This window comes from Mucilaginibacter sp. P1_A3, from assembly GCF_056406855.1.
The window spans coordinates 172,350-230,020 of record NZ_JBFTZJ010000003.1 but is presented as its reverse complement, the minus strand read 5'-3'; the positions used below and the strand labels follow the sequence as shown (position 1 = coordinate 230,020).

Here is a 57,671-nt window from a genome sequence, read left to right as displayed (position 1 = left end):
TGGTAACATTTGGATCTTCCTCAAAAGACCTCCCGGATTTGATTTTGAGAAATTCTACGATTTCGGTGGCCAGGTTATTATTGAGTGCCAGCGTACGGTTTGGCGTTGCAGTACCCATAGGAAAAGTGCCTGTATGTCCGGCAAGACCCATGACCGGATGGTTGTCGATCAACAGGTACTGGGCGCCGTCGGTGATGGCTTTGGGTAATATGCTGCGGGTCGTTCCGTTTAATTTGCCGGCACGCCTGTAGGTGAAGTCGGGCCACTGTTCATAAAGCTCGAGCTGGTGTGCATCGGCTGGAGCAACAGAAAGCACCCGTTTTTGGGAGACTTTAGCCTGGAACAGGATGGAATTGAAGGTCTTCTTCCGGTTGGTATCAGTATGAATATAGACCAACAGCAGATCGCCGATTTCAGGTGCCCTGGCCAGCCTGATATCCACCAGGGGTTTCTGGTGGCAGAATACGCCAGTGACGCTGAATCTATTATTGGGGAATAGCGCTTTTAAAATGTGAAAAAGATCCCAGCTGAAGTTAATGGTTAGCGAAGCTACAAAGTCCGGTTCCTGTGGGTTGGCTGTATGACGGGTAACGTCCCGGACAGCGTACTTGATCGCCTGGTCGATGGCGGTTAACAACAGCGGTTGTACTTGGATGATATCTTTAATCTGCATGGTTGGATAACTTTAGCTCTTTTTAGGGTTTGCATATTCCTCGTAAACGAACAGCGGTTCGGTTTTAAATCTGGCCCAATCTTTAAGTAATTGTGCTTTGATGTTTTGGAATACCAGCTGTTGCTGGCCACCCAGCTGGATTTGTTTTGGAAGATTGGGGTTTCTGGTTTGCTGATCCAGGATTCGCTCGAGGGTAAAACAGTATTCGAGGAGCTTGGCACAGGTGGTAAACTGGCCGCAGGCAATCACATCCCGGATCCGGTGGTTTTTTAAGTCCTCATCATCTGTCCAAAGGGTGGTTCCCATGGTGCGGGCCCGTTCGGCGATGAGCTGCAGGTCCTCACAGCGGGAACTGAGTATGCTGATGGAATCCTTTGCCCAGGTATTGGTATTTCTGTCCTCACCAAATGCATAGTCCCGGTAAAATTTTTTATCCAGCACGTCAGCGCGGCTTTTGCTGTTCATGGTACTGAGTTCATAAATGACGTTAAATACCCGCCTGTTTTGCCAGATCTCTTTTCCATAAAACTCGCCGTAGAAGGTGCCGAAGATGAGTCTTCTGGTTTGTTTGAGATTAATTTCCAATACCATGCTCAGCATGCTGTTCAATCTTGATTTTAAGATTTGCTCCAGAGTTCCCAGGGGAGCTTTTTTCAGATAGGCGGTCAGTTGTCCGATGGCTTGATCCGAAAAGTTTTTCAGGGCTGGTATAGCTTGCTTAATTTCTGGCGCCAGTTCTTCATCGGATGCGCTGAATATGGCCGGAAGAAATGATTTTAACGTTTTTTTCAACAGCAGGCGGTTGAGCAGCCAGAGGGATAAGAGGAACAGGCCGGAGCAGGAAGCCAGGACCAGGCCAATATCATGTCCTGTTGGGTTGGGGCTTTTCCAGCTTAAGAATGCGGAGCCTGTAAAAATGAGGAGGATAATCAGTGTCCAGAGGCCTGTCCGGGTGTATTTGGCGGGCAACAGTGTCTTTAATGTACGGTTGAGCAGATCCTGGATGTTCTGGCTCCGGTAGTCGCCTGTGGTGATGGTTACCGGAGCCTCGTAAGGCTTCATAAAATAACTGGCTACGTCGGTGACAAAAACGAGGTCAAAACCACTGTCCGCGTTGGCCTTTCTCCTGCGGATATCTGCCAGCATGGCGCTGTATACTGCCTGGTTATCGTTGATCCCGCCGTCCATCAGTCCGATGTCTTTGCCGTAATCGATGCTTTTATTGTTATAATCGGTGATGATCAAGGCATCTTTCAGTTGTTCCTTATCCAGGCTGTTGCCGTTTTTATCCTTGGTATAGGTAAAATCTGTAGGAAAAAGTATGGGTTCGAATCCCGCGGGAAAACAGGAAGAAGCGGCCAGGATATCCCCTAGTTTCAGTTTTTTCAGCGTTACTTCGCTTGCTGGTTTCCATTTGTCAAAGTAAATGTATTTGTTTCCGGCACTGCCTTTGATTCCAGTACCGTTAGAGGCCTGGAAGCGGAAGCTGATGCCTCTGTAAAATTCGGTGGAGTTAAAGCAGACTTCTATCTGGCGATCGGGTTTTTCGGGTTCGTTTAGCTTTGGCCAGTACACGCCGAAAGTTTCCTGGTCAAAGAGTTTTTCATCATAGATCCGGGCGAAGGCATTGATCAGGTTCTGGGATTTATCGCCCGCTGGTTTTTCTTCGCTATTCAGGCTTTTGAGTACGTTTTCCAGTAATCCTTCACCATTCAGAAATGCCAGCAAGGTGGTAAATGTCTCCTGAAATGTTTTTTTCTGACATACATGCATGGTGTACAGGATGCCCGCAAAAGTTCCGCCGGAAGCCGAGGCGATGAATTCGACGTTATCCAGCACGCGGTGACCGGCCCTATCATTATCGGGATATTGGAGATAATGAAGGTAGCTCATGGCGCCCAGGCTATAGGCTGCGGCCCGGAAGCCGCCTCCGGAAAGGGCCATACCCAATTTTTGAAAGGGGCTGCTCAGGATAGCGGTCTTTAACTGAAACTCACTGGCGTCTTCCGGTGTTTTTACCGGGGTGCTTTGTGTTACGGCATTTTCGGTTGGGGTGATCATCGGATATCTTTTAGGTTATTTAGAAGTCCAGGGTATATTGTTTGTACAGGGCAGCCTGACCGTCCTGCCGCCGCTCGCTTTGATACACGGCTTGTCCCAGTAAGGCGGGATCCAGCGTGAGGGAGGGAGCGCCGTTTACAGCGCTTTCGTTCATGATGAAAAAACGGCCACCGGTCCGGCGAATGAGGTCTTCCAGGAGATGTTTGTTGGGCATGGTGGATTTCCAGCCATCGGAGATCCTTTCCAGATCCAGGGTAGCCATGGATACCAGGTTGCTTTCGGGCATCATACGGATGCCTTTTTCCAGTGCGGTGCCGTTATAGCTGAGGTGATGCCCTACTTTATAGAAAGCGGTGCGGTTTAACAGATCTTCGACGAGGTGTTTCTGGCCATCTTTTCCTTTTTTCTCCCAGCCTTTGATCAAGTGCCAGCTTTCCCAGCTTCCGTATTCTGCATCTCCGGGCATCATCAGTACTTTCTTGCTGTTTTCTGATTCGATGGCGAGGGCCAGGCTGGTATTGTTGATGTGGCTGGTCAGCCGGATAGCCAGCATGCCGGCGCTGAGCAGCCATTCCTGGTCAATATTGCGCCAGACATTGTCGTGTGCATGGTACAGCTTGTGTAACGACTCCTCATATAAAGATGATTTTTTGACCACAAACTCGTCTCCAAATGGGATATCCCGTTTTCCGTCAGTTCCTGCCAGATGGCTGAAGGCTTTGGCCAGCAGACTGCTGGCATTCAGGTCCAGGTTTTTCCGGTAAACGTCCCTGCCCTCTTTGCCGTCTTTGTAAATATAAGCCCGGTCGGTTGGTGGGCCGAGAACATGGAAATTAATCCCGGGGAGTTCCGCTAACTGGATGGTGCTTCCCGGACTCAGATAGGAGATATTCGTATTTTGGGTTTTGAGAATGGCCTTGATGGCGCTCATGCCGGCGAGTTCTTTGCCGGTGGTCTCTACTTTTTCTTTTGTTTTTGGTTCCTCATCCAGGTTGATCTGTACCAGGGAATCGAGCCCCTCCAGGAGTGACTTCCGGGCGGCTTTGAGTTCCAGGGCAAAGGGTGAGGAGGCAACAGAGGACTGAAATGCTTTCTCCTGCGCTTTGATCCGGACAAAGGCGCTGCCCAGTGCGGCCTTCATTTCTTTTCGTTTCTTTTTCAGTTCTGCGGCTGCGCCCCCTGGATCATCCGGACGTTCTGTCCAGGCGAACCAGGCATTCCGGATCGTGATGGTCTGGAAAATATCTTTGCATTTCTGAAAGCCGTTGACATGATCCTGGTGTTCGTGGGTAACCACGAGCAGGTCTATCTGATGATCAACATGTTCCGCCAGATTTTCTATATAGGGTAAGAACCATTTCTGATCACCCCTGCAGCTGCCACAGTCGATCATCATGGTAAAAGACGAACCATCTTCCCGGAAAAATTTGATAATGAAACAATCTCCGGTACCGATACAATACATTCTGATTTCTACTGATCCAGATTTTCCTTTCGCGGCTTTTTGACCGGCGGCTTTTACAGGTTCCTGATTTGTTGCCGCTGGGGGTGTGGATGGGCTTGTGGGGGTAGTTGTACTTGCTGACATGGCTACAGGGCTTAATGCTGGTGAAGAAAAGCAAAAGGTTCTACAATCCGGTCGGATGGGGCGCTGAAATAGGAGGTGAACTCGTTACCGGACCGCTGTTTGCTGAAATCGATCAATCGCCGTAATCTGACCATATTGATCTGGGAGGTTCCTGAATTGCGAAAGGCATCCTGATCTAATAAAGGTTTGGAGATGGAATAGCGCAGTCTCAGGTTATCCAAGTCAAAAATAAGGGTACAGCCACCAGGTAACTCCACATAGCCTTCCGGAACTTCGGTTGGCTTACTGCCCGTTTTTCTGGCGCTGGGCAATGGATGGTTAAAAAACTCCGGATGATCACCCGCTATTTTAACAGTGCTTTTCATCAGGATGGAAAATACCACCTGGTTTACCTGGGTATTATCGGGGCCTACTCTGGAAACCAGTCTTAAATTTTGTATCTGAAAACCGGGGCCCAAGTATCTTCTGCTTTTAGGGATGCCCAGATTGCGGTAACTGTTGACGAAGGCGAGTCCGGTAATCAGGCTGAAGGTATTGGAATCGGTGAATTTGGTACCTATCTGACGATGCAGACCTATAATCTTTTTATCCGGGTTATGATATGTTCCGGCGATATACTCTTTGGTGGTTTTAAAAATCTGTTCCCTGTTGGTAACGTATTTGATCACATTTCCGTAGCCTCTCAGAAATTTGTAGATGATTTTCAGGAGCCGCTGGGTTTCCGTATCAATGCTGTCCTGGTTGACGCGGTCTGTATTATAGTCCAGTTCCGCATCCTCATCTTTTTCACTGGAATAACCAATATCCAGATCCTGATAGCGCAGAGAATCTTCGCTGAGTGTCTTGATGTTTTCGGGGTAGATCCCTCTGCGGCGGAAGGCGTCGATAAATGCCAGCCGGTAATTCCGGGAGTCTTCGGGGACGAGGTCGCTGTCCGCGGTAATGACGGCTCTCAGGAAATCCCCGAAGGTGATATCGATGGGCGGGCAATAATCCAGTGCCCGGATACACATGGTTAAAATATGGCCGGCTGATTTGGAAGCTTCCTGGGCGAGCCGGTTAACCAGGTCGGGATGCAGTTCTCCTGCAGGCAGGATCCCGGAACCGTTGGAAGCGATCCGCAGCAGGTCGGCCACCCTGCTTTTATAAATACTGATAAAGGCCTCAAAAACGGCGGCCACCAGGATACTTCCCCGGGCATGGGGTTCCATCTGGGTGCGGTAATCATTGGGGTCAGGAACATTGGGTTCCCATTTCCGCGTCGTTTCATTGATCTTACCGATGGCATCCCTCAGGCTTCCGTAACTGCCAATGGCCGATCCGAATTCCTGGGCCAGTTGCCCCAACAGGTTCTGGGAGGCCAGGTCACCCCGGGTCCGGGCGATCTGGTGTTTTAATACTTCCGGGAAACTGAAATGCTGGAACAGGGCTACGATATCCGCGAAGGCTTCATGGAAGGCTAGGACATCCGGATTGGTCGGATCATTATAGCTGGAATGCATGCCATCAAGTATCGCATGAGTAGTCTCATGGGCCACGATATCATGGCTCAGGCAGGTGAATACCAACGAGTCGGGCATGTGCATGGTTTCATCAGCAGGATTGGAGGAAAAATAGCCAAACAGCAATGCTTTTTTCAAAGGGCTGTAATAAGCGTTTGCATCCCGTAAGGCATGCGGGTAGACCCTTAATCGGGGTACAAACTTTTCAAACACCGCGGGATCATCTACCCGTTGTGGCGCCCATAGTATTTTTCTTCCCAATGCCTTTTCAAAATTGGTGATGGTGGTCATGACCACGGCATAGACCATTTGCTGATGGAACTGCGGGTTGCCTTCACTGGGTTCCAGTCCATCCTGGGCCAGAATATAGCGGTTGTTCAGATTGACTGGTTGATAAAACTGCTCAACGGTAGGATCATAATCCACAACTTCCACGTACTCTCCAACAGGACCAACGGTTATTTTTTCCCAGGGTATTTTATAAACGATCCCATTAATGGCGGCGGTATCGATTTTTAAAGACAGGGAAGGATCAAAGGCATAGCCTTTAAGCTTCCGGTAAGGAGGGGGTTTAGGCATGAAGATGGTTTAAGCTGGTTTAAAGCAAAATCTATGTACGTTCAACTCTGGAAAACGCCAATAAACATAAACATTTGCCACGGCATTCGCAATATTTATGTTCACTTCCTTTAATTGGACATATTAACTTAACAAACTAATGATCAACAAATTAAATAAACATTCGGAAGATTCACTGACTTGATAAATTAAAAGAATTGAAAGCTCATATCGTTCAACGTCGATACCGGGATTTAGATCAATTATTTTACCGGATCATTAAAGATGAATCTTAGGATTTTAGCTACCTGAACAATCGCCTTTTATTAAGATAATTTCCCAATCTCTCCGTTAACAGCTCCTGGATTAGCGCATAAACAGGAGAAGCTTCAAACATGAAATCCAATGATATATTTCTTAAGGAATAAATATAATAATCGCAATCTTCAAACCGGCAATAGCGATTTTCTTCCGTGTACCAGGCGTTACGATTGACCGGATTTCCGGTATCCTCCGCAAGAAAAAAACGGGATCCTTTTGTGGACTTTCCCACTCCCTTTAACCCGTAATATTCTAAAACCGGCTCCTCCTGCATAGTTTCTTTAAAATATAAAACAAAAATTGAAAGATCAGCTTCCTTAAAGACATTTAGTTCATCTGTCAAAAATGGAAAATTGGTTTGAAAATATCGGTCATAAATAGCTGTAAACCGGTAGAAAAACGTGTGGAGATTTTCAGTTAAGACCTGTTTATTCCATTTGTTCCACATCATTGGGGAATTTGAGGAGGCCGTCTGCCCAATCTTATAAATACGCTTAATATCCTGTTTTCCGTTGACCTGGAGTAGATTCAGATAATAGTGAACTAAATTGACAGAAAATAAATTGGAATAAACAATAATTTTAACCCGGCTCTTATAACCTTCCTTTATTCGGCTTTTTGCGCTTTCTATAGCAGCTGAATAATAAGAACTACAAGCTTTATTCTTGTGAGGATCCAAAGACTCTCGTATTTCTGTAGCATCTGCTGCAATAAATGGATGGCGAGCTTCCATGGAGCAAGGCAAGACCATTGTAAGCAGGTTATCGAGTTCACTAACGGAATACACCTCTTTATTTGGGCTCAATCCCAACAGTGCATAAAAAGTGTCGATAAACCCGGTTAGGTATTCGTTAGCCAATGCCGGATCCTCTACCGGGAATTGTGTCTTTTTAACAACTTTCAATATTTCGGATTTAAGGATGCCGTAAGCGAGCCTTAACGGCTGCGTCCTTAAATGGCCAGCATCTGTGCTCATAAAGAGCAACCCACGATCTTTCTCATTCCGGAAATAGCTGAGTGGGTCTTTAGCTCCTTCGGAGGTAATTTGCTTAATCAATGGCTCGTTACTACCATAGGGTAACGGAAAAAGATAAAACGTGCTGTTATCTGTATTATATTTGATAAGCGCAAGTCCGATTTTCCAATAGTCAGGATATATAATGGCTTTGACCGCTTTGAATTCATGATCGAGCAAACCATTAAGTTGATCCAAAAATATTTGTAAAACTTTAATGGTATCTTGAGCTATGGAAGATGGCAGGATCAGTTTTTTCCGGAATCCGGTTAATTCATTTTCCATTTGATCATGTTTCGCTTTCAGATCGTCATAATTCCTGATCCGGGTAGCATATTCCTGCACTATCGCCGTCCATTGCTGGACATAATTTTCATTAAGGCCATCAATTTTATGTTCCAGGGAAAAATGAATCGCACATGATGCCCCCTTAATTCTTGTTTGGACATCCTCGATCACTTGCTCATTGATGTGTAACCAGTAAGCTACTTTTTCCACAGTATTGACTACGATCAGTAAAACCGGAACATTATTCTGATAACAATACGATAAAAATTCGCGACTGGCCTGATATTTTGGGTTGGCGTAATTTTTTCTGCCGAGGGTTTTGATTTGTACTTCCAGCTTACCTATTGGCAACTGGTTCCCTGCAGTGATTTCAATTATGCCATCATAATTAGGGTTTTTATCAAGCACCTTTATATCTGCCTTTATATAAACAGGATCAATCAAACCATTAAAAACGGTCACTGATTGGATTTCTGCAGTCGCTGAATTTGGATACGGTGCTGCAGAACCTTCTTTAATACTGCTATGATTTTTAAAAGATAATTTCTCCACTTCCGGGTTTAACTCATGACAGGTGTTACACTGAATTGCTAAGATACAGGAAATACAACGCATAAATTAGCATCGCTAAAAAGTGTTGGGGCGTCGTGTTACTCCGATTTCCCATCGGCTCAGGTAGTCACATCGGCATGCTCTCGCCATAGATTTATTCAAATATAACTTCCGAAAAGCCGGCAAACGTTCTTTCAGTGTCTGAGATTTACAAAATGCCGACGTTATTTTATCTTTGGTCAAAAGAACTATATGGCTCATCAATCAAGGGACGATTTTCCCGCAGACGTTATTAGAAGTGCAAAGATGCGGGCGGCCTACATTTGCGCCAATCCCAATTGCAGGACCTTTACCATTGCACCCTCAACAGTAGATGATTTACTGGTTCAGTACAGAGGTAAGGTCGCACACATCACCGCTGCTTCAAAAGGCGGTCCTAGATACGAAGAACAAATGACACCAGGTGAACGAATGAGCATCAGTAACGCCATTTTTTTATGTAGCAATTGCGCCGACCTCATTGACAAGAATTATGGTATTGATTATCCGGTTTCTACACTTCACTTATGGAAGGAAGGCCATTATACTTGGGTGCTCACGCACTTAAATAAAACGCCTAACGAAGGTAACAACGTATCTGTAAGCAGCAGCCAACAATCAGGTGGCATCACCGCAAATACGGTCAACTTTAATACATCCCCCGCGTTCGCCGTTGATGAAACAAAACGACATGACCTCGCCACTTACCTAAGACTGGAAGCGATAATTGATGAAGACTTTGTGCATAGATTTTACGATGACCTTGAAGGTAATGCGGTCTGTAAGGTTGATGATATGCATCTATTGGATAAGATTCATTTGCTGCTCAGGAAAACAAGCAACTCTTTTATAAATGACAAACTGGATGCAACAAGGATTACGCTTTTGAATTCCATTCCGCCTTTATCGGACTTTGTTGGAGTGCATTTTGACAAATGGCCCTATGATCAGGAATCCAACAATTTCGACATCCAATTACATCCGGATTACATCCGTGATACCCGTTATAAACCTATGAAATGGGAAGATCGAGAAAAATGGACAGCTTTATTTGATGAGCTTAAAAAACTCAATCTTGTTTTTCATGAAGCCTATTGCAGTTTCCGAAAAGCCATTAAGCAGGTGCTTCATCAGTAGATCATATCAATAAAAAGAAAAAGGATGGTTAATTAGGCCTTCCTGTTTTTAATAGGGGAGATATCAAACGGTTCGTAAACAAAGTCTTCGAGATAATCCATGATAGAATCCGCATCATATAAGATGATCTTTTTATCCGGTTGAGTAAATCGAAAACGACCTTCATCCCTCATCTTTTGTAGCGTAGATTTGCTTTTAATACGCAGCATCCGCATTGCCTCTGTGCCGGATATCCATTTATCCGGCAACTTACTTTCAGCTGGCTTTAACCGCTGCATTACACTTTCAAGCAGTTTATAAAAAGCCTCGCTTTCGAGGCAAACGATCTCTATTTTATCCATCATCATTTTCATCAATCTTTAAAAAGATACAGCTTCTTTTATTTCGTTTGAAGGATGGCTCATACCGGATATAGCCAAATGAATGCAGATCCTTCACGCACCTATGGTAGGTTGCCTGGGCCGAAACCTTGGCGATACGCATAATTTCATAGCTAAAAGCGGCGATGGGATTTGCACCGTCATTTTCCAGGCAGTATTGAAGTAATGCGGCATAAATACCGATATGGGTGGTGCTTATGCGCGCATCCTTTTTAATCGCCGTGAAAAAGTCCGATAATGGCTTCATCGCATCCATAGCCTACACAATTATCTTACGAAACCTTCATGCTTTTCCGTCTGTTCTGACTGGCTTTTTCAGCAGCGTTATTTTCGACTTTTTGCGACGCAGCCTGCCCTTCCTTTTGTTGATCCGATTGAACACCTGGTAATAGCACCACGCCAGCCTCACCCTGCATTTGAACTGCAAGATCATTGCCTTGTTCCTGTTTTTGAGCCTGTTGCTTTTCAATTTGCTTTACTTCCAGGCGCTGGTTAATACTGTCGTAAAAGTCAAAGCGATCCTGACGGGGGTTTGCAGCCATTGTGCCCTTTATTTCTTCACCGTCTTTGACAAGGGTCACTTTGGCAAGGTTCCCTTTTTCGAGGGAAGCGATCAGACGGGTCTTGTCGTAAGGGGTTTCCAATTCCTTTATGGGGTATTTTTCCAATGCCTTAACGTGATCCCAGAACATCGTTTTTGGTAGAAAATTGCCGTATTTATCAGTTTGCTTAAAGTCGAGATCCTTCCAGGATTTGTAGGTCTGCTCAGTGGCGATTAGTTTCTTTTTGTCGCCTTCGCCCACCTCTTCCAGCTTGTTCAGCTCCTTAAATACCGCACGAGAATCCAGCATATTATACCGTTCCTTCAAAGTATAGTTATTTTCCTTGCCGACGTAATAAGATTGCGTGAGAAGATCTTCCTTACCAGGTTGCTTCAGCGCCAGATCAAACCCATTGAAAAAGTACAGATCACTTTCCTTGGATTTGCTGAAATGCAGCGTAGATGAAACCTCATCCTGGCCGAATTTGGTTTGATGAGGGATTGTAAAGGCTTCTTCTCCTGCTTTGATATTCTCCTTGATTCCGTTGTCCAGGTTTTCACCAAACCCCAAAAACTTTACCTGGTTCTTCAGGTATTCATAATTTTTCATGTTGATTTCCATAATGATTGAGTTTTTAATAGTTAATTTTTTGTAGTTAAACTGACTTGGATAGGTTGATTCCTTAAGGTCTTTCGGTTTGACTTCCTTTAGCTTATCATCATATAATTTTAGTTTTTCATCTGCGGCATTGAACCTGGCATACAAAAAATGACGGATGTTTATAGGATCACTAAGCGAGTTTATTTCCTGAATGTTCCAAGCCTTTTCCCTTAACTCTATATCATATTGATAATGCGCCGTTTTGAGCGCAATACCACTGTAGCTTTCCGGCCAGCCGTCAAGATCGTGCCGAAACTCCCGGCCCTTGTATTGCCCGATGAGCAGGTAGTCGCTCCTGTCCGCGTTATCGGTAGCTTGCCGGGTAAGTTCTTTAAAGCTGGGTTCAGCGTATTCCAGCGAGGGAAAAGAATCAACCACCCATACGCTATGCCCCGTTTCGTAAACCTGATGGCCCGGATGGTGGTGTCCGACGACCAGGAACAGATCGGCCTCCTGTTCCGGATCGATCATTTTGTTCCATTGCACAGGAAAGATCGCCCCGCTTAGCATAAACGGTAATGCTTTTTCTGTATCTGTTCCCGGAGTAAGCTGAACAGATTGTCCGTTTAATTTATCCGTTACCGTGCCTAAAGACAGGTTATCAGACAGCGCCTTTTTCCCTCCGTGGCAGGCCGTTTGCAAGGTTTCAACAGGCATAAAGCGATAATCCAGGTATTCTTCCCGCACCTCATAAGGGTCATCTTCATAGGGATGGGATATCGAAAACTGATTATCCTGGCAAATTTGCTGTGCTTCGGCGGCTGAAACAAAACCGAAAAAGGCGGGCGGGCGCAGTTTGGCTTCTGGCATGGCGCTGAACGCTACCCAGTTCCAGCCTTCTGTAGCCGCCCGGCGCAGAAAATCCGCTATTTCGAGTTCCTCTGTTTCTTTAAATTCCATCTGAATTGATTTTATCGCTGGCTACCTGACTGTTTCCATTTCTTATTATCGCGCAACAACAGCGGATGCCCGTCTTTCAGTTTGGCCTTGATCCGTTTGACTTTTTTAGAAAAAAGCCCTTTTGCCGCATTGATGCCCGCACCGGTCAGTTGTGTGCTCACCGATGGGTCAAGGCTCATGAATTCAAGCCCCTGGACGCCATTGGCTGCGCCATCCCTTACCGCATCGCCGGTGATAGCTTCCGGCACACAGATCCCTTCCAGCCCGTCAGTCATGTCAAAAACCGTCAGGTCCACCGGTAGGATGTTTGTACCCATGCAGATAATTTTTATCGTCATCGCCAGCCGCTGGTTATACAGTTCGCCGCTACCGTAAAGCAACTGCCCTTTGGGCATTAGCTGACCGTTAATCGTTACGGTATCCAGCAAGCGCAAACGAACCACCGTACCCTGGGTGATCTTCTGTTTGCCATCGATGACAGCGGGAATCGCCTTGAACCGCCCGGGGTCAGCCCCTGTGACCTGCGACTCCTTTTTTTCCTTTAACCTGTCGGGATGCTGGATATCAAGGATTTTTTCCAGCAGTCCGTTCATCTGCTGCAATTCGGGGTCTTCATCTTTTGACTGGCCGGAATGCAAAGATTCGCCGGTGACCTCGTTATTTGATACAGCAGGATCAGGTTTGGCGGGTGGTGGCGGTTTGTTGATGGTCGTTTGCAGTTGAGCCAATTTTTTATTAACCAGGTCAACATCTGCGGTTTGCCTATCGCTCCCTATGTCCCGAATCTTGCTGTCAGCCCTCAGACCTGACGCTGAATTGGAATGAACAGGAAAATGGACACCTGAATCATTGGAATCAGCTCTTGAGCGATAATAGGGATCAATTTTCATTTGCTGCTTAAGCCGGACAGAATCCGATGCCGCCTTGTCGTAATAGCTCATTTTGTTCAGGCCGCGTTCATCCTTCAACCTGGCATCCGGCAATGTCGTATTCAATCCTTTGGAGGGGCTAAGCGAAGCATCTGCAGGGCTTACTTTGCCGCCGCCAAGTGCCCAGAATAAAAGCGTAGTAAAAAGAAAAACAATTAACGGCAGTACCAATAAGGATTTTCGCTGCCGGCGTTGTTTTGGGGTTAATGGTTGCTGTTTCATTTGATAATAATTATGTTGATTTATTGATTTGGAGTATTTCCCGGATGACAGCAGGGGCGATCTTTTCCATATTTAGCGATTGATGACCTTGATATCCTTGTTCTCCAATGTTTCCCAGCGCTGAACCAGGAAGCCATGCGGGTTATTATCGCTTCTGGCGACATTGCGCAGTTCACCTTCGGTGACAAGGCTCCGTATAACCGTGCTGGTAGAGCGGATAATACTTTCAGTGCCATAGCAGCGAAAATGGTAGGGATAGCTGCGCAGATCGACCGCAACGCTGTCCACCTGCAATTGCTGGCTGATATTTCCCGCGATCATATTGGCGTAGTAGCCACTCTCAGACAGGTTATCATATTCCTTTTTTGCCGATCCGTCCGCCAGGTAAAGTGCCTTACCGAGATTGGCCTGGATGACTTTATCATCCGGCGCCAGGGTAAAAAAGTAGTCATGAAATGTTTTGACATGGTCCCTGGCTTCTACCGCTACGTTATCCTTACGGTTCGTGGCGATGGCCTCTAATACTTTCCCATTGTAAAGAATGTAAAGACGGCTTTGGATGGTTTGCACCAGCGTTTTATTCTGGTATTCGATATAGCCTATGGTAATAAAATAGCCTATCGTCAGTATGATGGTAAAACCGCGAATATGCTGAAAGGCGGTTTCGATATTTTGCATTTTTTTAAACATGGGTTTTCTCCTTCTCTTTTCTTTTTCACTCCTTGTTTATTTCATGTGCTCCGATCAGGTCTTTCCTGAAAGCCTGCTTTGGGCATGTCCATTTCCTCCGCCACTATCCGTCTTTGATGGCTCCGTTTTGGATGGCATGCTTTTAGAAAAGCTTTGCATAAATGCACCACCGACATAGGAAATTGCCATTGATGACAACGCGCTTGTTTTGGCAAACAACGCATGCCCGCCCACATTCATGACGTAATTGGCCACGCTCGGTACCGTAAAATAGCCGACGATGCCGATAATCAGGAAGATCAGGTAAGCCGTGTTACTGTTTCCGAACTCATTACCCGGCAGGTTCCCGGTTTGCATATTCAGGATCATATTTTCCTGGATCTTAGCAATGATAGCCCCGAATATATTGGCAATGGGCAACCACATAAACACGTTGACATATCTCGCTATCCATTGCTTGAGCGTATGCTGGAACCCATCGAAAACGCTTAGCCCAAAGCAAAGCGGCCCAAGGATGGCCAGCACGATCAGCTTGAACGTCCTTATGGTATCCAAACACAGCGCCGCCGCCTGGAACAAGACATTGAGCATTTCGGCGATCCACTTCCGGGCCATATTGTTAATACTCCAGCCTGAAAAGGCATCGGAAATGGGATTAGAATTGGTGGCGTTCGCACCGGAATTATCAGGATGGCTGTATTGATACCATTTGTCTTGATCGGCATTCGGAGCAGAAGGCTCCTGTCCATCAGCCGTACCTGCCGGCTTATCTGCTAACATTGCAGCAATGGCCTGGTTTGAGTTGGTGACCATGCCCTGGGTTGCCGTCACCACGGGTTGCAGAACTCCATTGATAAGACCCAACACCATAGGGAAGAATGCGATGCAGAAGCCCAGCGAAAAAGGGCGTAAAAGAGGATAAACATCAATGGCCTCCGCTGCGGCCATATGTTTCCAGATCCGTGCCGCGATGTACCACAAAGCGGCAAAGCCTGCAATGCCCCGCGCTACGCCAATCATCCCGCTGCACAGCGGCAGCATCTGTTTATAGAGCTGCTGGAGTATTCCCTGTAAGCTGTGCAGGTCGTCCGCCACACCTTCCGCATGGCAGAGTAAGGGCAAAAGCGTAGCCGATGTTGCCAACATGGCAACCTTTAAAATTCTTGTTTTCATCTTATTTTTAGTTTATACCGTAAAGGCTTTTTAGCGTTTGCCGGTCGTTAGAATCCCTTGACCGCTGCAGCGCAATTTTGTAGGTTTCATCGTTGAATTTTCTTAAAAAGCTCAACTGGCTCCGGCTGGCCGTATAGATCCGGTCGATGGCCGTCAACCGCTCGGCATCGCTCATCCGCATTTTATTGTCCGTCATGACCATGGTGAGATCATCGGTATTTTTCAGACTCACGCTGAGCAGGTGATTGTACACATCCATCATATAGCCTAACTCATCGGAATTAAAATGCGGGTCCTGCCGGAGCGTATGATATGCGTCGTGGTACTCGCTCAGGAGGGTAGCCTGGTCACTGATGATGTCGGCCACTCGCGGGTATTTCCGAACAGTCGGGCTGACCAGCATCAATCCATCCAGAAATGCCTGGTGGAGGCTGAAATTTCCTTGTGAAACATCTCTGACCGAATTGTATCCTTTGTTTAACACTTCATAACCTTTATACATTTGCTGCAAAATACTTTTCAGCCCTGCCAGTTTCTGGTAATCCAGCACGAGTTGCTCGATGCAATCCGCAACGGATTGCGCCTGGCTTTTTGCAGGGATCAAGCAAACTGTAACGGCCAGCGCTACCATTATGGTGATCATCTTTTTCATCATTTCTCCTTCGGTTTTTTAATTAATACCATACAGCTTTTTGAGCTGATCTTTATCCAGTTGAGATTGTTGCCGGCTAAGGGCGAGCTTTCGGCATTTTGCCGTGAAATATCCCGCAAAGGCCTGCTTATCCTTCATTTGGTCATACAAATGATCCAACCTTTCAAGCCTTTGGCTATCGGTCAGCTGCAGTGTGCCTGGCGTTAAAACCTGCACCAGTTCATTTAAGTCGTGCTGACTTTCAACTAAAAGATTTTTATAGACCCGTTGCAGGTGGCTAAATTCTTCCGGGGATAATAATTGCGCCTTTTGCTGCCATTTTATTTCGTTGTTGCATACATTGATGATTTGCTGATGCAGGTCATAGGTTGATTTGGCTTTTGGGTTCGCCTGTATTACCGGGTTAACCTGTTCAAACGAGCTGAAATAAGCTCTGTGCAGGCCGAACGTGCCGTTCTTTAATTCATGGGCGGCATTCAATCCCTTTTCTGCGATGTTATAGCCGCTTTTGATGACGTGCAGGTAGAGCTGCAGATCAGCGACCTGCTCGGCCATCAATTTTTCTTTGCGGACCTGCTGGCTGAAAAAGCCGCCTAAAAACTGTGCATTTGCGTGGGTTAACACCAGGCTGGTGAAAAGAAAAAATAAGACGATCTTTTTCATGGGGAACTCCTTTCTGATTTTTAGTTGAAACTGTTTTTTATCGCAGGTCATAGAGCTGTCTGACAGACCTCCGGTCCTGTTCGTCTCTTGCGCGGGCAAGGCTCAGCGTCACGTTCTGCTGGTTGAACTGCCTTAAATGATCGAGGTTCGTCTGCATACCGGATGATGCCTGATGTATCCTTTGCATGCGTTCCGCATCGTCCATCTGTGTGCTGAAGGCATTAACAGCCACCATCACCTCATTCAGGTTACGCAGGCTTTCCTGCAGGATGCCTGTATAGATATTATTCATGTAGCTGAGTTCCTCCGCGGAAAAATGCTTGTCCTGGTGAAACAGCTCACTAGCCGGCTGGTATTCGCGGAGCAACTGCTTTTGCTGGCTGATGATTTTTTTCACCTCGTCATAGTCCGAAATAATGACCTTCACCTGCGCCAGCTCCTGGTAATAATTTTTATACAGATCACGTTCCTTGCCCAGCCAGCCGGAGATATCATTCAGCTTGCCCAGTGACAGGTTGTTCTCCAACTGTTGTTCTGCATTTTGCAGGGCGATGGTTTGGTTTTGCAGCTGCTGCACTTTCAGGTCAATCGCCGTGATCACTTTTTTTATCGCGGAAGTGACCAGCCCCACAATGGGTATTTGCGCCTCCGCTCTTTTAAAGGGAATAATGGTGACTATCACGATCATTCCGGTAATCCATAACATTTTCTTCATAGCTATGCGGATTTTTTCTCTTGACTCATTTGTTTTATCATCGCCTCAATCCCTTTTTGTACACTGCCGTGCTTTGCCGCCAGTTCCATGACTTTTACCCGTTCCCTGCCTTCGGTTGTGTAAGCGTAATATTCCTCGGGGCACAATTCGTTCTTGTACACTTTCATTACCTGGCCGCCGATGTCGACGAAAACTTCCCGGTTGTCTTTATTGACGGAGAGCATTATCGTTTTGCCTTTGTCGGACATCCCCAGCACATCCTGCAGCTTCTCGATCTTACCCTGGAATTTTCGCATATCCATCAAGATTTTGATATCCGCGTTATTGATGATGGCATCTTTAATGATTGACGACGAGATCAGGTCGTCTAATTCCTGGGTGATGACAATAGGGATCCCGTTGAATTTCCGGATGGTTTTAAAAGCGTATTTCAGGAACTCGGCCATGCCTGATTTGGCGATGGCTTTCCAGGCCTCGTCAATGGTAAGCACTTTCCGGACACCTTTCAGCTTACGCATCTTGGAAATGAACAACTCCATAATGATGAGCGTCGTTACCGCAAAAAGGGTCGGATTGTCTTTGATATTATCGAGTTCTATGACGATAAATGGCTGATCCAGCAGGTCCAGGTTCTCTTTCCCGTTAAGCAGATAATCAAACTCGCCGCCGTCATAATAAGGTCGCAACACATACAAAAAATTGTCCACATCAAAATCACGGTCCCTGACCCGCTGCCCCTTCAGCACTTCCACATAATCCGTTTCGAGATACTCATAAAAGGTATTGAAGCAGGGAAACAGATCCTTATTTTTTTCCAGGTGCAGGTAAAACCCTTGCAACGCATTGGACAGAGCCACATACTCCGAGCGGTTAAAACCGTCGTTTTCTTGCTTCCAAAGGGCGACAAGCAGCGCTTTCAAACTTTCTTTCTTTTCAATGTCCAGCCGTTCGCCGGCTTTAATATAAAATGGATTAAAGCGGATCGGATTTTCTTCGGTATACGTAAAATAGTAGCCGCCCACCAGCTCACATAATCCTTGATAGCTGCCGCCGATGTCGACCGTTACACAATGTGCGCCCTGATCAAACAGTGAGCGCAGTATATGATTAACCGTCATGGATTTGCCGCCGCCGGATGTGCCGCAAACCAGGACTCCCATATTGGAGGATATCCCTTCCCTGCGCGGTGCATCAAAGAGATCGACAAATACAGGCTTGCCCGAAAGCCGGTCGCTGAAACGGATGCCCTCATCAGGCGCAGCGCTCCTATAGTTACTTTCCTGGTTCAGGAAACAGCAGGCCTGTTCTGCAAACGTATCAAAGGTGTCATTGACGGGAAAATCGGCAGCATTGCCGGGAATGCCTGCCCACCAGATCTGCGCTGCACCGGCCGTTTCGGGCTTGGCGGCGGCATCCATACCGGCCAGTGCCGAAGCCACCTGGTTTTTCATCTGCTTCAGCTCCTCCGGGTTATCCGACCAGACCATCACATTGAAATGCGCTTTCACCGGCAGCCGTTGCCGGCTGATCGCCTCGTTTAGAAAATCATTGGTCGCATCCCTGGAGATCGCGTTCTCTCTGGAATACGCAGACAGGGATTGCAAACGCAAACGTTTCTTCTCCAGTAGCTTGAGCGTAGCCTGCGCATCGCCCACCATGATAAACTGGTTATATATATGGTTACAGGGCAGCAGTAAGCCCAGCCCGGCAGCAAAGCTGATCGGAAATTTGGTTTTATCGGTAGAATAGGCGTCATAGGTAATCCTGGAGCCGCACATAGAAGGCAGGTCTTCCGCATCACCCAGCGTATAAATGGCCAGTTGCTGATCACCGATACGCAGATCATCTTTGAACCGAATATCCTTGTATTGGTACTGATCGTCTTTTTCGGGAAGAAAGCAATAACGTTCAATAAATCCTGTCTTTTTCGGCTGGCTTTGCAGGTCACCTGCTTTCAGCTGGGTCAGCCTGATCAGCCGGCTGTCTTCCAGCAATCGCTTAAATTGCCCGGCCAGATCCAAAAATGCGCTTAATGCCTGTGGCTTAAGTGCTTCGCCGGGCACGAGGCTGGGCCGGATCAGGTTGGAAAACAAAGAACTCCCCGGTTTACGCCCGGCCGGCCTTTTGGTCAGCATCAAATAGCAATCGTGCTTGAGGAAAGGCCGCCCGGTAAAATAGCGGTCACTGCTTTCACTTAAAAAGCTGCCTGTTTTTTTCTTCACACCTGCTTCATATTTCTGCTGAACAAACCAGTCCTGCTTGTGCAGCACACTGTCTTTAGGTAAAACTTTGATTGCCTTCACCCAGGCCTGGTGAAGCCTTTCGTAATCCTCATCGGATAAGGTAAACACTTCGGGTAATGTAGCTTTAAATACCACCGTAAATTCGCCCTGCTTGGACAGGATGCAGTCATGCTCCACGCCCATAATAGGGAATATATCCTTCAACTCCTTTCCCATCTCACAATCCTTTTTTTAATTTCTTTATTCCCATTCTTCAGGAAGCCCTTTGGACGAGGCCTAAAAATGCGGCCGGTGTTTCGGCCTGATCCGCCTTGCAATCTCCTCATGTTCCTGGCGCAAATGCTCCCGGTTTCGCTGGATCATTGCCGGGATGTTCGTTTCGCTGAGCCCGATCACTAGGGCTTTCAGCTCCTTTTGAATGGGGTAGCGCCGGAGTAATTCTCTTTCGTCCATACCATACAGTCGGGCCGCGGCAACCGGGTCAAGCCCGATCTCGTTCGGAATTTGAATCTTGACTACACCTTCAGGGAATTCTGTTAGCTTAGGATCGATCTCTACCACCTGTTTCATGACCGGGTGGTAAAACGCTTCATACTTCCAGCCATCGCCAGTCAGTTCAAAGGTTTTTAAGCTAATGACCGGAAAAAAATATTTGGCATGCCGTAATTCCTGCAGGCGCAGGTCTATGGTGAAAGTCTCACCGGAAATATCGATCTGTGGCAACACGCCATTCAGCCGCTGGTCAAGCGCGGCCTGGTCAACGATGAGCTCGAAATCAGATTTCCCCATTACCAGTTCGGAGGGCAGGCCATATTTAATGGCCATGCCTTCGCGGTCAAGGTCTGTCATCTGCGGCACCTTGATCACTTTTACCCTGTTCTCGTCATACAGGTCTTTGGCTGCGCACTGCTCATCGAGATCGTAAAGTAAGTGATAAAATGCGCCCTGATCCTGCATGTCATGGATAAAGGAAATCTCGTTGACCTGATCATTGGTTTGTCGCAGCACCTGCTTGTCGATATCCACCAGGAAATCGGTTCCTTCGATGGTGAAAATCGGGACTTCTCTTAATTTGTTCATTCGGTTTCCTCCTTATCTGAAAAATGCTGAAAGTTTTTTCGGGTATAGGATTTCAATACCCTGGGGATTTGTTGCTTAGCCATGGCTTTCATTAACCCGTGCTCCCCGTATTTCCGGCTCATGCTGAATATTTTGACACTCATATAAGCACCGCTGCCACCGATCACGATAAAGCAAATGATCGTTCCCGCCCCGGCGATATACAGCACGGCAAATAAGATCAACAAGATGATCACCATTCCGCCGAAGTACCAGATATACTGCGCCCGCAGGCCCTGGAATTCGATACTTTTATTAATGCCTTTATTGATCTGATAGATGCTGTTGTTCATGCTGTTATTGGTTAGTTTAATTTCCACTTGTTGCCAACCTTCGCATAGATTGTCGGTGGCTCGGAGCCGGTCATATTTCGTTCGACGGCTGCAATCGTATCATGTATCGCTCCCCCGTGACTAAAAAGACATGGGCCTTCCAGCCTGAAATTCCGGGTACGGCCCATAACAATGGAATGATAACCGAAGGTGATCACCTTACCGCCAGGATTAAGGCATTGAACAATTTCATCTTTCAATTGGCGGAACGGGTTGCAGATAATGCCTTTATATAGCTCCATGCTTTTGCGGTAAGCATAAGGGGGATCAAGCAGGACGGCGTCAAACTTTTCACCATTCCAACTTTTTAAAAATGTTAAGGCATTCAGCCGGTACTCCGCAACCATCACGGGATCGAGGTCATTCCTGACCTCATCAAGATCTAGTTTTGTCATCCCCGCAAACAGGTTCAAAACTTTTCCTTCACAGGATTTCTCTACCCATTGGCGAATCCGCCTGACTGAAAAAGTGTAGCGGTGTAGCGGACATTGAATATGCTCGAAGATGATCATGGTTGTTCCTTTAAATTTTCAATCCCCTGTTCTTTTTGAATTGTAGCCGTTCGGCCTGGTCGTTGGGTTCAACCGGCGCGCCGTTCACAGCTTGCCCATTCCTAACCTCCATTGTTTTTTCCGTACTATTCATCGGCACCACGATAGCTTCAGTGCCTTTTAATTCCGCCCCGCTTGCGACCGCCTCCCCGGTGGATAACTGCTCTTTTTCCTGCCCTTGCTTCTCCTGTATTCTTTGCGCTATTTCCCGTTCCAGTTTGGAGAGTTCCGATTTCATTTGTTGTAATTCATGCTCTTTTTCAAAGGGCTTGTTCAGCAGGCTTTGGAGCTGTGGTAACTGTTCATGACTTTCTTTGATCTCTTTCGCGTATTTCTCCACCATTCCATCTACCTTATCAATGGCATTCAGGAAATAACGGGCCGCCAGTTTGGGATTGTCCGTATTGGGCACTCCGGAACTGAACACATAGCGGATGCTGCCATCGGGTCTTTCGGCGAACAGGGTATTATATTCGCTGGTAAGCGGCCTGCCGTCAAGGCTTGTCAGCTCTTTTTCATGCCGGATATACAGCCTAAACCCGTAAAGCTCGCCGAGGTCTTTAGGATTCTCTGCATTGCTGACCGGTTTCCATGCGCGGTAAAGACCGATGAGATAATTGCCGATGGCTTTACTGTCAGCGCTTTGCACATCTTTTAATTGGATCGGGTTGGCTTTTGTTCCACCCTTTTCCGTTTTAAGCTTGCCATGATACAATGCCTGATCAGCTTGAAGCGCTTTGAGTGTGCCTGTGATGGATATCTTTTCCTTTTCAAGATTTTCCAGCTGGTAGCGGACCCGGACGATCTCGCGAAAATGCGCCGTTTTCAGACTTTCCATCACTGCGATCTTTTTCTCGAGCTTGGTTTTTTCCAGTAAAGTGGTATCGCCGGAAAGGATAGCGATATATTCCGAGAAGTTCATGCCGCTCTTTTCATCCAGGGAACCCTCATCAATGGTGCGCACGTTCAGCTCGCAGTTCTTCATCTGCGAGATAAAGGTTTGCTTGTTTTTAAGCAGGTTGAACTTATAGTTGTCCAGCGACTGTTCAACCGCATAAATAAAGTTCTGCACTTTATTGCCGTATCCGGATTTGGCCAGTTTGTTACCCTGTCTTGCACCTCGGCCATTCCTTTGTTCCAGCTCGCTCGGTTTCCAGGGAATGTCCAAATGGTGCATGGCGATCACTCTTTCCTGTACGTTCAGGCCGGTTCCGGCTTTTTCTGTACTACCGATGAGGATACGGATCTCACCGCGGTTCATCTTTTTAAAGAGCTCCGGTTTTTGCTTGTCTGTCCAGTCGTGGATATAGGTGATTTGCGCGGCCGGTATGTTTAGATCGCCGACCAGCTTATCTTTAAGTGCATCATAGATGTTAAACCTATCGGGCTTGGGCGTGCCGATATCGCAGAAAACGATCTGGGTGCCGCGTTCCTTTTGGCTGTCTTCGTAAAGTTCAGCCAGCTTGCGGGCGCAGACATTCACCTTAAAGTCCGGATGATCTTCGTATTTGTAGGAATCGATGAGCCGCATGTCCGCAGCCATCTTCTTCGCATAATTCGTAGCGATCAACATCCGCCCCTTGTCTTCATCTTCGGTTAATGGCGGCCTGCCGATCAGGGTAGCATCGCCATTCTTAGCAAATTGCATCAGCCTTTTGATAAAGTCGGCCTGTTCCGGTGTTGGCGGGATATTGACCAGTTGCTCCTCCAGTGCAGGTTTGTCGAGCGAGATATGTTTGGCGGTTTTATAGTCCGTAATCTCGTTATAGAACAGTGCCAGCTCGGGTACCTTGATGAAATGTCGGAAACGTTCCTTCGCAACGATCTCGTTGGTAACAGAAAACTCGAAATCTGTTGTTTTCTTGGCGAACACTGCCGCCCAGCCGTCAAAGTTTTCGATGGACTGCCGCTCCATCTCGTTAGGCCGCAAATATTTAAAGATGAGGTACATCTCCGTCAAGCTGTTCGAAATGGGCGTGCCGCTCAAAAACGTCACGCAGAGATCGCTGTTAAATCTTTCCTGTAGTGTACGTACAGCAAACAGCATATTCAATGCTTTTTGGCTGCCCTCGGTATTGCCGAGCCCGGCCACTCGGTCATGGCGGGTAGTAAACGTCAGGTTCTTGAACTTGTGCGATTCGTCTACGAACAGGTGATCGACAGCCATTTCTTTAAAGTCAATCCCTTTGTCTTTCTTTTGTTCAATATCGTGCTCCAGCGTTTTGAGTTTGGCGGTCAGGTTCTTTTTGCGAACTTCCAGCCCTTTGAGCATTCTGCGCGAAATATCGCCGCCTTCCATTTGCAAGGTATCCAGATCACGCTCTGTATTATCTAATTCTGTCTGAAAGATGCGCTGCTGGATCTGCGGGGATTGCGGGATCTTGCCAAACTGGTCATGCGTCAGGATGATGCAATCCCAGTTGTTATTCTTGATCTCGTGGAACAGGCGGAGCCGTTTGTCCGGCGTAAAGTCATTTTCTCCGGGTGCCAGTATCCGGGCCTTGGGATAGGCTTTTCTATAGGTTTCTGCAATCTGGTTGACATTGGCTTTGAGCGCCAGAATCATGGGTTTATGCACGATGCCCAGCCTTTTCATTTCCTGTGCGGCTACGATCATCGTCAAGGTTTTGCCCAACCCAACTTCATGATCAATCAGCGCGCCCCGGTTTTGCACAATCCGCCAGGCTGCGTTCTTCTGTGAGCTGTAGAGATCGTCAATTCCGAGTGCCTTTTTGTCCAGCCCCGGGAAGGTCAGGTGATCGCCCTTGTATTCCCGCAACACATAACAATTGAAGGTATCATTGTATAGCCTTTCCAGGTATTGTTTTTCATCCGCAGGCAGGTCACCGAGCCAGCAGACAAAGCCATTACGAATCTGTTCGATCTTCTGGTGCGCCAGCTGGATAGCCTCGTTATCGGGATACCGTTTGGTCTTCCCGCCGCCAAGCGAAACCTCGTAGCTAAAATAAGGGCTCGTATTTTCCAGCGCATGCTCCAGCAGTGTATAACCATAAGTTCTGCGACTGCTTTCTTTCGGGCTAATGGCAAACTCCCGGCTGATTTTCAGGTTGCTGCCTTTAGTGCTAACTTTGAAGCTGTCACCGGAATGCAGGTAAGTAATAGTAACGGGCAACTCAAAGAAATCACTGGCGAAGCGCTCGTAATAGCTTAACGGAAACCAGCGTTCACCAAGATTGAAATCCAGTAATTCAAAAGGAATCCGATCAGGCTGCACCCGGCTGATCTCCCCTAAACTGTGCTGCAGGTGCGGATCACCCGGATTTTGACTAATCCGTTCTTCCGCAATAGCCAGCTTTTCAACGACATTTCCCGAAAGATACTGATCAATAGTTTCCCATTCCCGGCTTTGCGGGTTCAGGCAGATATGGCTTTGCAGGCTGATGATGGCTTCTTCCGGGTTCAGACCAGTAGCCGCCCCGATAAAGCTGAGATCAACGGATCCTTTTTCATTGAGGCAACGCGCGAGCGCTGATACGGGATCATCCGTTTTAAAAGCCTCCGTGCTGCGAAAAACCGGGCCGCTCAGAATATCTGCCGGTTTAAAATCGGCACCCTCCTTTTTCTCCATAGAAGACAAGAGTTTGAAGCCGAAAATTTCGTCGGTCAGGATAAGGTGGCGGTTAGCCGGGCGATTGAGTTCCCCATATTGCTGCGTGAACCAATTATACGCTTCATTGAGCTCGCGGCGGAAGGACGGATATTCGGTTTGGGCGGCAGCCTCTGTTTCTGATAAGGCGAGATAAGTATCCCGCACACGGATATAGCGCTCGTAAAATATCGCGTCCTTCTGATTCGCCAGTGGTTCGAAAACCGCCTGCGTACGTGTCTCATTGATTTGACGAATAGTGCCTGTTTTGCCATCCAGGCTGACCAGGCTACCTTCCCGGTGAAAGGCATGGAGCGCCCGGTAGTATTCTTCGGCGTTTTTATTGAAGCCGAAAAATTGCTTCAGGCTCTGATCGCCCTCGAAATAAAAATCATGGTTGAATCGTTGTAGCGAGGGCACTAATTTGGGTAGTTCCTGGTTAAGCAGATTACCATTCAGCCAGTTGTTTGGGACAATTACGCCCGCCACGTTGACCACCAGCTTATAGAGGTATTGCTTACTGCTTTGCTGTTTGGCAGTCAGGAGTACCGCGATCTCGTGTTGCGGTTTATCTTTTGTCCGGATCGTACCGATCAGCCGCGCGGTAGCTTTAAGCACATTGGCTTCATCGCTCTCGCGGATGTAGTCCATTGCCCGGTTGCCGTTTTCCGCGGGGGCAGTATCGAAAAGGCCCAACTGAACACTGACCTGCGTAATCGAACTTTCAGGCATTGGTAAATAGGTAAGCGAAGGCTTTTCTTCGGGTGTCTGTTGTTCCTTTAGTGATGCCAGGGCGCTTTGGAAAGTCTGGAGGTTGAAATTCGAACCTAATCCGTCCGTCAAATTTTCCCGGAGTTTGTCAGCAATAAGATTGATCTCTCCTTGCTGCCAAACTACTTGATGTGCCTGCCCGTATTGTGTTCTTCCGGCTCTGACGGTATCACCGGCAATGATGCGTTGCTGTTCATCATGGATAAACTCGTTTACGTGGTATTTGCCGAATTCATTTTCTTGCTGCATCGTTTCAATCAGCAGCATTTCGTCAATACTATAGGATTCTTTCGCCGTACGCTTTTGTACAATCAGCAGATGGCTTGGCGCTTCGGTATTCCCCGTATCCTTCATCAGGTTATCGGGCATAACGGTTACACTCATAAAATCAGCACGATCGAACAGATAGCGTCGGGCTTCCTTGTTGGAAGGGCTGTTTAAAAAAGCATCTGTGGTAATATAAGCCAATATGCCGCCTTCAGCCAGCTTATCCAGACCCTTGGCGAAAAAATAGTTATGGATCTTACCGGAGATAGCCAGGTCAGGGAAAGCCGGGTCAAAGATCCGGAAGCTTCCGAAAGGTATATTACTTACGATGAGATCATGCTGCCCGTTTTCCCGGTTGTCCGTATCTTCCAGTCCTTTTATTTGAACTTTTACAGGAACCGGCAGGGTTGCTGCTAATGCCTTCAGCACCATACCCGTGACGAAATCTTTTTCCACTGCGGTAACCCGTTCCGTTTCCGGGAAGGCCTTAATCAGTTCGGTGATAAATATTCCCGCGCCGCTACTGGGTTCATAGGGGTGTTTGGGGTGAATACCCTGATCTTTTAAAACCCGGTACAGGGTTTGAGGTATGATTGCCGGCGTATAATAAGCCGTCAGGACGCTATCCCGGATAGATTGAACGGCAGTTTTATAATCAGCGTCGCCCAGGCCGTCTTTCAATAGCTCGTGGAGCTCCATGATGGACGGGTACAGCTTCAGATCACTTTGGGAGGCGTTGCGATCGATCCATTTCTGTTTTTCGCCTGCCGGGAACATCACGGCTTTCAGGCCGCCGAAACCGGAATAAGCCTGCAAAGCCGCCTGTTCTTCCACTTTTGGAGTGATCCCGTCCCGGTAGTCCAGCGCAATCCTGATCGCCCTGATATTATCCCTTAACTTTTGAAATTGATTGTAAGCCATCTTCCCGCACTTATCTTTTCCTAAATCTTTGCTTTACCTTCCGAGGTATTCAGCAATCATGCCCATGACCGCGTATTTCAATTCTTTACTATCTTCATTTTCTTCTCCGAAGCCGAATACCTCGAAGATGGGTTCACAGGCACCGATGAGGTTGATGATCTCGTAGGTCAGGATGCCGCTCGAACTCATCCGCTGGTAGTCTGTCTCAAATTCTCCGTCCAGCAGCGTCCGTACATATTCAAAACGGGACGGCCTTAGATCCCTGGTCAGTTCCTCCATACACAAGGCCTCGACAACATATATCGGCCGGTTTTCCGCCTGCAATGCCAGGCACAGTTCCATGACCGAATCCACCTTATGTTCCAGGTAATGACTCAGCCGGTGATCTTCCTGCAGGGAGATCAACAGATCCAGGTGGTTATGGATCAGGTAACTATGCAGTTTGTTAATGAGTTGCTCTTTCATGACTATATGCCGAAAAATGATTTGATAATGGTGGCAACGACCACTAAAAAGATGCAGGAGCCGAACCATGCCGCTGCTACCTTACTGGTATCCTGGTCCCCGCCATTCCATTTCTGGTAAACCTTGACCGCCCCGATCAGGCCGACTATCGCGCCAATCCCGTACATCAGGTTTGTTCCTGATTCGAAATAACTGCGAACCTGGGTATTCGCTTCATTGATACCCGCATTTCCGTCCTGGCCTCGTGCCGTCTGATTAATAATCAGGGCTGATAGCAGCAACAATCCCATTTTCAGGGATCTTCCCTTTAACTTTCCACTCCACTTTTTCATCTTCACTTATCTTTTCGTTAAAAATTCTGTTCAAAGACTTTCCAGTCCCACTCCGCAGGCACCTGTGGAGGAGGTTAGGAAAGTGCTGTCGCCTGTGTCCCGCTTTCTGTTTTCCTCATTGGTCTAATGGGTCGGGCAGCGCGAGCGGTAATAAATTGTCACCTGTCTTTTAGTTCCGGCGAACCCGCTCCCGGCTTATCGCCGGGATGGGGCCGGAAAGGGCGCTGCCGGCTAATCGCTCCACCACTGATCCACCTCGTCTTCGGTTAGCCCGGCAACGCCTGTTCGTTCGCATTCGGTCACGACCTGCTCATTGATCGCAGGCCGGTACGGTGAGGATTTCAAGGTTATATGAGCCCTGAAAATTTCTTTGAGTTGCAGTATGAGGACATCCGGTGCGTAAGGCTTGTTTGAAGCGGGGGCAACGCACTTTTTCACCCACTTGATCAGCTCATCGGCTTCCTTTATATCATTGTCCGGATAAATTTCTTCGCCATAGCTTACCTCCTCTGGTAAGCCGTCGACCGGCGCATTTCGATCCCGATGGGAAAACGTCTCCTTTACGCTTTCTCCCCCATCCTGCTTAAATGGATGACTAAACAGTTTTTTAATATCTTCTGCATAGAAACGAATACCTATGTAGACATAATAAATGACCAGCAGCAGTATTGCCGCCTCGAAGTAACTGGTCCATGACAGGTGATTTAACATGATTCTTTTTCTTTGTTGGTTTGCGTTTTCACTAATTCTTTGCTCACTTTCAACTCGATAGCCCGAGCCTGTTTGCTGATACAAAGGAACTGGACAAGCCGTTGCGATACAAGTCCAACTTATTGCAGTATCCTTTTTGTATCCTTGTATCCACTTACTAATCAGATATTTAAATTTCATTATTTTCTAAAAAACTGTATTGAGCCTGAAAAAGTCTCACGTTATTCTGGTACGTTCTCTTTGCCGCTGAAAATCAATATTGGTTGGAATCACCCATATTGGAATGAGTTATTCCCGAAAAAAGGTCCGGGAATAAAAAAGTGGCTTAAAAATTAAATCGTTTTGTGTAATGCTTTAATTACAACTAAAAATATTGGTATCCAACTTTAGCCTTGAAGCATGATGCCGGTCGACGATTTGCTGGTTAGTTTAGCAACAGACCTCGAATTGTTACCTTGGGACGGCGACGATAACGAGCAAGGGCCATACGATCCACACGCGCAGCAGATGACACTCGTTAACTTTGACATTCATCAAAACCCGAAGGCATTGATGAATGTAATTTATATGCGACGATCAGACCGGCACTCATTTATTATTTGGATCAGGCAGCGCGATATTTGCGTATTGAAGGCGCTGACTTTATCATTTGTATAGATACGCTGGTCCTTAAATATGAAATGCTGATCCGTAGTTTCTTACAACACTGTGGGGTTGCAACAACTGTGATCGATAGTCCAGGCGGAGAATCCCGGGGAAAACTATTGCCCGAATTGCTTGATAAACTACCGCAAGACCGTTTTGATGAAAAAGACAAACAACTAATCCGACACATTTATACAAAAAATGGATTGGACCTTCGCAACAATATCGCCCATAGCTACCTGGCACCAAAAAGCTATACGCTGGAATTGGCTGATACTGTAGTATGGCCAATCATTCGGCTGGGGCAGTATACCGCGTCTGATCAACCGGAGATAAATTTGTAATTATAGCCTGTCTGGAGCCGTTTGCATCTTTTTGCCGGCAAGATTGCTGATCTTCCAAAGCTGATAATTCAGATTGTACAGTAATTTAGAGGCTTTGCAAGCGCGCTCCAGAAAGTCCGGCCATTTATTATCCATGGGCCATTTGATTATTAGCTCCCCTAAGTTAAGATTGTTTCTGTCAGGCGTAGATGTGTTCATTTCCTCCATTTGAAACAGCATAAAATGACGGATCAATTGAAAAGCGGTGCTGGTTTTATTTCCAAAAATGGCCGTTCCTTTGGCTTCAGGCGATCGCCCCCGGTAAATTCAAACGCTCCTAACATTTTAAGTTCTCTCAAAGCCGCTCAAAAATCATCGGTCATATAGCGCAGATTTTCCGAATGGATGATATAAGATTCCAAGTAGAAATTATTGTGGGTCACTCCCCAATGAAAGGAAAGATCCTTCTTTTTCGAGCGTAAAAGCAAATACTGGCTGAATACAGTGTTGAGCAAAGGGACGTATCCCATTCATCTTTAAACTGGCCATAAGCAAAGAAATTGCTGGCTATGCGGATAAGCAAGTCATTGGCCTGGAAAAAAGTCCGTTCAGCTTCTTCCTTTACTACAGATCCGGGCTCATACTGTATGGACAAATGCGCTCCCAGTTGGCGCTCCCAGCAATCAAAGTTTACATGTCTTTTGTCTATAAGTTTTTTTTTTAGCAATCATGATAAAGTCAGGTTTCGAATTGCTAAGCTAAGGTACTTCTGCAAGCAGGCAATGGTGAAAATTAATAAGTTTATGTTGTATAAATAATTCCATGGGACCCCCACCTGAACATTTCCCATTGCCGCAAGTTCATGTTTCATTGTTGAAAGTGCCTTCGCATTTCCCATTGCGTCATCAACCGGATGACAAGTATTAGTTTTACGAAAGATGGTTGAATTAAAATAACCAATCGCACTATTATAGTTTTTTATATTATTTTATATTAACAACCGCCACTATTTTAATTTTTATTAAAAATCTAAAATAAGCGCTATCTTTGTTTTAGTTATTAGAATTATGAAAACATTCGATCCGGGTAAATATATTAAACAGGGTTACTACAAAAGCTTCCAGCCGAACCTCATTAACCGGGAGTGGCAACTGGAGGATATGGAAGTCATTAATTTATTGAGCCAAGCCGACAGACAATTGGGGCGGCTCGATATGTATTCAGAATACATACCCAACATTGAACTCTTCATCAGTATGCACATTGCTAAAGAAGCCACCCAGTCCAGTAAGATCGAAGGCACGAATACGAATGTGGAAGAAGCTTTCCTGGATCGAGAAGAAGTGTCACAGGAGAAACGGGATGACTGGGAGGAAGTTCAGAATTATATTCAAGCGATGAATAAGGCGATCTCCTTATTGGATGCCCTTCCTTTCTCGTCTCGCCTGATCCGAGAAACCCATAAAATATTATTACAGGGAGTCAGGGGCGAGCATAAACAGCCGGGAAGCTTCCGAACAAGCCAAAACTGGATAGGCGGCGCCTCCATCAACGACGCTACGTTCATTCCGCCCGTACACACCTCCATTCCGGAATTAATGTCGGATATTGAAAAATTCGCAAATGATGAACTCAACAAATTCCCGGAGCTGCTAAAAATCGCTTTGTTGCATTATCAGTTTGAAACCATCCACCCTTTTTTAGATGGTAACGGCCGTGTCGGAAGATTAATGATCACGCTTTATCTGGTAAGTAAGAACATATTAAAAAAACCGATCTTATACCTATCTGACTTTTTAGAAAGAAACCGCGGACATTATTATGATAATTTAATGATGGTTAGAGAAAAAGGAAACCTTAACCAATGGCTTAAGTTTTTTCTGGTGGGCGTAATAGAAACAGCCAAGAACAGCATCCAAACTTTTGATGGCATCCTGCAGTTACAAAAACAGATCGACAGCAAAATTCAATCATTAGGCAGTCGCGCAGGGAATGCTCAAAAGATCATGCATTATCTTTACCAAAAACCCGTTATTCATGCGCAAAAAATAGCGGAAGTAACCGGCCAGTCACCTGCAAGTGGTTATAAATTATTAGCCGATTTTGAGCGCTTAGGTATACTCGTAGAGGTGACCGGCGGCCAAAGAGGAAAACTATATGTATTTAAAGAATATCTGGACTATTTCAAATAATTGTGACACTACTTTCGACTTGAATGAGGCAGTTCCCGCAGCTCCGCGATACCCAAACTAATGGTGCCTCTTTGCTTTTAAAAGCATATTATCAATACTTCGTTGTTCGATTTTTGCAACTTTGTTTCCGAAAGAGCTGCTTCTAATCTCCTGATGCGCTCCTCACTTTCTTTTTTTATAATTGGAAAGGTGAGCACCTGGTGAGCAGGTAAATAACAAGAATATTGACATTCAAAAACGGCCGGTTATGCGAAATTCTCCATTCCCTCCAGAAATTAACATGAGCATTTAGTAGTGCTATGTATGCATTTCGAAATCATTTGGAAAGGTTAGTACTCACGTATTTTTTGAATCAGCTTTTCAAGAGCTGCGATAGCAGTCTCCTTATCACTTTCTTCCGGGTGATAAGAATTGCTGCGCATACTGTCCCATGACAGCTCTCTTTTATGTACGGTCGACAAAAACGGAACTATGCTTTTAAATACCGTGCTCAGGGAACGGGCGACAATCAGTTTTGTATCATCTGCTGCTTTTAAAATTATTCCCAACTGGTCGACACTTAATTTACAGATTACTTTAAACATTGCTAAAGTTGGTGTTACCTGTTGTTTGGGAGGTGCCATCATTTCCGGAAAATAAGCTTTGTATCTTTTTTCTATCGTATGGGATAGTTCATTCAGGTAGCTGATGATGGCGTTTCCAGCCGTCTTTAAAATACTGTTATCGGGATAATGATCCTGATTAAATGATGCCTGCCGCTTCAGCAGCTGTATGGCCTCCGTATACTGTTGCAAAACAGCCTTCTTTTTCTTGGTTGAAAAAAGCCAAAAGGTATGGGCCCTCAAGTTGCTAATTACCCGGTGCACTTCCATCTCAAACTGATTTTGCAGACGGTTCAGTTCATCCGCATCCAACTGGTCGGCACCACCTTTAATGGGGTTAAGTGTTAATTCGGTTACATCATCCAGCCATGCAAAGGGATAATGTTCGGCGAACGCAGATCTCTTTCTCATATCTTTCCTTCATTGAAACCATAAATGAATTAAAGGCTGGCTTGATTTGCCATACCTGTCTACATCTCTTTTCCGATCAAACGGAAGGCAAAGATGTAAATACCGGTCTTTACTGAAAATGAGGATTTTACCCTATTTTTAAAGAATAGGTAAAATTCCCTATCCGAAAATCCAACTGAATTTAAACTCTATTGAAAAGTTTGTGGAGTAGGGCTACTTTATTGCTGACCCGCGACTTTTCATAAATATTCTGCATATGATTGTCTACCGTTTTCCCGGCGATGAACAACTTCTCTGATATCTGCTTATAAGTCAACCCCTGCCGGATTAATAATACAATTTCAATTTCACGATTGGTGAGCCGGTAAGACTTGCACATCTCCTCGAACACTTCGATTCCACCATCATGATTCCCGAGCTCCAGCAAACGTAAGTATTCTACGCGCGCCAGCTTAACCGACCGCCAGATGAACAAAAAAGTAATCCCGATGATGCCGGTGTTTGTGCAAAGCACTTCTACAAGCTGGCTGCTTTCCACCAGTCCAAAAAAGGCAAGCGACGCCCACGGTGTAATAGCCACGTACATGGCAATTTCCGCCGTGTACTGATGGATATTCCTTTCTTTCTGATGCTTTTTCCTGATCGCCTGGTACATCACCCAAAGAAGCACCATGGCGTACACGAACGGAAGAATCATGCCAAATTTGATATCAGCATCCAAATCACCGTTGATAGCATATATGACCACGAAAAATATCAGATAGGGAAGTATGAGAAACAGCGGAACACCGAAATATGCATGCCAGCGAAGAGTCGCTAGGTCGAATGCTTTATAAAAGTAAAAAGGAAAATAAGATGCCATAAAAAAGCCACTGCCATAGGCGACCATCATTTGAGTAGCGATTGGAATGTCGATCTTGGGATCTGGAAAAAGGCCACCGGTTATATTGTAAAACAGCAGCAAGGCCAGTAAAATCAGGTACCACAGCCGGTTCTTGTCCTGCGGACGAAACAAATAATAGAAAAGCTGCAACAGGAACATTCCCGCTTCGAGCAAAATAAAAATAAATGTAACGAAGTGAATTTGTGTACCAAAGACCAGCATATCTTATGATTTATCCGGCTCACGTTTTAAAAAGTACAATGGGTAACCAAGATCAAGCTGATCGTATGCCTTAAATTTGAAACGCTCATACCAGGGCAGGTTTTCCAGGGTTGATGTTTCCAGATAGACCGGAAGTTGTCTGCCATTGGATGACCTAATAATTTCATCCAGCAATTTACTGCCAATCCCCCGATGCTGGGAAGCTGTATCCACACCGATAAACCAGAGGTAAGTCATCGGCTCCTTTGGCTGCTTCCCTTTGATTTTGATCTCCCGGTTGAGAGCTTTTACCATTCCGCTTAATCCAATGGCCTGAACAATTAATTTCAGGTCCAGCCAAATCGAAAGGATTGTCGTACGTTTTTGCTGCGGAAAAAGGATCAAAGCAGCTGCCTGATCATCGTCAGCTAACCACACTTCCCCAAATTGAAAACACATTTCAAAGGAATAATCCATCAATGCACGAATGCGCTTCATCTTATGAATATCCTTGCAAACGATGTAATTAACACTTTGATTTTCTTGAAAGGATGCTGTCAGTAATTCTATTACCCTCGTTTTATCCTCATGTGTTGCTTTAACCATACCGATGATTTTACTTTTTACGCACCTGCTAATTTAATTCGGAAAAAACATTTTATTGATCCTGGCGACCATTTTCAAAAGTATTTCCCTGACCGCATAAGCGGTGAACTGGTCAGCGGTATAATATAACCGGTTTATACTTGTGCATGATATTCTTTCCTGTTTTTTAGCAATGAAATGGCGGGAAAAGAATTTCATGATCGCTGCAATATTCTTTATGGCGAAACAGCCTTCCTCATACATCAGCCTGACGAACAGTGCCAGCTGCGCTACTGTCAATTTTAATTCAAGTCTTTTTCGCAATTCACCATCCGAAATCTCAGGTGGAAAGGTTTCGTGCCTGATCAATTCGTTCAGCCATTTCGCCAGTTGGATGTTAACTGGCTGTGCTTTGCAATCGCAGCCCCTATTCAGTACGACCTGCATAGACTTCAAATACAGCAATTGCTTGTTTAACATGGGTAGCTGATCCTGAGGCCGTAGTGTTGATTTTCTGGAAACAATGAATTCCTGATACCACTGACAGAAACCACCATGGTTGAAATTCATGTAAAACAATACCTCGGTTACGCTGTGCGTCAGATCGCGGCTGTCGATATAGTCAATGGCGACGGAAATCGTTTCTTCAAAAGTAAAAAAGTACTCCGCCGCCTGATAGGTGATTGGCGCAGATAATTCCGTCGATATCATCGTCGCCAGGTAATCGAGCAGGCAGGTCCGTAAATTTCCATCCAATTCAACGGTTAATAAATTCGCACTCAGCTGCTCTGCCTTGTCGGCCAATTCCTTTCGAACTGCGGGAATAACTGCATCTGGAAGCTTGCCACCCTCATTAATGTAACTATGGAAGTATTGGATTTGAAAGTTCCTCAGATCCAGAAGACAATCAAGCAGGAAAACCAGTAATTTAAGAGACGGCGGTGTTTGCTGAACAGCTGCTTTCCTGGATTGGTCAATCTGAAGATAAAGCAGATCGGCCAGCTCCAAAACAACTTGTTGTTGATGCCTGGTAAAACGCCTGATGACTTGATCTTTCGCCTGACTGAATAACAAATCAGTCCATGCCTTCTTAATCCTTTTACAATCTTCCGCAATCCGGTATTCATGCTCGGACTGGTAATCAGCGGATCGGTCATCGTTGCTCTGGATATCCGACCAAAACGTAACAGCCAATTGCGACAGTAACATCAGCTCATCCTTTAACATAACAAACCCATTTAACTCATTAATAGCTCAACACCCAAATGCTTATGACCGGAGCGTACTCCTGCGGTTAGGCAAATACGTTTGCCCGCTAACTGTGGTCAGGACGGTTATGGTCGTATTGGTAGGATCAGTTTCTCCTGCTGTGGTCTCTGAGCTGTTTACACCCGACGGACCGTTATAGCTATACAACCTATTTGTCTCTTTTTTGAAATTTTTTGCCTTTAAATTTTTCATACAGGTAACTTTTCGCTCAAATTAGGAGTAGAAAAGAAAGCGTGGCAACTTTGTTACACGCACGACAGTTTGTGGTAGAAAGACTACCGCTCATGACATTGACATTACAATTCTATATGGTGGTTTTGTCGAATTTAGATTTGCGTGTGATCCTGAAGCACATCTTTGGGTGGTGTATTTTTATTGCCTATGAAACCTTATTTGTCTGGTTGAGCACCGGAACTAACTTTCCATTCTTCGACTATATCTTTTATTACTCGCTAAACATTTTACTGTTTTATGCTAATGCCCATCTGGTATTGGAACACACGATCGCTTCATCCAAAAAATATGTACTGATACCGGGCTTGATGCTGGTGGAGATGGTTGTATACCTGATTATAAAATATATTCTTGACTATTTCCTGGCCGCGAAACATCATGCATTTACAAGCCAGCTAATTTATATCAATCGCTTTTTGGTCCTGAATATATTCAGGGGAATTTATTTCATTGGATTCAGTACCTTATACTGGTCCATCATGAGAACGATTTTCGTATCCAGAAAGGCCCACGAAACGGAAACGGCGCAACTAACAACTTTAAAGCAGAAAGCAGAGGTAGAAAGGAACCTGGCAGAAGCGATGAACGCCTATCTCCAGGTACAAATAAATCCTCACCTACTTTTCAATACCTTGACTTTTATCCATAATACTTATTATAAGCATTCCCAGGATGCATCGCAATGTGTACTCTTATTGGCCGACATTATGCGCTTTTCCCTGGAAGAAGTAAATGTTAACGGCAAAATATCATTAGATAAAGAGATTGACCAAATCCGGAATTTCATTGAACTCAACCAGCTTCGGTTTGACTATGATTTGCATATCGATTTTCAGTCCGAAGGGGATTTTGAAAGGATCGAGGTGATCCCGCTCATTTTATTAACGCTGACCGAAAACATTTTCAAGCATGGTTATCTTAAAAAGAAAACGGAGCAGGCCAAATTGCATATTTCCGTCAATAACCAGTATGAACTGACATTTCACAGTTGGAATCTGAAAAGACATGAGACCGGGCATAAACGCAGAAGGTCAATTGGGATAAAAAATGTAATTAAGCGTTTGGATTATGCCTACCAGAATCAATATAAGCTAATAATTAATGATGAAGAGGATAGCTATGAATTGGAATTGAGGATACACCTATGAATTTAAGATGTTATGTTGTAGATGATGAATTTCACGCTGTTGAAATGCTGATCGAGTATATTGAAAAAACTGACGGATTGGAATTACAGGGATTTTCAACCAATCCCCTAACGGCGTTGAATGAAGTGACAGGGGCAAATCCTCCGGATATTACCTTTCTCGATGTTGAAATGCCAGAGCTATCGGGCATGGACTTCGCAGGACTGGTCACTTTGCATACCACGATCGTGTTTACCACCTCTTTTCAGGAATTTGCACTTGAAGCTTTTGATAAAGAAGCCTTCGATTTCCTGCTGAAGCCGATCAGCTATGTGCGGTTCCGGAAATGCATACAGCGCATCCAGCGCATCGGTATAAATGCGAAAGCCCAGCAGCAGCAAGAGCGGGACTTCTTTTTCGTGAAGTCTGAAATCAAAGGCAAAATGATTAAAGTAAATATGGCGGACATTCTATTTGTAGAGGGTGCGCAGAATTACATCAAAATTCATTTGATATGGGGCGAAATTATGCCCTATCTGACCATTAACGAAATCGGACAATACCTGCCTGAAGAAGAGTTTTCGCGGATACACCAATCATTCATTATTAACAACAAGCGTATAAAGTCTGTAGAACAGACGAGAGTGACGCTGGAAAATGATTTGAGCCTGAACCTGGGTCGTTATTACAAAGATGCATTCCTGGAAAAAATGAATGAGTTACTGCTAAAATCCAGAAGGAGGTATTAATACTTCCTTTTGCTGATAGCCCTTACGGCTAATTGATGTTTGTACAGGCAGTAGTAGACGATCAGTTCCTGGTTACGCTGCCGGTCTACAAACAAACGGTTCAAATGCATGTGTACCAGGTCGGCCAGTAATTGAGTGCTCCGCTTCGAACTGAAAGATACTGTCGCCTTAAACAGCAGCGCAATCTTAAGCGCATATTGATCTGCCCAGACTGTCATTTTCAATGATTTATAATATTTATCATTGCTCAGCAACCCCTTGATTTCTCCCTTTAATTCCCTGAATTTTTGATCCAGGTCAATTTTTAATAATTTGTCCGAAGAAAATTCCGAGTAGAATGTGTTAACCATTTGCTCCAGGAAAATGATTTGCTGGTTTATTTCCGGCATAAAAATATTAAGCAGGTCTGCTATTGAAACAAAGGCAAGACTGTGATAGGAATAGGAAAAAGTTTTATTGCCTGCCGCCTGAATATAATAAAGTACCAGATTGCTGCTGCCCTGGAAAAAATCCTCAACCAGTTCCATAATCTCTGCGCTATATCGTTCCATTTCCCTGCGATAGGTGTCTGCCTGATATTCCCGGATTAGATGATAATGCACTGTTTCCTCAAGACGCTTCTTCAAATTGACCAAAACGGGACTAATTGCATGCTCTTTTACCTTCAACCGCAGGCGGAGGTGGTACCCGGAATCGCGGTAGCGTACAAAAAACCAGGTCAATAAATCGCTCTTGTCAAATTGCTTTAACACAGGCAGCAACCTTTTAATAAGTATGTCATTGGCAATCGCCGGTGCACAGTAGAGTTTCAAATAAAGCCATGTACTGCCTAAGATATACTCTTGTTTAATTTTGCTTTTGTCAGGAAGATCAGGCGTTATCGTCCCGTTATAAGCGGTTTCCTTTTTGTACAGGAAGCCTATGAATTGGCTGATCAACGGCATCCCTTCACTGGTAACAGTTGACACAGCTGGCATAAAAAACTCCTGCAAAACGGCTTTGTCCATGCCGTTTAGGCAATCCAGTAAAAAAGCAACGTCATCTTCCCGGTTAAGGTTGAAAACAAGTTGCTGATCGAATTTGCTTAATGCGACGACCGCCGGCAACTTTAATTTTTCCATTAGCATATAAAATTTCGCTACGGTTCCTTTGTCACTGGTGCCTTTGACCGACTTCAGATCTTCAGGTGTCAGATGCCAAACTGCCGCTGAAAGTATGGTTTGTTTATACACCACCCGTGGATAAAAAGCCATGCCCGGAAAATAGGTTTCCAAATCAAAGGAATAGTTACTTTGCAGGCCCTGGTATTGCAGATCACAAAGAAAACGAAAGGGTGCCAGGTTGTTCCGAACGTAATTGTAGGCCGATGTCAGTCGCGGAACGACAACCTTTTTCAGTCTCCTGGATTCCAAAACAAGTTCGTCGCCGGCTACCGAAATCCACAAATCAGTCAAGGGAATTTGATTCTCAAGAGGTAAGGTAGAGATTGCATTGATTAATATTTCATAATCGTAGATGTGTTGTCTTCTGTTAATGTTGTCGGCGTGGGTATCTGAAAGCTGCCCGATGTCTGCAAAAACAACACATGGACTCGCTTCTTTTTCCTTTCGGGCAAGTTCCAGGCTTAGGTCATGGATTTGTTTACTAAAAAGGGTAAAACGTCCGATTAAGGCTGTGGCAGAAGCTCCGCCGGCTGTTTCGATATAAATCCCATTTTCCAATACCCTGAACACCACGGGAAGGGTCGGTGGCGATTGTAAAGATTCTTCAGCCTGAAGACCCGACAAATCACTTTCGGATAACATGATTGGATCTTTATTGGCAACGTTTTCATTCCATTTCTTCAACAGTAACCTATGGGTTGAAGACCATTCTATTAATACTTTACGCCTTTGCTGTGTAGTAAAATTGATATCCCGCATAAGATCCGGCTCAGCACCCGGGAAAATAAGCGGACCGTATCCAATACCAAGTTCCGGATCGATGGCCTGCACAAGTAACACTTTTTGCTTATCATACCTGTTTTTAAAATCACTAATAAATTGTTGAAGCATCGATGCCTGTGCTGGTTGAGCCAAAATATTCAGTGCTTTAAGACCGTCGAGAATGTGAGTTTGATGGCGATTGTCAATTTCTCCCGATACAACTTTTCTTTCCAGCCCGGCATAAAAAACCTGCTTCTCTGCGCGTTGGCCCAGGTTAGATAATAACTCGTTTATTTTGGCAGAAATTTGGATTAAATTCCCGACATCCGAATTTTTACTAAGTGACAGTTGATTGTACAGATTGATCAATTTTTGCTTAAAAACAGAGGCCGGGAAACCCGGATGTTGTAAAAGTCTGGTCAAATAATCTTCACCCACGATATTGGACGCCGTATCCGGCAAAAAGATGGTTGCATCAATGAGAAAATTCAAATAATCCCTGGCCGTTTCCCGGTCGCAGCCGGTTACTTCAATCATGAAAGCGATAATATCTTCTCCCCTCTTGTATACTGTTTTACAAAAACTGAACAGCGCAGCGTTAAGTGGATTGCTTTCAATGGATTCCAAATCAAAGGAAATCTTGCCTTTATCTGGTGAATAGGATGTTCTTATAAAGCGGAAGTCTTTGCCAGACTGATAAAGTGCAGGGTTACAGGTATACCTATTGTCAGAAATATCATAACCGTCTAAACCTTTAATTAACCGTAGGACGACTTTCTGGTCAAAATGAAGATGAAGTTCTCCATCTAATTTTCCGGCCAATTGGATAATATTATTTTCACCCCATTTCACAGGAGAAAAAGAGGAAAAGCTTCCGAATGGAGTCGGTCGAAAACTCATCCTATTATAATACCGCATCAGGCTTAGTTTCTCTCCAGCGTTCAGCTCATCAAATGCTTTGCCGAAAATTGCTTCAAATAACTGAGGACTGGCCAGGTATAATGCCGCTTTAAAAAGCTGATCTTGTATGATTGATGAAATTTTATCGGGTGAGTATTGGCTATAGCTGTAAACCGGGCTTCTGAGCAACAACTCCTGCAAAAAATAGTAATTATCCATCGCGCGTTTTTATTTAAAACTTATACGATTGTGACATTTATTATATCTAATAAAAAGTAAAAATAATGTGATCTAAGACTTTATTCCTTTATGACCTTGTGTATAGAAAATAAATCTCCTTAGATACGCACAGGCAAGAAAAAATTCAGTTATACCACCTTTTCAAAAAAATCAAAATCACTATCTACACAAATTGTTGAAAATAAATCCAATGAAGTATCGCTTGGATTAAAGCCCCTTTGAATAATCGCCAAACTTAGCCCCCTCGAATGTTCCGACACGGACTTTCTTTCTTCTTTTGCGTCCCTTATTGCCATAGTTGATATTTTAGATACTCCTGATATATAACAGTATCACTCGCTGATTTCAACCATCATAAAAACATATCCCTCTAACACAAACTGCGCAATTCGAATCATTTGCAATAATCGAAAACAAATTGCTTTGAAATCTGATAAAATATCACCTATCGCAGGTAAGACGAATTGGAAAAATGTTCCGGTAACTGCAACGAAGAGATTACGCCCTGAGCTTGGAAAATCGTATGTTTTAAAACAAAATCGGTACTGGTACCGCGATTTTCAAACAAGCTGTCATTTCTGCTGCCGTCAAAACGAATACTCAGGCGCAGCCTTCAATGATCCAACTGATCCTATTTTAACAGCAGAAGTATTTAGCCAATTTTGTCAATGATTGGTTATAATCTACCTCCTACCCGGCCTGCAGATAAAACAGGTTCGCTTCCGTTTTGCGCGCGTCGCGCACGTCACTACAGTTCACCCGTTTTATCTGCCCCGCGCAAGAACCCGCCCCTGGGCGGCCCACCCTGCAAGTCAAAAATGTACCCGCTATCGCTGGGAGCATTTTTCCCGCACCGCCCAAGGGTCGGGTACTTGCTAATCCCACTGAGTTGATATCTTTTTTGGAATTTAAATTTAAAAGAATAGCCCTATTTTTGGAGATCGAATCAACGCTATGTTTAACCCCTTTGAAAACATACCACAGAAAATAACTGATCTCATTTGGGCTGTAAACCAGGCGGACCAGAATTACCTGGATACTGCGGAACAATCTAAAGCAGCTGAGCTGGCGACCACGCTGCAGGACTTAGCACATCATTTAGGTCAATTTATTTCTCACCTCGATCTGCAAAATGAATTTGCTCGCTTAGGTATTTTGATCAGAAGCTTTGACGATGCCGCAAGGGTAATGGTCGCACTAAACACTTTAATTACAGACCGGTTGGAAGCAGATCCATCCGAAAAAACAAAAAAGCATATAGAGAAATTATTTTACATCTGTGCCGAAGTAGCCCGGATCCGGGCTGAATTTACAGCTAAAAAAAACAATACACCCAGATAATGAGGATCCCCTCTATGACCTAACACTTTCCCCGGATTGACCCTGTTAAAGCAGGCTTTGATCACATAGCATAATTTACCCCCGGATAAGCTTCATCTCTTAAAACTACCTGCCGCCAGACAGGTAGTTAAATAGAAATGCTTTGACTTTACTTATAATTCAGGTTTTTCATTTTTTCGCTGAGTTCCGTTAGTCCTGCTTTTTTCAGGCATTCGCCGGAGAATTGTTTCAGCTCTTCCACCGTTTCCTTAGGGATCAGTTCCAACAACCCTTGAGATTGCTCGTTGTCTTTGACCGTCAGCCCGCGCTCGATCACGCTGTTTAATAGTAAAACCGTTTTCCGGTTGATCTTGACATCGATCTTCACCGCCTCATTCATGCCAGGACTGCACAATAATGTTTCGTACACCTGGGCCATCACATTCGTTGCCATACTTTTAAATTTTAAAGGTTAATAAACGGCTGTAAAATTAACGTTTAGGTATTTTCCGATCCTCATCAAAATTTAGCGGGGATAGGTGAATGCCAATCCAGCTATCTAATTTCGCTTTTGGATAACTGAATGTGGATTTGATTTTGTGTGTAATGGACTTCAGCAAACAAGGGCTTACCCTGGCCCAAATCAGGGAACGTGATATGGTGGATTACCTGGCATCATTGGGCTACGAGCCGGACAAGCCAAGTAAGAATGGGATCGATTATTATTATCTCTCACCGCTCCGCATCGAGGGCGATCCAAGTTTTCATGTAAACCGGAAGAAGAACCAATGGTACGACCATGGCCTGGGAACAGGCGGAAATCTGGTTGATTTCAGCATGCGATATTTCAGCTGCACGGCGATGGAATTGCCGGACAAATTCTGCATTGACTTTCCCCTTCAACGGCCGCATCAACTGCCGCTTATCCAGCACCGGGAAATGGATGAAACCGAAAGCAAGATCATGATCACGGGCGAGCGGCCCCTCTGGTCATATACGCTTAAAAACTATCTACAAGAACGGCACATTCCGGTCGCAGTTGCCGAGCCGTTTTGCCGGGAGGTCACCTATGATTTAAATGGTCATTCCTTTTATGCCATCGGGTTTAAGAATGATGCAGGTGGCTACGAACTCCGCAATAAAATTTACAAGCAAAGCAGCTCGCCAAAGGACATTACCACGATCAGCAACGGGGCTAAAACAGTGCAGGTTTTCGAGGGCTTTTTTGATTTTCTAACCTATAAAACGCTGCACCAGGAGGTGCCGGAAACAGTTTATGATTTTGTTATCCTGAACGGGGCAAGCCTGTTTGAAAGAGCACGCCCGTTTATGGAGCAGCACGAGGACATTGGCCTTTGGCTGGACCGGGACACTACAGGTATGTCTTATACGAAATACGCCTTGTCGCTGAAAAAAGGTTATCGCGACGAAAGCGCTCTATATCCGAAACATAAGGACCTGAATGACTGGTTAACGAACAAGGGCGTGGCTCCTAAAAAGCAACTAAAGCATAAAATTATTTGACGCTTATATTTAAATGGTTAAGAAGCTACCGGATTACCAATAGCTGAAGAAAGATTGCCTCCGCCGCAATCGGCCAGATGTACGGTTGTGTTACAACCGGAATCTGGCCGCTCCTCTCCGAAGTCGGGGGCGGTGGAGAAAGTTGTTGTTTTTTGATGAATTGATACAAAGAAAGGGATAAGTGATGGAAGGAAAAAGACAGGCAAGGACACGGATTGTCCCGTTCAGGCTATTGCCTGATGAGTATGCTAAATTGGAAGTGAGCTGGAAGAAAACCACGGTCAGAAAGCTAAGCGAATTTATCCGCAGGCTCATATTTAATAAGCCAATTACAGGTTATGTGCGTAACAAATCATTAGATGAATTCATGGCGGAGGTGGTGCTGCTGCGTAAAGAATTGAATGCGATCGGTGTGAACTTTAACCAGGCGGTGCACCGCCTGCACACGCTGGATCACCTGCCGCAAATGCAGCTTTGGTTAAGAGGTTTTGAGCGGGATAAGGATGTGCTTTTCGGCAAGATAGAGGAGATCAAAAACAGGATCAATTTAATCAGTGACCAGTGGTTGCAGTGATCCATTCCAGCAGCAGCCTGCGCAATATCTTAAACTATAATGAGCAGAAGGTAAATGCAGGTCTGGCGGTCTGTCTGGAGGCGGCGGAATACCCGAAAGATGTCTGCGATCTGAACTTTTGCCAGAAGCTTTCCCGGCTGGAAAAGCTGACGGAATTAAACCAGCAAACCAAAGTTAACAGCGTACATATCTCGCTGAATTTTGACTCGTCTGAACAGCTTTCGGAAGACCGTTTAAGAGAGATCGCAGCGGTCTATATGTATAAGATCGGCTTTGCCGGACAACCGTATTTATTATACCAGCACAACGATGCTGGCCACCCGCATGTCCACCTGGTCACCACCAATATTAAGCCGGATGGCAGGCGGATAGAACTGCACAACCTGGGCAGGAACCAGTCGGAAAAAGCACGCAGGAAAATTGAGATTGACTTCGGTTTAGTGAAGGCAGAGGAAAGTCGGCAACGGGAAGCTTACCGGCTTAAGCCTGTCGATCCGCGCAAGGTGGTTTACGGCCGGGTAGAAAGTAAAAGGGCGATGGGGAATGTCATAAATACCGTTCTTAAAAATTACAAATACGGATCTTTGGCTGAGTTAAACGCGGTGTTGCAGTTGTACAATATTACGGCCGACCGTGGCAGTGAGGATTCCAGGATCTTCCGGCACCAGGGACTGGTATACCGCATCCTTGACGGGCAGGGCAACAAGGTAGGCGTTCCGGTGAAAGCTTCAGACTTTCACTTCAAGCCAACGCTCAAATATTTGGCGGAGAAGTTTGTAATCAATGCCACAGGCAGGGATCAGTACAAAGCAAGATTAAGGAACACCATTGACCTGGCTTTACTTGGCGGTGAGCTGTCCTTAACAGGTTTGATCGGGGCTTTACAAAAAGAGGGGGTTGATACCGTGCTCCGGCAAAACTCCGAAGGCGTATTCTATGGAATTACCTATGTAGATCACCGCAGCCGCTGTGTATTTAATGGCAGTGCAATAGGAAAGGCTTATAGTGCTAAAGCGATTTTGGAAAGATGTGCAAGCACGGGGGCCGATGAAAGAAAAATAAAAACCGTGTTAGGTGAAAAAGAACGGCTTGGCGGAACAGGTTCGAAAGGACAAGCACCGGGTTATGAGGCCGGGAAACAGGCGGCAAGTTCTTTTAATGCCGGTGAAACACCACCGGATATTAAAGGGCTGTCTGATGCCTTGTTGCAGCAGGAGGATCAGCCGGAACGGATGGATTGGGAGCTGAAACGGAAGCGGAAGAAAAAGAAGCGGCAGCGGATCGAACCGTAATACCGGCGAGTGAGGGATGATAATTTAACGTGAGGGAGATAAGATGCAGACAGGAGAGAATGATCAGGCCATGCGCAAGATCCTGGATATGACCAGGCTGATCAGTATAGCAGTTTTGGCTATACATTTTTATAAGGAGTGTTACGGCGCATTTGCCGGATGGCATTTGGCAGCACCACTATCGGACAGGATATTAAGCAATATTTTGCATACCGGCCTGTTCAGCAATTTTTATAAGTCCAAGCTAATCGCTTTAGGATTCCTGGTGATTGCGCTGATCGGCGTAAAGGGAAAGAAGGACGAAGAGCAAAACTTCAAGACGTCGGGCATTTACCTGTTGGCCGGGATTATTTTCTATTTTATCAGCGGCCTCATATTGCTGATAAAAGGAGAAATGAGCTGGACGGCTACCGGGTATATGGCACTAACTGCCCTGGGCTACCTGTTGTTCCTGAGCGGTGGCACCATGTTGTCCCGGATCATCAGAGACCGGCTGAAGGATGACATCTTCAATTCCGAAAATGAAACCTTCCCGCAGGAGGAACGGCTGATCGAAAACGAATATTCGGTCAACCTGCCGGCAAGGTATAAGCTCAAAGGAAAAACACGGAATTCTTACATCAATTATATTAATATGTTCCGGGCGCTACTCGTATTGGGTTCGCCCGGATCCACGGGTCCGGCAAAAGTTATTTCATTATCCGGCATGTCATCACGCAGCATATCCGGAAAGGCTTTGCCATGTTCGTTTATGATTTTAAGATGCCTGATCTCTCGGTCATTGCGTACAATACCTGGCTTCAAAATAAGGATAAATACAAGGTTGCACCCAAATTCTATTCGATCAACTTTGATGACCTTTCGCACAGCCATCGCTGTAACCCGCTTGATCCATCTGCCATGCTGGATATTACCGATGCAGTGGAATCGGCACGTACTATTTTGTTAGGGTTGAACAGGGAGTGGATCAAGAAACAAGGTGATTTCTTTGTGGAAAGCCCGATCAACTTCCTGACAGCGATCATCTGGTACCTCCGGAGATACAAAAACGGTGAATTTTGCACATTGCCCCATGTCATCGAGCTGATGCAGGTGGAATATGACGAGCTGTTTACCATCCTCCGCACACAAAAGGAGATAGATGTATTGATCAATCCTTTCGTCAGCGCCTATATGCGAGATGCTGTGGAGCAACTGGAGGGTCAAATCGCTTCCGCCAAGATCACGATGGCCAGGATCTCCTCCCCTGCCTTATACTATCTTCTGTCAGGCAATGATTTTACGCTGGATATCAATAACCCGAAAGCGCCAAAGATCGTTTGTATGGGGAACAATCCCCAGAAGATCCAGATCTATGGAGCAGTGCTGTCACTGTTTACGAATAGGTTATTGAAGATCATCAATCAGAAGGACAAGCTGAAATGCAGCCTGGTATTTGATGAGTTTCCAACGCTAACGACAGATATCATACCTACGATCAGCACGGGGCGGAGTAATTTAATTTCTACCTGTTTGGGTATTCAGGATGCAAGTCAGCTGCGCAAGGATTATGGCCGGGAGCAGGCCGATGTGATCATGAATATTGTGGGCAATATTGCTGCCGGACAAGTATCTGGTGACACGGCAAAACAGATCTCCGAACGGATTGGCAAGATTATGCAGGATCGTGAAAGCCTATCCATTAACCGCTCCGATACATCGATCAGCAAATCGAAACAGCTGGAGGCAGCCGTTCCGCCGTCGCGGATTTCATTGCTTAGTTCCGGCGAGTTTGTAGGCATGATGGCAGACAATCCGGATTGCAAAATTGAATTAAAGGCCTTCCATTGTGAAATCGTCAATGACCACGCGGCGCTGAAAAAAGAGATCGATGGTTACATGCCGCTGCCGGAAGTCCGGAAGATCAATGCTGCTATTGTAGAACGGAATTATTTGCAGATCAAGCAGGATATCTGGGATATTATTGAATCGGAAATGGAGCGTTTGTTGAGCGACCCGGCCTCTATGCATTTGGTGATTAAGAAAAGTTGATTTATACATGTGGCGGATAAAAACAAATCGCTTTTTAAAATTTGGATTATCTATGTGACCCAATTCTTGTGGAAATAATTCACCATATAGCCAAAAAAATCGAGCTTGGTCTGCCCGTTTTTACCAGCTATCGTTTGCAGCTTTTCATCTGTCTTCGCATGTCCGACTGATAAAGCTGTATCACCGGCTGGATGGTTTCCTGCGCGGCCTGGTCGTATTTGATCACTTCCAGGTTCCTGATCGAGCCCACATAGTAAACGAGGTTAACCGTCCTTTCTTTTTTAACGGTGTAAAAGTGAACTTCTCCAAATGCATCCGTTCCTGCTTTAGCATGTTGTATGCCCCTGACATAGCCATATTGATAGCCGCCAACGTGATAACGCGGGTTTAACAGCCATTCTTCATGCCCAAACCCACACTTGTTTTCAAATGGTATGTTTCGCTTTCCCTGGTTAGATTTTTTCCAGCGGTGCGGGCTGGTCAGCTCCCAATTGTTTTTATTTGACGTCAGCCGGGTAAAGATGGGTGCGCTTGCTCGCGGCTTTTTTTGAAGGACCACATATTCATAAATAAGCAGCAGCCGGTCGAAAGCATTCAGGATAAGCAAAACTGCCAAATTTACTCAAAATCGCACAAAAGTGGTGTGGATTCAGTACCATGGAATTCGCCTAAATGCATATCTATAGTGATTCCTATTGGTCCCTTTTCGAAGCAAATAGTTCCCGCCTTAAAACATATTACAGCATTTAGCTAGCCCTTACATTACGGTTTGGATTCGGATTAGGCTACATGAAAAGCAAATGCTTCAAATAGAAAATCTTGAGTTTTTTGAATTGAAAATACTTTTTTCTCAATGGTACCCTAACGATTAAGTTGAAAAATATCCTTAAATTCTTCGTTCTAAAGCCATATTAAATATATTTATCTGCTTTTGTTATAAATTTAACCCAACGAGATGTCATCAATTGCGCTGATGATTTTCTTCCATTCTTAGGAAAGTACTTCATGAGAAATATTTGTACCTTGTAAGATGAAGCGATAGTTTGACGACATTCTTTCAATGAATATAGCACTAATGTATTTTCACCAGACAGATACCGTTAAAACACCATGGATTGGCCATTGATTTTTCACTTATATTATTGAAATTTAATCGCATAAAGATGTAACGTATTGCGAAGATCATTTTCTCATCTTTGACAAAATTGGTCTGTGTCTCAACATTAATATTAATTTCTTGTACAATTCAACCTAAATGATAAAGCTAAACCGCCCCCAACGACCTGATCTGTTTAACTCATCGCGGATAGTAAACGAAACAGAACGCATCAAGGCTGCCTACAGTAGCCTGAGTCAAGAACGGTTAAAATTCAATATGACCTTGCTGATGCCGGTACGTGAGTATCTGGTGAACGCTGCAAATGGAAAATGTGCCTATTGTGAGTCCCGAATAGGCATCTCCGCCTCTGCGGATGTAGACCATTTTCGTCCGAAGGGCGGTAGCACTGGGTTTAACAATGAATATTCATCGGACCACTACTTCTGGCTTGCTTACGATTGGGAGAACCTGGTTCCGTCTTGCCAGATCTGTTCCAGGAGCAAGCGAAATTCGTTCCCTATAAAAGAAGGGCATAAAAGGGTTGCGCTGTTGGCAACGGGAACTGAACTGGAATTGGAACAACGGTTGCTGATCGATCCTTTTAAAGACGATCCGAAAAAAGCTTTTAAGTTCCTCCACGACGGTACGGTATCAGCGTTAAACGAACAGGGGGCCGCGACCATAAAAGTGCTGGCCCTGAATAGACCGCCACTTATCGTTGCCCGCCGGGCAGCAGGTGAAAAATTCCTCGGGGATCTTGCCCGGTACACCGGCGAGATTCCGAGGGAAGAAAGAAATCAGCTGTCAGTGAAGATTGATAACATTTTTTCAGAACATTCCAGGGAAGAATATAGCGCATTATTGAGGTCAATCTTTAACAAATGGTATGAAAGCAATAAATATCCCGGGGCCATATCCAGGCAACTTGATCTGCTTACATTTGGTTTACCCTCTAAGGAGCAAGACAGCAATTTTGGCTCAAAGGAAAAACCTTCGCTTTTAAAAAAGATCTCGGCCATTTTTTTGCCAACGCCTGTTTTGAAGCCGGAACAAGAGATCGGTATCGGCAGCAGATTTACGATCAAAACCGTTGAACTCGCAAATTTTAAAGCGATCGATTACTTAAAGATCGAGGTACTGCCCTCGGACAGCCTTAGCGAAAAGGAATCATGGTTATTGGTGCTTGGTGATAACGGGGTGGGTAAAAGTTCGATCTTACAGGCTATTGCGCTGACCTTGGGCGGTACGGAGTGTTTAAAATCACTTAAGATTTCTCCGCAGGATATCTACAAACGGGGCGCGATCAATGAGGGCTATGTAAAAATCTTTACTTGTGAAAGAGAAGAACCCTATGAGTTGCGTTTTAACCATGAAAAATTTATAAAGAAGCCTGAGGAGGTAGCGGTCACCCTCCTCGCTTACGGCGCAACGCGGCTTCTGCCCAAAGGACAGCTAAAATCAGAAAAGCGCAAGCCAGCCAAGGTCAACATCGCAAATCTTTTTGATTACAGTGTCGCCTTGGTCAATGCCGGTCAATGGCTACTCGATCAGTCAGAGGACGATTTCAACAACCGCATTGCACCGGTACTGATCGATCTGCTTTACCTCAATGGAGGCGTAAAAATCTCCCGTGTGCAAGAAGAAGTGTTCGTCGGCGAAATAGAATTACGGAAAATAAGCGACGGATACCGGAGCATGATCGCCATGGCTTGCGATATTATGCGCACTCTATCACTGCATAAAACACGTTTTCATGAAACGCAGGGTGTCGTAATTATAGACGAACTCGGTAACCACCTACATCCCAGGTGGCGAATGAAGATTGTAAACGCCCTGCGGGAGGCTTTCCCAAAACTTCAGTTTATTGTTTCTACGCACGAGCCTTTATGTTTGAGAGGGTTACTACATGGTGAGGTAGTTGTGCTTGTGTCCGATAAGGACAAACAAATCATTGCGCTGGATAGCCAGGTGTTGCCTGACCATAATCTTTTGCGCATCGATCAGTTACTGACCTCGGACCTGTTTGGTCTGATCGATACGGCAGACCAAGACACACAGGAAAAATTTGACAAGTACTATAAACTGCTGCTGATTCCGGAAGAGGCCCGAACAGATGACGATAAAGCGGAGATTGCAAGGTACACTGCTGAACTTTCCGAAAAAGACCTAATCGGTGATACGCCGCGTTCCCAAGCCATATACCAGCTTATCAACGAGAGCTTTGCAAAGTCACTTATAGAAGTCGGTTTTAAAACAAATACCCAGTTGAAAGCCGATACTATTGAAGATGTCAAGGAGATTATCAAAAATAACAAAAACTTTGACTGGCTATGATATGCATCAACCGACCACCCGCCCCTGCTTTCCTGACTGACATCCAAGGACTCTGGTATGCGGAAACGCAATCGGCCATTGCACACTATGCGGTCGCCGGTCAGGCTGAAGACTTTAAATTCGATCGTTATAACCATGCCGACGTTAAAACGGCATTACGTGCTGTTTTCGGCACCAAGTGTGTCTACTGCGAATCAAAATATGCATCCGGTTCTGACGGTGATATTGAACATTTCCGGCCAAAAGGAAGAGTCGAGGGCAAAACTCCGGATAAGCCCGGTTATTATTGGTTAGCAAATGACTGGGATAACCTTTTACTAGCCTGCCAGCATTGCAATCAGTCAAGACGGCACTTGCTCGGATCAGACAATTCAGCGTTGCTGAACGACGGAAAATCCAAAGGCAAATTGGATAAATTCCCATTGAGCGACCCCTTATTACGGGTGACGTCCCCTACCGCTTCGCTAGCAGATGAAGAGCCACTGCGACTGTTACTGAATCCCTGTCTTGATAAGCCTGAAGAACATTTCGACTATGACGAAAAAGAAGCGCTGATAAAACCTAAAACACCACAGGCCGAGAAGTCTATCGAGGTTTACGTTTTACAAAGGCAATTCCTGGTCAAAGACCGTAAAGAACGTTTAGCACATTTGTTCAGTACAATCAACGCGCTAAAAGAGTTGCTGGACTTTTACCAGACGAATAAACTTCCGGAGTTGAAAACGATGCTTGACCGGCGAATAAATGAGTTGTCAGCTTTCACCGGCCCAGGCAGCGAGTACAGTGGCATGTGCCGCTTTTTTGTCAGAAAATTTTTCACAGAAAACAATATCAAACTTTAGATCATGGCCAGAAACCTTACGCCGTTAACCCAATGGCATTCAGCATATCGCTTTAAGCTTCTCCGGTGGCGGATTCCGGACAACCAGTTTTTCGTTGGGTTGTGGGTTCTATCTGCATCATGTCCCTTATCAGGGCGCGCCATTGCTTGATAAGGTCAATCGAACCCCTTCCTGCAAGATTTGAAGCGGTTGACGAGTTAAAAATCATTGGAGACTAGTTTTAGCACAATGGCGGATACCTAATTTCCGGCGTTTTAGACCAAGGGCCCATAAAGTTTTACTACGCGCAGATCATTTTCATAATCTATCCATAGTTTCTTTTGCCATTCGCGACTAAATGTCGAGGCTATGTAACCATGAAAAGCACTTAACATAGCCTTTCGATCATAGCCTAAAAATCGAATTGTATGATGACGCACGTTTGCAGCCATATTCTCTGTACGTGATAATTAATACTCCATTGGTTCGTAATGGTAAGATTCGATATTTCGCTCTGTACTGCTAAAGTTAAGGCCAATCAACTCTATAGGCTTTTCCTCTAATAAATAAGGCTCATAATAACGGTTGTTGTAAATTTGTGAGATAGCGTCATCTGTACTTCCGTCCAATTTAATTTCAAAAATGTAAACCCTGTCTGCCAGATTTACAACGATATCAGATCGACCCTTGGACTGGATCTCGTCAGCTTTAGACAAGTTACCAAATACAGAACGTAGCATCAAAAACAAAGGGGTGTGATAGGCCTTTTCACTTTTTTCAAAAAGCAGGTAAGACACACTGGCAAACAAAGACTTGATCGTGGTGATGAAAGCTTCGAGATTATTCTCTTCCAAATATTTTTTGGTAAGGAAAGCCCCGCTGCCAACCAGTTTCTTGATCTCTTCTTCCATTTCACCAGGCGTAATTAAAATGCCTAAAAGTTCATTGACCGAAACATCTTTATACGTTTTCTCACAAAGCGTGGTAGGACGTCCATTTTCTTTTAATTTGGCGAGTAGGGAATATTTATGGTAGAAGGGCGTTTCTGAATCCCGACAGGTACGGCAGCTGCAAGGCACTAACTGTTCATATTCCAACCCATCGTACAGCTCGTTGATACTTTGGAAACTGGATAGAATGCTGGCAAGATAGCCACGCTGTTCCTGACCACTGACAAAGATCGCGATCTCCTTTTCCTCCTCGTCCATACGGATCAAGGCCTTGCTGGAAAAACTTTTGTCTGATATTGTAAGGCCGGTGCGCCACCGCTGGTTATTGAATATTTCCTGGTGACGCCTAACCATAAATTTCGGCAATACCGCCTTCGGTAGTAGCGCCTGATATTTATATTTGAATTTGAGAGCGGTTTTTATCGGGAAATGAAAGGTCGGCTCCTCCTTTTGTAAAAGATCGGGGATCAGGTAGGTATCCGCATCGATCTGGAAGCACAACTCAAATTTGGTCATCAGTCCCAGCAAAAATCCGTATTTTTGTTTAGGGTATTTCTGACTATCAAGAATTCCTCCGATATCCGCTGCATTAAATCTTCCAAATTGCTGGGCTACTTTTTTTGCATTTATGATCGCATAAAAGGCTTCAGTTAACCAGGAGGGATTGATCACGTTGGTTTCGTTCAGGTGAGTATCCGGAAAATATGTAACTACGCCTAATTGATGCAGCCAATTGATCAAGGTATCCCGGTGATTTGGAAATACACCATGACGTTCGGCGATCTCCTCATATTTATCATAATGGATATAGTCTTTCAGCGCTTTGCCCCGGCGCATTTTTTCCAGTTCAGTTTTTACCGTCAGCCAGCTGAGTCCCCATTGTGTGCGGACGTGCAGCAATTCTTTTATCGTATCTTCTAAAATAATCTTAAAATCCTCCAAGCCTTCGCCGCTTTGACACGATATTCGTGCATATCGATTATTGATATTCGGATATTTGGTGTTAAAGAACCTGATGTTTTCGTGGCTTGAAGGGTTCTCGTCGATCTTGTTAGTTACAATAATCACCGGTGAGTCGCCACCGAATACTTTAACCAGCTTCAACCATTTTTCAGTATCCGTGTTTTCACGCGCATTAATCACCAGCACGTAAACGCTGTTTTGTGTAAGGAAAAGCTGATGCGTATGGTGCATGATATCCTGGCCACCAAAATCCCAGATCTTCATCGTCACGCCGAGATCCTTGCCACATTCGGCTATATTGATACCGTGTGTTTGTGATTGAAGCTTATTGAATTTCTTTCCTTGCAGGAAATTGACCAAAGATGTTTTTCCGGCCGCACCTTCGCCCAGCACGATGACTTTGATCTCATTGATCGCAGCAGAACCGTTCTCCAATGACTTCAAGTAATCACCGACGGCCTGCTTGCTATCTTTAATAAATTCAGTAGGTACATCTTCGATCGGGTTATTATCCAAACTTACGCCATTACCATAATCATCCCTACGTTTCAAATCCATGGGGCTTTCCAAGATCCATCGAGGGAAGAAACGCAACAAGTTGTTTTCTATATTGAGCTGGGTTAGTTTAGGAAGTTTCCCGATCGAATCTATATTAGTTAGCTTATTATTCGTCAGTGTTAAAGATTGCAGACTTTTGATCTTCCCTACAAAACCAATTCCTTTCAGCTTATTATTGGTAAGATTCAACGTAGCCAATGCTGATAAACTTTGCAAAGGACTACGGTCTGCTGGCAATGCTTTTTCCAAAGATAAAACGCGTAATTGCGGAAGCTCTCTCAGAGTTTCCAAACTATCCAGTGGATTATGACTTAGATCAAGGAAGACTAATTCTTTTAAATCCGCTAGAGGGCTGATATCAACGATATGATTGTAGTTTAAATTCAAGTCGTTCAATGCCCTTAAACCTCGAATCCATTCAAGATCTTCTAACCTGCAAAAGGTCATGTCTAACTTTGTCAGGTGAACCAGCCCCGCCAACATTTCAGGATCATCGATATCGTTGAACTGAATAAAAAGTTTATCCAAATGAACCAATTTACTTAATGGGGCCACTTCCGTAAAGGAGTTGCTTCCCAAATTGCAAATTTGCAAAGTCGATACTTCCGCAAGATGGTCGATATGATCGATCTTGTTACCGTAGGCTTCCAACGAAATAAGGCTTGGCAACCCCCCTATCCCTCCAAAATCATTTAAGAGATTATGATTGATGTTAATAGATATCAGTTTAACTAACTGAGATAAGTCGGGCAGGACGGTCAATCGATTACTATAAACCTGCAGATCTTCCAATTCGCTGAGTGTTACCGCAAAATCTATATCCGTTAGATTATTATTGGCCACATTAATACTTTTAAGCCCTGAAAGTTTCGCCAGCACACTTGCGTTACGCAACACATTGGCGATTGCTGAGATCTTCTCCAAGTGTTTAAACAAGCCAAGCGCCTCGGGTAAGGTTTCGAGTTGCATCTCATTCAAGTAAATCTCCGTAATTTGATTGCCAATGACTGTATAACCATTACGACGGGAAAGCGCGCGGTCCTGTAATGAACTGCCCAGTTCCTTTTCAAGCGCCTTTAAGGCAAGTGTATCTGATGTGTTTAAACTGCTCATAGAATTGGGTAAGGTTTAATAAAATAGTCGACTGACAGCCAAATATAAATCAAACTTGACTAAACTTTCGATAGCTATCAGTTATTGTCATGTATTTTGTCAGTGTAAAAAGATATCCTAACTTTAAGGCCAGTACCTAAATCACAACGCCTCGAAATGGCTGGCACTAAAATCAACATTAAACCGGACAAAATACATTCTGCAATCACTACCTGGAGCGGCTTCGTTTACCAAGGTAAGATCGCGTTATATCATAGCATCAAACTTTTAACCGACGATGTCGCCGCTGCGTCATACCTGCTTCAGCTAGACAGCCTTGAAGATTTCGCAATCATGGCGGCAGCTAATACTTGCTTGTCACTTCACCAGATCAAAGCGCTAAAAACTAAATACTATTCAGGATACGAAGGTGCCTTTAAAAAACTGTGCGCCAAAGGGAAACACCTTAAATGCAAAGACCTAAGCTTTCATGTGGCTGTTGAAATAACGGATAAGACGCCGGCAAATATCGCGCTGGTCCATCCGAACATGAAGCTCTATAAATATCATGACGGAGAGCATTATTGTCCCCTGAAGAATGTTGATGCCGCACTGGAGCACATCATTACCGAATTTTATAAAAAGCACGCAGCTACAGATGGTTGGAAACAGCAAGCAGCCTATGTGACCATCACTAAGAATGTTTTAGATGACGTCATTCAATGTAAAGTGCTTGATATTCACCAGAAGGTTCATGCGTCTGTCGCTTCGGATAATGCGCTGGCTTATTCAGAAACCGTATCTTTTTCTATAATCAAATCGATATTGGAGGAGGATCTTAACGACCGCACCGCCGGAGAAGTTTACATCCAGGCGTTAATGAAAGGTGACCTCAACCGTTATTACGAAGAATGGTATCTAAGTTGTGATGAACCGGTCAGTCAGGAAAACCAAGATAAAATGTCCGGTTTTATGATTTTTGTTAACCAGCTTTCCAACTCAAACTTCCTCCAGTTTTGCCGTCAGATCATGCCGCACCGACAAGTGGCATTAAATAATTTTAGTCAGTATAAAGACACCACATTTCAAAAAGAGGACCTGAAATTCGCATTCTTTAAAGCGTTATTCGAGTTAAAGACGATGTCACTGGCCCAAGTTGAAAATATTGGCTGGCGTCTTCCAACAGGCGGAACCTTTGCGCCAACCGCTATTAGTCGTTCAGCAGATGAAATTGAAGATGTATGTAAAATGATAGCCGAAAACATTCTTGAAACAGACTTCGACATGCCCTACGAAACTTCTACGTTGGTTACGGCCCACATGAATGTGGATTCACTACAAACAATTATTAATAATATTAATAATGTCAGCGAGGAAGATGAACTGCCGACTACGCCGGAGGAAGAAAAGATCATGCGGTGGAAAAAGATAGCGCTATGTTCAATTAGCGAAGCCAAAAAACATGTCATATGAAAGAATTCGTAACTCAACTCTTCTTACAAAGCGGTTTTACCCTGCATACCAATGCTGAAGAGGCACTTTTGTTTACTAACAATGAACAAGGTGATAAGCGAAGTTATTGGCTTTTGCTGGAGCGGGAACAGGCTACTTTATTGGAAGAGCAGATCAGCCTTTTTATTAAGTTTAAAGCACTTATCGGGGAGAAGGATTTTGATAAAAACTGTTCTTTACTATTACTGCTAAAACGGCCAGCACCGGGAACCGAACCGGAACATAAGCGGGAGGTACTCTTGATCGAGGACAATCCCTTCTACTTTAAAAAATATGTGCTGTGTTATACTTTAAAAGAGCTTGAGGAATTCACAGCTGCCAGAAACAACAGGCATGAGCTCAATTTTCTGGAAAAAGAGATGGTTAGCCGGGCGTGTTTTTCGGTTTACAAAAAAGGCCCACAAGCTGAAAACTGGCAATCCTTAGTATTCCGGCTGTCGCTAAAGATCCCTTTTATCAATGTTAAAACAGAGGTAAAGCCGGGACTGTCCGCGCTATTCGATGATAATGATCAAATACTCGCCACAAAACATTTAAACACTTTAGATACTGCTGTAAATAGTTTTGTATTCGGCAAATCGACCGAAGAAATTAGCAATACCGCGCCACTAGAGTTATTAACAGCATTAAACCTTAATCAACAGCACGATGGCGAACAAGCTCCTTCGGACCAGGATCCAGAACTTTAAAATATTCACCCATTTTGAGGTAGACTTTGAAGGCGCAGACCTCGTGC

At 45.0% G+C, this 57,671-nt stretch carries 49 protein-coding genes and 1 pseudogene (2 of these 50 cut by a window edge); 17 read left to right on the top strand and 33 right to left on the bottom strand.

Features of this window, described 5'->3' with window-relative positions; genetic code table 11:
- From AC1D0K_RS07690 to AC1D0K_RS07670, 5 genes are all read right to left on the bottom strand, one after another.
- Nucleotides 1-673: the 5' portion of a hypothetical protein gene (locus tag AC1D0K_RS07690; protein ID WP_477390233.1), read on the bottom strand. 284 nt of this gene lie to the left of the window's left edge; only the first 673 of its 957 coding nucleotides appear in the window; its start codon is at nt 671-673; its stop codon lies beyond the left edge, outside the window.
- A gap of 12 nt (nt 674-685) precedes the next feature.
- A complete protein-coding gene (locus tag AC1D0K_RS07685; protein ID WP_477390235.1) occupies nt 686-2,734 on the bottom strand; it encodes a patatin-like phospholipase family protein in 2,049 nt (682 codons plus the stop codon).
- A gap of 19 nt (nt 2,735-2,753) precedes the next feature.
- A complete protein-coding gene (locus AC1D0K_RS07680) occupies nt 2,754-4,322 on the bottom strand; it encodes a ComEC/Rec2 family competence protein (protein ID WP_477390237.1) in 1,569 nt (522 codons plus the stop codon).
- Between the two features lie 11 nt (nt 4,323-4,333).
- Nucleotides 4,334-6,403, bottom strand: a complete 2,070-nt coding sequence (locus AC1D0K_RS07675; RefSeq protein ID WP_477390239.1) for a hypothetical protein — start codon at nt 6,401-6,403, stop codon at nt 4,334-4,336.
- A gap of 283 nt (nt 6,404-6,686) precedes the next feature.
- Complete coding sequence (locus AC1D0K_RS07670) at nt 6,687-8,558, bottom strand: DUF4365 domain-containing protein (protein ID WP_477390241.1); 1,872 nt, start codon at nt 8,556-8,558, stop codon at nt 6,687-6,689.
- 252 nt (nt 8,559-8,810) lie between these two features.
- On the opposite strand from AC1D0K_RS07670, the gene AC1D0K_RS07665 reads away from it, so the two are divergent.
- Nucleotides 8,811-9,734, top strand: coding sequence for a hypothetical protein (locus AC1D0K_RS07665; RefSeq protein ID WP_477390243.1), 924 nt, complete (start codon nt 8,811-8,813; stop codon nt 9,732-9,734).
- A gap of 32 nt (nt 9,735-9,766) precedes the next feature.
- On the opposite strand, the gene AC1D0K_RS07660 is transcribed toward AC1D0K_RS07665, so the two are convergent.
- The 17 genes from AC1D0K_RS07660 to AC1D0K_RS07580 all read right to left on the bottom strand — a co-directional run bounded on the left by AC1D0K_RS07660 (nt 9,767) and on the right by AC1D0K_RS07580 (nt 28,759).
- The gene (locus AC1D0K_RS07660) at nt 9,767-10,081 is read right to left on the bottom strand and encodes a helix-turn-helix domain-containing protein (protein ID WP_477390245.1); all 315 of its coding nucleotides are present in this window, start codon (nt 10,079-10,081) and stop codon (nt 9,767-9,769) included.
- Entirely contained in the window at nt 10,068-10,370 is a 303-nt protein-coding gene (locus tag AC1D0K_RS07655) for a hypothetical protein (protein ID WP_477390247.1), read from the bottom strand. The genes AC1D0K_RS07660 and AC1D0K_RS07655 overlap by 14 nt, the downstream gene beginning before the upstream one ends.
- Before the next feature lie 16 nt (nt 10,371-10,386).
- The gene (locus AC1D0K_RS07650) at nt 10,387-12,216 is read right to left on the bottom strand and encodes a hypothetical protein (RefSeq protein WP_477390249.1); all 1,830 of its coding nucleotides are present in this window, start codon (nt 12,214-12,216) and stop codon (nt 10,387-10,389) included.
- 11 nt (nt 12,217-12,227) lie between these two features.
- Nucleotides 12,228-13,367, bottom strand: a complete 1,140-nt coding sequence (locus AC1D0K_RS07645) for a conjugative transposon protein TraM (RefSeq protein WP_477390251.1) — start codon at nt 13,365-13,367, stop codon at nt 12,228-12,230.
- Between the two features lie 72 nt (nt 13,368-13,439).
- Nucleotides 13,440-14,045 (bottom strand): conjugative transposon protein TraK, encoded by a 606-nt coding sequence (gene traK / locus AC1D0K_RS07640; protein WP_477390253.1) that lies wholly within the window; start codon nt 14,043-14,045, stop codon nt 13,440-13,442.
- Between the two features lie 66 nt (nt 14,046-14,111).
- Nucleotides 14,112-15,230 (bottom strand): conjugative transposon protein TraJ, encoded by a 1,119-nt coding sequence (traJ, locus tag AC1D0K_RS07635; protein ID WP_477390255.1) that lies wholly within the window; start codon nt 15,228-15,230, stop codon nt 14,112-14,114.
- A gap of 7 nt (nt 15,231-15,237) precedes the next feature.
- The gene (locus tag AC1D0K_RS07630; RefSeq protein WP_477390257.1) at nt 15,238-15,885 is read right to left on the bottom strand and encodes a TerB family tellurite resistance protein; all 648 of its coding nucleotides are present in this window, start codon (nt 15,883-15,885) and stop codon (nt 15,238-15,240) included.
- Between the two features lie 15 nt (nt 15,886-15,900).
- On the bottom strand, nt 15,901-16,545 hold the full coding sequence (locus AC1D0K_RS07625) for a hypothetical protein (RefSeq protein WP_477390259.1): 645 nt from the start codon (nt 16,543-16,545) through the stop codon (nt 15,901-15,903).
- Between the two features lie 37 nt (nt 16,546-16,582).
- On the bottom strand, nt 16,583-17,260 hold the full coding sequence (locus AC1D0K_RS07620; protein ID WP_477390261.1) for a conjugal transfer protein TraI: 678 nt from the start codon (nt 17,258-17,260) through the stop codon (nt 16,583-16,585).
- A gap of 2 nt (nt 17,261-17,262) precedes the next feature.
- Complete coding sequence (locus AC1D0K_RS07615; RefSeq protein ID WP_477390263.1) at nt 17,263-19,719, bottom strand: TraG family conjugative transposon ATPase; 2,457 nt, start codon at nt 19,717-19,719, stop codon at nt 17,263-17,265.
- 60 nt (nt 19,720-19,779) lie between these two features.
- Nucleotides 19,780-20,583: a hypothetical protein gene (locus tag AC1D0K_RS07610; RefSeq protein ID WP_477390265.1), complete on the bottom strand. Its 804-nt coding sequence runs from the start codon at nt 20,581-20,583 to the stop codon at nt 19,780-19,782.
- Nucleotides 20,580-20,915 (bottom strand): DUF4133 domain-containing protein, encoded by a 336-nt coding sequence (locus AC1D0K_RS07605; protein WP_477390267.1) that lies wholly within the window; start codon nt 20,913-20,915, stop codon nt 20,580-20,582. Before AC1D0K_RS07605 ends, AC1D0K_RS07610 begins: the two co-directional genes overlap by 4 nt.
- A gap of 11 nt (nt 20,916-20,926) precedes the next feature.
- The gene (locus tag AC1D0K_RS07600; protein WP_477390269.1) at nt 20,927-21,466 is read right to left on the bottom strand and encodes a hypothetical protein; all 540 of its coding nucleotides are present in this window, start codon (nt 21,464-21,466) and stop codon (nt 20,927-20,929) included.
- Nucleotides 21,467-21,476: 10 nt separating this feature from the next.
- Entirely contained in the window at nt 21,477-27,071 is a 5,595-nt protein-coding gene (locus AC1D0K_RS07595) for a helicase-related protein (protein WP_477390271.1), read from the bottom strand.
- Nucleotides 27,072-27,104: 33 nt separating this feature from the next.
- Entirely contained in the window at nt 27,105-27,536 is a 432-nt protein-coding gene (locus tag AC1D0K_RS07590) for a hypothetical protein (protein WP_477390273.1), read from the bottom strand.
- 2 nt (nt 27,537-27,538) lie between these two features.
- A complete protein-coding gene (locus AC1D0K_RS07585) occupies nt 27,539-27,826 on the bottom strand; it encodes a DUF4134 domain-containing protein (protein WP_477390500.1) in 288 nt (95 codons plus the stop codon).
- A 273-nt stretch (nt 27,827-28,099) separates the two neighbouring features.
- Nucleotides 28,100-28,759: a hypothetical protein gene (locus AC1D0K_RS07580; protein ID WP_477390275.1), complete on the bottom strand. Its 660-nt coding sequence runs from the start codon at nt 28,757-28,759 to the stop codon at nt 28,100-28,102.
- A gap of 219 nt (nt 28,760-28,978) precedes the next feature.
- Between AC1D0K_RS07580 and AC1D0K_RS07575 the strand changes: the two genes are divergently transcribed.
- Together AC1D0K_RS07575 and AC1D0K_RS07570 are read left to right on the top strand one after the other, a co-directional pair.
- On the top strand, nt 28,979-29,236 hold the full coding sequence (locus tag AC1D0K_RS07575; RefSeq protein ID WP_477390277.1) for a hypothetical protein: 258 nt from the start codon (nt 28,979-28,981) through the stop codon (nt 29,234-29,236).
- A gap of 23 nt (nt 29,237-29,259) precedes the next feature.
- Nucleotides 29,260-29,568, top strand: coding sequence for a DUF4209 domain-containing protein (locus AC1D0K_RS07570; RefSeq protein ID WP_477390279.1), 309 nt, complete (start codon nt 29,260-29,262; stop codon nt 29,566-29,568).
- Here AC1D0K_RS07570 and AC1D0K_RS07565 read toward each other — a convergent pair whose 3' ends face one another.
- Both AC1D0K_RS07565 and AC1D0K_RS07560 read right to left on the bottom strand, forming a co-directional pair.
- Nucleotides 29,569-29,766: a hypothetical protein gene (locus AC1D0K_RS07565; RefSeq protein WP_477441838.1), complete on the bottom strand. Its 198-nt coding sequence runs from the start codon at nt 29,764-29,766 to the stop codon at nt 29,569-29,571.
- A 220-nt stretch (nt 29,767-29,986) separates the two neighbouring features.
- Nucleotides 29,987-30,274 carry a hypothetical protein gene (locus tag AC1D0K_RS07560; protein ID WP_477390283.1) on the bottom strand — a complete coding sequence of 96 codons (288 nt, stop codon included), beginning with the start codon at nt 30,272-30,274 and terminating at the stop codon, nt 29,987-29,989.
- Nucleotides 30,275-30,614: 340 nt separating this feature from the next.
- On the opposite strand from AC1D0K_RS07560, the gene AC1D0K_RS07555 reads away from it, so the two are divergent.
- Nucleotides 30,615-31,739 carry a Fic family protein gene (locus AC1D0K_RS07555; protein WP_477390285.1) on the top strand — a complete coding sequence of 375 codons (1,125 nt, stop codon included), beginning with the start codon at nt 30,615-30,617 and terminating at the stop codon, nt 31,737-31,739.
- A 329-nt stretch (nt 31,740-32,068) separates the two neighbouring features.
- On the opposite strand, the gene AC1D0K_RS07550 is transcribed toward AC1D0K_RS07555, so the two are convergent.
- The 5 genes from AC1D0K_RS07550 to AC1D0K_RS07530 all read right to left on the bottom strand — a co-directional run bounded on the left by AC1D0K_RS07550 (nt 32,069) and on the right by AC1D0K_RS07530 (nt 35,882).
- Nucleotides 32,069-32,752 (bottom strand): hypothetical protein, encoded by a 684-nt coding sequence (locus AC1D0K_RS07550; protein WP_477441836.1) that lies wholly within the window; start codon nt 32,750-32,752, stop codon nt 32,069-32,071.
- Between the two features lie 181 nt (nt 32,753-32,933).
- A complete protein-coding gene (locus tag AC1D0K_RS07545; protein ID WP_477390289.1) occupies nt 32,934-33,857 on the bottom strand; it encodes a response regulator transcription factor in 924 nt (307 codons plus the stop codon).
- 3 nt (nt 33,858-33,860) lie between these two features.
- Nucleotides 33,861-34,442 carry a GNAT family N-acetyltransferase gene (locus tag AC1D0K_RS07540; protein WP_477390291.1) on the bottom strand — a complete coding sequence of 194 codons (582 nt, stop codon included), beginning with the start codon at nt 34,440-34,442 and terminating at the stop codon, nt 33,861-33,863.
- Between the two features lie 33 nt (nt 34,443-34,475).
- On the bottom strand, nt 34,476-35,648 hold the full coding sequence (locus tag AC1D0K_RS07535; protein ID WP_477390293.1) for a hypothetical protein: 1,173 nt from the start codon (nt 35,646-35,648) through the stop codon (nt 34,476-34,478).
- 42 nt (nt 35,649-35,690) lie between these two features.
- Nucleotides 35,691-35,882, bottom strand: a complete 192-nt coding sequence (locus AC1D0K_RS07530) for a hypothetical protein (RefSeq protein WP_477390295.1) — start codon at nt 35,880-35,882, stop codon at nt 35,691-35,693.
- A 92-nt stretch (nt 35,883-35,974) separates the two neighbouring features.
- Here AC1D0K_RS07530 and AC1D0K_RS07525 point away from each other — a divergent pair, with 92 nt between their 5' ends.
- Nucleotides 35,975-37,072, top strand: coding sequence for a sensor histidine kinase (locus AC1D0K_RS07525; protein WP_477390297.1), 1,098 nt, complete (start codon nt 35,975-35,977; stop codon nt 37,070-37,072).
- The gene (locus AC1D0K_RS07520; protein WP_477390299.1) at nt 37,069-37,800 is read left to right on the top strand and encodes a LytR/AlgR family response regulator transcription factor; all 732 of its coding nucleotides are present in this window, start codon (nt 37,069-37,071) and stop codon (nt 37,798-37,800) included. The genes AC1D0K_RS07525 and AC1D0K_RS07520 overlap by 4 nt, the downstream gene beginning before the upstream one ends.
- Here the strand turns inward: AC1D0K_RS07520 and AC1D0K_RS07515 are convergent.
- On the bottom strand, nt 37,797-40,844 hold the full coding sequence (locus tag AC1D0K_RS07515; protein WP_477463034.1) for a lantibiotic dehydratase: 3,048 nt from the start codon (nt 40,842-40,844) through the stop codon (nt 37,797-37,799). The genes AC1D0K_RS07520 and AC1D0K_RS07515 overlap by 4 nt on opposite strands.
- 444 nt (nt 40,845-41,288) lie before the next feature.
- On the opposite strand from AC1D0K_RS07515, the gene AC1D0K_RS07510 reads away from it, so the two are divergent.
- Both AC1D0K_RS07510 and AC1D0K_RS07505 read left to right on the top strand, forming a co-directional pair.
- A complete protein-coding gene (locus tag AC1D0K_RS07510; RefSeq protein ID WP_477390303.1) occupies nt 41,289-41,537 on the top strand; it encodes a hypothetical protein in 249 nt (82 codons plus the stop codon).
- A 282-nt stretch (nt 41,538-41,819) separates the two neighbouring features.
- Nucleotides 41,820-42,206, top strand: coding sequence for a hypothetical protein (locus tag AC1D0K_RS07505; protein ID WP_477390305.1), 387 nt, complete (start codon nt 41,820-41,822; stop codon nt 42,204-42,206).
- Nucleotides 42,207-42,354: 148 nt separating this feature from the next.
- On the opposite strand, the gene AC1D0K_RS07500 is transcribed toward AC1D0K_RS07505, so the two are convergent.
- Nucleotides 42,355-42,639 (bottom strand): hypothetical protein, encoded by a 285-nt coding sequence (locus tag AC1D0K_RS07500; protein ID WP_477390307.1) that lies wholly within the window; start codon nt 42,637-42,639, stop codon nt 42,355-42,357.
- A gap of 152 nt (nt 42,640-42,791) precedes the next feature.
- Here AC1D0K_RS07500 and AC1D0K_RS07495 point away from each other — a divergent pair, with 152 nt between their 5' ends.
- The 4 genes and pseudogenes from AC1D0K_RS07495 (at nt 42,792) to mobC (ending at nt 47,606) form a co-directional block, all read left to right on the top strand.
- Complete coding sequence (locus AC1D0K_RS07495) at nt 42,792-43,709, top strand: toprim domain-containing protein (RefSeq protein ID WP_477390309.1); 918 nt, start codon at nt 42,792-42,794, stop codon at nt 43,707-43,709.
- Between the two features lie 184 nt (nt 43,710-43,893).
- Nucleotides 43,894-44,283, top strand: coding sequence for a plasmid mobilization protein (locus tag AC1D0K_RS07490; RefSeq protein WP_477390311.1), 390 nt, complete (start codon nt 43,894-43,896; stop codon nt 44,281-44,283).
- On the top strand, nt 44,271-45,575 hold the full coding sequence (locus AC1D0K_RS07485) for a relaxase/mobilization nuclease domain-containing protein (RefSeq protein ID WP_477390313.1): 1,305 nt from the start codon (nt 44,271-44,273) through the stop codon (nt 45,573-45,575). Before AC1D0K_RS07490 ends, AC1D0K_RS07485 begins: the two co-directional genes overlap by 13 nt.
- Nucleotides 45,576-45,618: 43 nt before the next feature.
- Nucleotides 45,619-47,606 (top strand): annotated as a pseudogene (gene mobC / locus AC1D0K_RS07480) (conjugal transfer protein MobC).
- 127 nt (nt 47,607-47,733) lie between these two features.
- Here mobC and AC1D0K_RS07475 read toward each other — a convergent pair.
- On the bottom strand, nt 47,734-48,222 hold the full coding sequence (locus AC1D0K_RS07475; protein WP_477390315.1) for a hypothetical protein: 489 nt from the start codon (nt 48,220-48,222) through the stop codon (nt 47,734-47,736).
- Nucleotides 48,223-48,861: 639 nt separating this feature from the next.
- Between AC1D0K_RS07475 and AC1D0K_RS07470 the strand changes: the two genes are divergently transcribed.
- Together AC1D0K_RS07470 and AC1D0K_RS07465 are read left to right on the top strand one after the other, a co-directional pair.
- Entirely contained in the window at nt 48,862-51,039 is a 2,178-nt protein-coding gene (locus AC1D0K_RS07470) for a retron system putative HNH endonuclease (protein ID WP_477390317.1), read from the top strand.
- A complete protein-coding gene (locus tag AC1D0K_RS07465) occupies nt 51,036-51,881 on the top strand; it encodes an HNH endonuclease family protein (RefSeq protein WP_477390319.1) in 846 nt (281 codons plus the stop codon). Before AC1D0K_RS07470 ends, AC1D0K_RS07465 begins: the two co-directional genes overlap by 4 nt.
- A 449-nt stretch (nt 51,882-52,330) precedes the next feature.
- Here AC1D0K_RS07465 and AC1D0K_RS07460 read toward each other — a convergent pair whose 3' ends face one another.
- The gene (locus AC1D0K_RS07460; protein WP_477390321.1) at nt 52,331-55,444 is read right to left on the bottom strand and encodes a COR domain-containing protein; all 3,114 of its coding nucleotides are present in this window, start codon (nt 55,442-55,444) and stop codon (nt 52,331-52,333) included.
- Nucleotides 55,445-55,600: 156 nt separating this feature from the next.
- On the opposite strand from AC1D0K_RS07460, the gene AC1D0K_RS07455 reads away from it, so the two are divergent.
- The 3 genes in view from AC1D0K_RS07455 to AC1D0K_RS07445 are tightly spaced (each overlapping or abutting the next) and all read left to right on the top strand, a layout consistent with a single transcriptional unit that may run on beyond the window.
- The gene (locus tag AC1D0K_RS07455) at nt 55,601-56,896 is read left to right on the top strand and encodes an ABC-three component system protein (protein ID WP_477390323.1); all 1,296 of its coding nucleotides are present in this window, start codon (nt 55,601-55,603) and stop codon (nt 56,894-56,896) included.
- Nucleotides 56,893-57,624, top strand: a complete 732-nt coding sequence (locus AC1D0K_RS07450) for an ABC-three component system middle component 1 (RefSeq protein WP_477390325.1) — start codon at nt 56,893-56,895, stop codon at nt 57,622-57,624. Before AC1D0K_RS07455 ends, AC1D0K_RS07450 begins: the two co-directional genes overlap by 4 nt.
- Nucleotides 57,584-57,671: the 5' portion of an ATP-binding protein gene (locus tag AC1D0K_RS07445; RefSeq protein WP_477390327.1), read on the top strand. The gene runs 2,228 nt beyond the window's last position; 88 of the gene's 2,316 nt are visible here — the first part of the coding sequence; its start codon is at nt 57,584-57,586; the stop codon falls past the right edge of the window. Before AC1D0K_RS07450 ends, AC1D0K_RS07445 begins: the two co-directional genes overlap by 41 nt.

What these genes read in the sequence shown, in the direction of transcription:
- AC1D0K_RS07600 (WP_477390269.1), bottom strand. Translation starts at nt 21,466, where the DNA reads ATGATCATCTTCGAGCATATTCAATGTCCGCTACACCGCTACACTTTT.
- AC1D0K_RS07455 (WP_477390323.1), top strand. Translation starts at nt 55,601, where the DNA reads ATGGCTGGCACTAAAATCAACATTAAACCGGACAAAATACATTCTGCA.
- AC1D0K_RS07495 (WP_477390309.1), top strand. Translation starts at nt 42,792, where the DNA reads ATGGACTTCAGCAAACAAGGGCTTACCCTGGCCCAAATCAGGGAACGT.
- AC1D0K_RS07520 (WP_477390299.1), top strand. Translation starts at nt 37,069, where the DNA reads ATGAATTTAAGATGTTATGTTGTAGATGATGAATTTCACGCTGTTGAA.
- AC1D0K_RS07500 (WP_477390307.1), bottom strand. Translation starts at nt 42,639, where the DNA reads ATGGCAACGAATGTGATGGCCCAGGTGTACGAAACATTATTGTGCAGT.
- AC1D0K_RS07545 (WP_477390289.1), bottom strand. Translation starts at nt 33,857, where the DNA reads ATGCTGGTCTTTGGTACACAAATTCACTTCGTTACATTTATTTTTATT.
- AC1D0K_RS07685 (WP_477390235.1), bottom strand. Translation starts at nt 2,734, where the DNA reads ATGATCACCCCAACCGAAAATGCCGTAACACAAAGCACCCCGGTAAAA.
- AC1D0K_RS07680 (WP_477390237.1), bottom strand. Translation starts at nt 4,322, where the DNA reads ATGTCAGCAAGTACAACTACCCCCACAAGCCCATCCACACCCCCAGCG.
- AC1D0K_RS07565 (WP_477441838.1), bottom strand. Translation starts at nt 29,766, where the DNA reads ATGAACACATCTACGCCTGACAGAAACAATCTTAACTTAGGGGAGCTA.
- AC1D0K_RS07530 (WP_477390295.1), bottom strand. Translation starts at nt 35,882, where the DNA reads ATGAAAAATTTAAAGGCAAAAAATTTCAAAAAAGAGACAAATAGGTTG.
- traJ (WP_477390255.1), bottom strand. Translation starts at nt 15,230, where the DNA reads ATGAAAACAAGAATTTTAAAGGTTGCCATGTTGGCAACATCGGCTACG.
- AC1D0K_RS07595 (WP_477390271.1), bottom strand. Translation starts at nt 27,071, where the DNA reads ATGGCTTACAATCAATTTCAAAAGTTAAGGGATAATATCAGGGCGATC.
- AC1D0K_RS07675 (WP_477390239.1), bottom strand. Translation starts at nt 6,403, where the DNA reads ATGCCTAAACCCCCTCCTTACCGGAAGCTTAAAGGCTATGCCTTTGAT.
- AC1D0K_RS07620 (WP_477390261.1), bottom strand. Translation starts at nt 17,260, where the DNA reads ATGAAGAAAATGTTATGGATTACCGGAATGATCGTGATAGTCACCATT.
- AC1D0K_RS07665 (WP_477390243.1), top strand. Translation starts at nt 8,811, where the DNA reads ATGGCTCATCAATCAAGGGACGATTTTCCCGCAGACGTTATTAGAAGT.
- AC1D0K_RS07655 (WP_477390247.1), bottom strand. Translation starts at nt 10,370, where the DNA reads ATGGATGCGATGAAGCCATTATCGGACTTTTTCACGGCGATTAAAAAG.
- AC1D0K_RS07660 (WP_477390245.1), bottom strand. Translation starts at nt 10,081, where the DNA reads ATGATGATGGATAAAATAGAGATCGTTTGCCTCGAAAGCGAGGCTTTT.
- AC1D0K_RS07580 (WP_477390275.1), bottom strand. Translation starts at nt 28,759, where the DNA reads ATGAAATTTAAATATCTGATTAGTAAGTGGATACAAGGATACAAAAAG.
- AC1D0K_RS07525 (WP_477390297.1), top strand. Translation starts at nt 35,975, where the DNA reads ATGACATTGACATTACAATTCTATATGGTGGTTTTGTCGAATTTAGAT.
- AC1D0K_RS07540 (WP_477390291.1), bottom strand. Translation starts at nt 34,442, where the DNA reads ATGGTTAAAGCAACACATGAGGATAAAACGAGGGTAATAGAATTACTG.
- AC1D0K_RS07590 (WP_477390273.1), bottom strand. Translation starts at nt 27,536, where the DNA reads ATGAAAGAGCAACTCATTAACAAACTGCATAGTTACCTGATCCATAAC.
- AC1D0K_RS07490 (WP_477390311.1), top strand. Translation starts at nt 43,894, where the DNA reads ATGGAAGGAAAAAGACAGGCAAGGACACGGATTGTCCCGTTCAGGCTA.
- AC1D0K_RS07615 (WP_477390263.1), bottom strand. Translation starts at nt 19,719, where the DNA reads ATGGGAAAGGAGTTGAAGGATATATTCCCTATTATGGGCGTGGAGCAT.
- AC1D0K_RS07570 (WP_477390279.1), top strand. Translation starts at nt 29,260, where the DNA reads ATGCTGATCCGTAGTTTCTTACAACACTGTGGGGTTGCAACAACTGTG.
- AC1D0K_RS07515 (WP_477463034.1), bottom strand. Translation starts at nt 40,844, where the DNA reads ATGGATAATTACTATTTTTTGCAGGAGTTGTTGCTCAGAAGCCCGGTT.
- AC1D0K_RS07625 (WP_477390259.1), bottom strand. Translation starts at nt 16,545, where the DNA reads ATGAAAAAGATCGTCTTATTTTTTCTTTTCACCAGCCTGGTGTTAACC.
- AC1D0K_RS07505 (WP_477390305.1), top strand. Translation starts at nt 41,820, where the DNA reads ATGTTTAACCCCTTTGAAAACATACCACAGAAAATAACTGATCTCATT.
- AC1D0K_RS07630 (WP_477390257.1), bottom strand. Translation starts at nt 15,885, where the DNA reads ATGATGAAAAAGATGATCACCATAATGGTAGCGCTGGCCGTTACAGTT.
- AC1D0K_RS07550 (WP_477441836.1), bottom strand. Translation starts at nt 32,752, where the DNA reads ATGAGAAAGAGATCTGCGTTCGCCGAACATTATCCCTTTGCATGGCTG.
- AC1D0K_RS07585 (WP_477390500.1), bottom strand. Translation starts at nt 27,826, where the DNA reads ATGGGATTGTTGCTGCTATCAGCCCTGATTATTAATCAGACGGCACGA.
- AC1D0K_RS07465 (WP_477390319.1), top strand. Translation starts at nt 51,036, where the DNA reads ATGATATGCATCAACCGACCACCCGCCCCTGCTTTCCTGACTGACATC.
- AC1D0K_RS07535 (WP_477390293.1), bottom strand. Translation starts at nt 35,648, where the DNA reads ATGTTAAAGGATGAGCTGATGTTACTGTCGCAATTGGCTGTTACGTTT.
- AC1D0K_RS07610 (WP_477390265.1), bottom strand. Translation starts at nt 20,583, where the DNA reads ATGAACAAATTAAGAGAAGTCCCGATTTTCACCATCGAAGGAACCGAT.
- AC1D0K_RS07575 (WP_477390277.1), top strand. Translation starts at nt 28,979, where the DNA reads ATGATGCCGGTCGACGATTTGCTGGTTAGTTTAGCAACAGACCTCGAA.
- traK (WP_477390253.1), bottom strand. Translation starts at nt 14,045, where the DNA reads ATGCAAAATATCGAAACCGCCTTTCAGCATATTCGCGGTTTTACCATC.
- AC1D0K_RS07645 (WP_477390251.1), bottom strand. Translation starts at nt 13,367, where the DNA reads ATGAAACAGCAACCATTAACCCCAAAACAACGCCGGCAGCGAAAATCC.
- AC1D0K_RS07555 (WP_477390285.1), top strand. Translation starts at nt 30,615, where the DNA reads ATGAAAACATTCGATCCGGGTAAATATATTAAACAGGGTTACTACAAA.
- AC1D0K_RS07450 (WP_477390325.1), top strand. Translation starts at nt 56,893, where the DNA reads ATGAAAGAATTCGTAACTCAACTCTTCTTACAAAGCGGTTTTACCCTG.
- AC1D0K_RS07470 (WP_477390317.1), top strand. Translation starts at nt 48,862, where the DNA reads ATGATAAAGCTAAACCGCCCCCAACGACCTGATCTGTTTAACTCATCG.
- AC1D0K_RS07605 (WP_477390267.1), bottom strand. Translation starts at nt 20,915, where the DNA reads ATGAACAACAGCATCTATCAGATCAATAAAGGCATTAATAAAAGTATC.
- AC1D0K_RS07460 (WP_477390321.1), bottom strand. Translation starts at nt 55,444, where the DNA reads ATGAGCAGTTTAAACACATCAGATACACTTGCCTTAAAGGCGCTTGAA.
- AC1D0K_RS07650 (WP_477390249.1), bottom strand. Translation starts at nt 12,216, where the DNA reads ATGGAATTTAAAGAAACAGAGGAACTCGAAATAGCGGATTTTCTGCGC.